At 53.1% G+C, this 51,407-nt stretch carries 40 protein-coding genes and 6 pseudogenes; 27 read left to right on the top strand and 19 right to left on the bottom strand.

Going from position 1 to position 51,407, the window contains the following annotated elements:
* The first annotated feature begins 564 nt into the window (after positions 1–564).
* Positions 565–753: a hypothetical protein gene (locus IAE30_RS30165; RefSeq protein WP_234472876.1), complete on the top strand. Its 189-nt coding sequence runs from the start codon at positions 565–567 to the stop codon at positions 751–753.
* A 362-nt stretch (positions 754–1,115) separates the two neighbouring features.
* On the opposite strand, the gene IAE30_RS27230 is transcribed toward IAE30_RS30165, so the two are convergent.
* On the bottom strand, positions 1,116–3,137 hold the full coding sequence (locus IAE30_RS27230) for a hypothetical protein (protein ID WP_200681347.1): 2,022 nt from the start codon (positions 3,135–3,137) through the stop codon (positions 1,116–1,118).
* A 1,162-nt stretch (positions 3,138–4,299) separates the two neighbouring features.
* On the opposite strand from IAE30_RS27230, the gene umuD reads away from it, so the two are divergent.
* From umuD to IAE30_RS27200, 6 genes and pseudogenes are all read left to right on the top strand, one after another.
* A complete protein-coding gene (gene umuD, locus IAE30_RS27225) occupies positions 4,300–4,749 on the top strand; it encodes a translesion error-prone DNA polymerase V autoproteolytic subunit (protein WP_200681346.1) in 450 nt (149 codons plus the stop codon).
* An 8-nt stretch (positions 4,750–4,757) separates the two neighbouring features.
* Positions 4,758–5,081, top strand: a pseudogene (locus IAE30_RS27220) (DNA polymerase V subunit UmuC); the annotation flags it as partial.
* A gap of 607 nt (positions 5,082–5,688) precedes the next feature.
* A complete protein-coding gene (ltrA, locus tag IAE30_RS27215) occupies positions 5,689–7,404 on the top strand; it encodes a group II intron reverse transcriptase/maturase (protein ID WP_200681345.1) in 1,716 nt (571 codons plus the stop codon).
* 79 nt (positions 7,405–7,483) lie between these two features.
* Positions 7,484–8,444, top strand: a pseudogene (gene umuC, locus IAE30_RS27210) (translesion error-prone DNA polymerase V subunit UmuC); the annotation flags it as partial.
* A gap of 268 nt (positions 8,445–8,712) precedes the next feature.
* Positions 8,713–9,339: a ParA family plasmid-partitioning AAA ATPase gene (locus tag IAE30_RS27205; RefSeq protein ID WP_200681344.1), complete on the top strand. Its 627-nt coding sequence runs from the start codon at positions 8,713–8,715 to the stop codon at positions 9,337–9,339.
* Positions 9,336–9,632, top strand: coding sequence for a hypothetical protein (locus tag IAE30_RS27200; protein ID WP_200681343.1), 297 nt, complete (start codon positions 9,336–9,338; stop codon positions 9,630–9,632). The genes IAE30_RS27205 and IAE30_RS27200 overlap by 4 nt, the downstream gene beginning before the upstream one ends.
* A 148-nt stretch (positions 9,633–9,780) precedes the next feature.
* On the opposite strand, the pseudogene IAE30_RS27195 reads toward IAE30_RS27200, so the two are convergent.
* Positions 9,781–10,449: pseudogene (locus tag IAE30_RS27195) on the bottom strand (tyrosine-type recombinase/integrase).
* Between IAE30_RS27195 and IAE30_RS27190 the strand changes: the two are divergent.
* Positions 10,450–10,599 (top strand): annotated as a pseudogene (locus IAE30_RS27190) (VapC toxin family PIN domain ribonuclease); the annotation flags it as partial. It abuts the pseudogene before it with no gap.
* A 40-nt stretch (positions 10,600–10,639) separates the two neighbouring features.
* Here IAE30_RS27190 and IAE30_RS27185 read toward each other — a convergent pair.
* Entirely contained in the window at positions 10,640–11,518 is an 879-nt protein-coding gene (locus IAE30_RS27185) for a restriction endonuclease (RefSeq protein WP_200681342.1), read from the bottom strand.
* A 338-nt stretch (positions 11,519–11,856) separates the two neighbouring features.
* Between IAE30_RS27185 and IAE30_RS27180 the strand changes: the two genes are divergently transcribed.
* Positions 11,857–15,969 carry a triacylglycerol lipase gene (locus IAE30_RS27180; RefSeq protein ID WP_200681341.1) on the top strand — a complete coding sequence of 1,371 codons (4,113 nt, stop codon included), beginning with the start codon at positions 11,857–11,859 and terminating at the stop codon, positions 15,967–15,969.
* 11 nt (positions 15,970–15,980) lie between these two features.
* Positions 15,981–16,097: pseudogene (locus IAE30_RS27175) on the top strand (ISNCY family transposase); the annotation flags it as partial.
* Between the two features lie 345 nt (positions 16,098–16,442).
* Here the strand turns inward: IAE30_RS27175 and IAE30_RS27170 are convergent.
* A complete protein-coding gene (locus tag IAE30_RS27170; protein ID WP_200681339.1) occupies positions 16,443–16,688 on the bottom strand; it encodes a DNA polymerase III subunit theta in 246 nt (81 codons plus the stop codon).
* A 58-nt stretch (positions 16,689–16,746) separates the two neighbouring features.
* Here IAE30_RS27170 and IAE30_RS27165 point away from each other — a divergent pair.
* The 6 genes and pseudogenes from IAE30_RS27165 (at position 16,747) to IAE30_RS27140 (ending at position 23,329) form a co-directional block, all read left to right on the top strand.
* Positions 16,747–17,427 (top strand): annotated as a pseudogene (locus tag IAE30_RS27165) (SOS response-associated peptidase family protein).
* A 484-nt stretch (positions 17,428–17,911) separates the two neighbouring features.
* On the top strand, positions 17,912–18,787 hold the full coding sequence (locus tag IAE30_RS27160; RefSeq protein WP_234472875.1) for a RepB family plasmid replication initiator protein: 876 nt from the start codon (positions 17,912–17,914) through the stop codon (positions 18,785–18,787).
* An 883-nt stretch (positions 18,788–19,670) separates the two neighbouring features.
* Positions 19,671–20,372: a hypothetical protein gene (locus IAE30_RS27155; RefSeq protein WP_200681338.1), complete on the top strand. Its 702-nt coding sequence runs from the start codon at positions 19,671–19,673 to the stop codon at positions 20,370–20,372.
* Positions 20,369–20,953, top strand: a complete 585-nt coding sequence (locus IAE30_RS27150; protein ID WP_200681337.1) for a hypothetical protein — start codon at positions 20,369–20,371, stop codon at positions 20,951–20,953. Before IAE30_RS27155 ends, IAE30_RS27150 begins: the two co-directional genes overlap by 4 nt.
* Positions 20,954–21,230: 277 nt before the next feature.
* On the top strand, positions 21,231–22,472 hold the full coding sequence (locus IAE30_RS27145) for an AAA family ATPase (protein ID WP_200681336.1): 1,242 nt from the start codon (positions 21,231–21,233) through the stop codon (positions 22,470–22,472).
* Positions 22,469–23,329: a DUF4435 domain-containing protein gene (locus IAE30_RS27140; RefSeq protein WP_200681335.1), complete on the top strand. Its 861-nt coding sequence runs from the start codon at positions 22,469–22,471 to the stop codon at positions 23,327–23,329. The genes IAE30_RS27145 and IAE30_RS27140 overlap by 4 nt, the downstream gene beginning before the upstream one ends.
* A gap of 43 nt (positions 23,330–23,372) precedes the next feature.
* Here IAE30_RS27140 and IAE30_RS27135 read toward each other — a convergent pair whose 3' ends face one another.
* The 3 genes from IAE30_RS27135 to IAE30_RS27125 form a co-directional block, all read right to left on the bottom strand.
* Complete coding sequence (locus IAE30_RS27135) at positions 23,373–24,125, bottom strand: tyrosine-type recombinase/integrase (protein WP_370585641.1); 753 nt, start codon at positions 24,123–24,125, stop codon at positions 23,373–23,375.
* A 403-nt stretch (positions 24,126–24,528) separates the two neighbouring features.
* A complete protein-coding gene (locus IAE30_RS27130) occupies positions 24,529–24,684 on the bottom strand; it encodes a hypothetical protein (RefSeq protein WP_200681334.1) in 156 nt (51 codons plus the stop codon).
* Positions 24,685–24,954: 270 nt separating this feature from the next.
* A complete protein-coding gene (locus IAE30_RS27125) occupies positions 24,955–25,116 on the bottom strand; it encodes a hypothetical protein (protein ID WP_200681333.1) in 162 nt (53 codons plus the stop codon).
* A gap of 3,072 nt (positions 25,117–28,188) precedes the next feature.
* Between IAE30_RS27125 and IAE30_RS27120 the strand changes: the two genes are divergently transcribed.
* Together IAE30_RS27120 and IAE30_RS27115 are read left to right on the top strand one after the other, a co-directional pair.
* Positions 28,189–28,503 carry a hypothetical protein gene (locus IAE30_RS27120; protein ID WP_200681332.1) on the top strand — a complete coding sequence of 105 codons (315 nt, stop codon included), beginning with the start codon at positions 28,189–28,191 and terminating at the stop codon, positions 28,501–28,503.
* 504 nt (positions 28,504–29,007) lie between these two features.
* Positions 29,008–30,561, top strand: a complete 1,554-nt coding sequence (locus IAE30_RS27115) for a diguanylate cyclase (RefSeq protein WP_200681331.1) — start codon at positions 29,008–29,010, stop codon at positions 30,559–30,561.
* Between the two features lie 1,501 nt (positions 30,562–32,062).
* Here IAE30_RS27115 and IAE30_RS27110 read toward each other — a convergent pair.
* Positions 32,063–33,844: a GGDEF and EAL domain-containing protein gene (locus tag IAE30_RS27110; RefSeq protein ID WP_200681330.1), complete on the bottom strand. Its 1,782-nt coding sequence runs from the start codon at positions 33,842–33,844 to the stop codon at positions 32,063–32,065.
* Positions 33,845–34,189: 345 nt separating this feature from the next.
* Here IAE30_RS27110 and IAE30_RS27105 point away from each other — a divergent pair, with 345 nt between their 5' ends.
* Complete coding sequence (locus IAE30_RS27105; protein ID WP_200681329.1) at positions 34,190–35,647, top strand: methyl-accepting chemotaxis protein; 1,458 nt, start codon at positions 34,190–34,192, stop codon at positions 35,645–35,647.
* Here the strand turns inward: IAE30_RS27105 and IAE30_RS27100 are convergent.
* Positions 35,644–35,850 carry a DUF3606 domain-containing protein gene (locus IAE30_RS27100; protein WP_200681328.1) on the bottom strand — a complete coding sequence of 69 codons (207 nt, stop codon included), beginning with the start codon at positions 35,848–35,850 and terminating at the stop codon, positions 35,644–35,646. The genes IAE30_RS27105 and IAE30_RS27100 overlap by 4 nt on opposite strands.
* Positions 35,851–36,207: 357 nt before the next feature.
* Here IAE30_RS27100 and IAE30_RS27095 point away from each other — a divergent pair, with 357 nt between their 5' ends.
* From IAE30_RS27095 to IAE30_RS27085, 3 genes are all read left to right on the top strand, one after another.
* A complete protein-coding gene (locus IAE30_RS27095) occupies positions 36,208–36,447 on the top strand; it encodes a hypothetical protein (protein WP_039328794.1) in 240 nt (79 codons plus the stop codon).
* Positions 36,448–36,511: 64 nt separating this feature from the next.
* A complete protein-coding gene (locus IAE30_RS27090; RefSeq protein ID WP_072215044.1) occupies positions 36,512–36,715 on the top strand; it encodes a hypothetical protein in 204 nt (67 codons plus the stop codon).
* A gap of 264 nt (positions 36,716–36,979) precedes the next feature.
* Positions 36,980–39,106, top strand: coding sequence for a bifunctional diguanylate cyclase/phosphodiesterase (locus tag IAE30_RS27085; protein WP_234472878.1), 2,127 nt, complete (start codon positions 36,980–36,982; stop codon positions 39,104–39,106).
* A 265-nt stretch (positions 39,107–39,371) separates the two neighbouring features.
* Here IAE30_RS27085 and IAE30_RS27080 read toward each other — a convergent pair whose 3' ends face one another.
* On the bottom strand, positions 39,372–39,572 hold the full coding sequence (locus IAE30_RS27080) for a hypothetical protein (protein WP_200681327.1): 201 nt from the start codon (positions 39,570–39,572) through the stop codon (positions 39,372–39,374).
* 894 nt (positions 39,573–40,466) lie between these two features.
* Complete coding sequence (locus IAE30_RS27075) at positions 40,467–42,128, bottom strand: methyl-accepting chemotaxis protein (protein ID WP_200681326.1); 1,662 nt, start codon at positions 42,126–42,128, stop codon at positions 40,467–40,469.
* A gap of 457 nt (positions 42,129–42,585) precedes the next feature.
* Here IAE30_RS27075 and IAE30_RS27070 point away from each other — a divergent pair, with 457 nt between their 5' ends.
* Positions 42,586–42,828: a DUF2767 family protein gene (locus IAE30_RS27070; protein ID WP_200577922.1), complete on the top strand. Its 243-nt coding sequence runs from the start codon at positions 42,586–42,588 to the stop codon at positions 42,826–42,828.
* 240 nt (positions 42,829–43,068) lie between these two features.
* Here the strand turns inward: IAE30_RS27070 and IAE30_RS27065 are convergent, their stop codons facing one another.
* The 7 genes from IAE30_RS27065 to IAE30_RS27035 all read right to left on the bottom strand — a co-directional run bounded on the left by IAE30_RS27065 (position 43,069) and on the right by IAE30_RS27035 (position 47,587).
* The gene (locus tag IAE30_RS27065; protein ID WP_200681325.1) at positions 43,069–43,242 is read right to left on the bottom strand and encodes a hypothetical protein; all 174 of its coding nucleotides are present in this window, start codon (positions 43,240–43,242) and stop codon (positions 43,069–43,071) included.
* Positions 43,243–44,016: 774 nt separating this feature from the next.
* Positions 44,017–44,958: a plasmid replication initiator RepA gene (gene repA, locus IAE30_RS27060; protein WP_370585640.1), complete on the bottom strand. Its 942-nt coding sequence runs from the start codon at positions 44,956–44,958 to the stop codon at positions 44,017–44,019.
* A complete protein-coding gene (gene tap / locus IAE30_RS27055) occupies positions 44,951–45,022 on the bottom strand; it encodes a RepA leader peptide Tap (RefSeq protein WP_200681349.1) in 72 nt (23 codons plus the stop codon). The genes repA (IAE30_RS27060) and tap overlap by 8 nt, the downstream gene beginning before the upstream one ends.
* A gap of 216 nt (positions 45,023–45,238) precedes the next feature.
* The gene (repA, locus tag IAE30_RS27050; RefSeq protein WP_200681324.1) at positions 45,239–45,508 is read right to left on the bottom strand and encodes a replication regulatory protein RepA; all 270 of its coding nucleotides are present in this window, start codon (positions 45,506–45,508) and stop codon (positions 45,239–45,241) included.
* 128 nt (positions 45,509–45,636) lie between these two features.
* Positions 45,637–46,164, bottom strand: coding sequence for a phospholipase D family protein (locus IAE30_RS27045; RefSeq protein WP_200681323.1), 528 nt, complete (start codon positions 46,162–46,164; stop codon positions 45,637–45,639).
* Between the two features lie 90 nt (positions 46,165–46,254).
* The gene (locus IAE30_RS27040) at positions 46,255–46,767 is read right to left on the bottom strand and encodes a hypothetical protein (RefSeq protein ID WP_200681322.1); all 513 of its coding nucleotides are present in this window, start codon (positions 46,765–46,767) and stop codon (positions 46,255–46,257) included.
* Between the two features lie 85 nt (positions 46,768–46,852).
* Positions 46,853–47,587, bottom strand: coding sequence for a ParB/RepB/Spo0J family partition protein (locus IAE30_RS27035; protein WP_200681321.1), 735 nt, complete (start codon positions 47,585–47,587; stop codon positions 46,853–46,855).
* Between the two features lie 1,093 nt (positions 47,588–48,680).
* On the opposite strand from IAE30_RS27035, the gene IAE30_RS27030 reads away from it, so the two are divergent.
* The 4 genes from IAE30_RS27030 (at position 48,681) to IAE30_RS27015 (ending at position 50,096) form a co-directional block, all read left to right on the top strand.
* A complete protein-coding gene (locus IAE30_RS27030) occupies positions 48,681–48,896 on the top strand; it encodes a hypothetical protein (protein WP_200681320.1) in 216 nt (71 codons plus the stop codon).
* Between the two features lie 53 nt (positions 48,897–48,949).
* Complete coding sequence (locus IAE30_RS27025; protein WP_234472874.1) at positions 48,950–49,366, top strand: hypothetical protein; 417 nt, start codon at positions 48,950–48,952, stop codon at positions 49,364–49,366.
* A 119-nt stretch (positions 49,367–49,485) separates the two neighbouring features.
* The gene (locus IAE30_RS27020) at positions 49,486–49,698 is read left to right on the top strand and encodes a hypothetical protein (RefSeq protein ID WP_200681319.1); all 213 of its coding nucleotides are present in this window, start codon (positions 49,486–49,488) and stop codon (positions 49,696–49,698) included.
* Positions 49,699–49,856: 158 nt separating this feature from the next.
* The gene (locus IAE30_RS27015) at positions 49,857–50,096 is read left to right on the top strand and encodes a hypothetical protein (RefSeq protein ID WP_200681318.1); all 240 of its coding nucleotides are present in this window, start codon (positions 49,857–49,859) and stop codon (positions 50,094–50,096) included.
* A 516-nt stretch (positions 50,097–50,612) separates the two neighbouring features.
* Here the strand turns inward: IAE30_RS27015 and IAE30_RS27010 are convergent.
* Positions 50,613–51,176, bottom strand: a complete 564-nt coding sequence (locus IAE30_RS27010; RefSeq protein WP_200681317.1) for a class I SAM-dependent methyltransferase — start codon at positions 51,174–51,176, stop codon at positions 50,613–50,615.
* Positions 51,177–51,407 lie beyond the last annotated feature (231 nt).

Here is a 51,407-nt window from a genome sequence, read left to right as displayed (position 1 = left end):
AGCAACAGGAGTAAGCACTTCCGGTCTGAGGCCGGCGATGTTGGATCCTGATAGCACGTCAGCTATTGCAATACTTCACACTGGTGTTGGCACGAGGAGTAACACACGCGATAAGCTTAGCGCCCAACGCACTTTTATTTACCAGGAAGCGCCTGATTTAACGGGGCGAAGTGCCGGTACGGTTACAATTTATTAAACGCCCTCTGGCTGGATGAACGTCCGGCAGACCATGCTTTGCTCGCCGATGAGCGGACCGGTGAGAAAGTCCGATTGCTGTTTCAGCATCGCGGTAAGACTGCCGGCGCCGCTATCCTCAACCGCACTGTAATACCGATGTTTTGCAAGCGTGCGGGTGTCCCTTTGCAAGACAGCGGCGGGACGATAACCAGTCACCGGGGACGGGCCTCAGCGGTGACCGCGCTGGATAGCTTCCCGCAGGGCATATCACTGTACGAACTAATGTAATGGACGGAGCATTCAACGCCTCAGTCCACAATGCGTTATCTGCGTATTTGCCCGACACAGCATGCCGTTTCATTTATAAAGGCAGACAGGATCGCGCACATGATAAGCGTGCTGATTGATCACGATCCCGAAGCCGCCAGCCTGACGGGACCTGCAACGTATTATGACCTAGGCTATTCGTACTGCTCGAATCCCTTCTGGAGCACCTATCAGCACCAGATTGCCTGCATTGGCTGTAATTTTAATCTGCTCAAAGACAGCGCGCGTGGGCTGATATTGGAAAGCTAAGCTTATGTCAGATGTTACTTTGAGGAAGTTCCGCTCACACCAGATGAGAGAGCCATTGTGGAACAGGACGCGGAAAAAAATTGAACTGGCTCTTAAAAGGTTGCCCCTAAAACCAGAAGGGTAAAACGGACCGCTTTGTGCCCAGGCTGTGTGAAAACCCTGACCTAAAACTGAAGTGCGCGCATCTACGCAAAATCTGGGAATGCTCGACTGATTAGCAGAGAAAATTTTACGTAGGAGCGCTGTTTTCAGCCTTCTTTTTGGCAATTTAAGCGACCAAAACAGTTTGCACACAGCCTGTGCCAGAGGCGGACGTTGATCATACAGTTTAAGGGCTGTCGATAAGCTACAAAATCCTCAGATTATCGTCGGCCATAAATCCAGCTTAATAATCTATTCTCAACTACTGTTAAAATCTTCTTATGGAAAAAGGCCAGATCTATTCCAACAGCGCTTCCTAAAAGTCCAAGTATTAGTGTAATTACTCCTGCAACATAAAGCACTGAGCCTTGTAATAATTCACTTTTTAAAAAATCTGGCTGGATATTATCGGGAATACCTTTAAGACCAGTAAAAGTGAGTGCTAATACAAGAAGAGTGGTAATAATCCACGCAACCATCTTTGAAATGATAGTAGAAAATTTCCTAACGCGTGTTTCAAGAATATTTAGCTGTGTTCGAGCCTTATCTGTCTCCTGAGTAGCTAATTTTATTTGATCACCCGTTTCGTTTATGATGCTATTAATCATTGCTTGGTGTTCTGTTTGTAATGTTTTTATCTCATTATCATATTTTTCAGTATGTTTTTTATTAATCGTGGCTACGACATCAAAAATATCTTCTTCCGAAAAGTCTTCCCCTACATCTACAGATACACGATGCACAACGCGTAAAAGATCGCTATCCCAACGGATGCGCAAGAAATCATCTTCGTTAATCCCCCCACGTTTTTGAAGACGTTCAAGTCTCTCAAGAAAAGCATTCCAAAACTTGTCATCTGTGTAAAGAAGGCTGTAAGCAGTAGATAACAACTGCTCCTGTGGAAGATTGCCATAAATATCAGGCCTTTTGAGCCAGAACATAGCAGTGATCCATTGCTCGGAAACAACTAAAGGGATAGCATCACGACCAAACTCATCTTTGAAAAAATCATACGCTAGCTTTTGAAGAGGAATATTACGTGTTACGAAAACACTGAAATTTTGATTTAGGTTATTAATTTGACGGCCTTCGCGAAGGTTATGTATACGCGAAATACATATTGTATCGTGATCATAATTTTTATTCGGGCTAAACCTGTTAGAAATTGAGCTTTGCAGCAATTCTTCATCGCACTGGAATTGTTTTTTAGTTTTGAAGCCCTGAATAATCTGAATGCCGAATCGGGCTATACTTGTGTCAAGTAGCTTTATTTCAGTATCAAGTCTTTCTGAATCATATCCTTCAGCCCTGAGCCACTCAAGAGTTTTAGTGTTGAATCTACCATAATATTTTCGACTCAAATCGCTTTTCCAAGCCTGCAGAAGGCCCTCTATTTCATCGTAAGTTCTGTCGAAAATGAAAATGCTGATTTGAAGCGATTGTAAAAGCTTGAGGAAATCACTGTAAGCTTCCTTTGCTTGCCTGCCACTATAACCTAGCAGGCCTAATACAATTGGCGAGTCTAGATATATAGTTATTCCGGCGTAGTATTTCTTATCTGTAGCTTTATCTGCATAGAATAAGTAATTAGCGAGCAGCATCCCTTTAACGCAACGACTGAAGTGTTCCAGCATGACTGGTTGATTTCGATGGATGTAACTTATGAATGAAGCGATGAGATGATCTGTATTCTTGATGCTTTCATTTAATTCACTTCGGCGATAAGCACGCTCACTAATTACACTACTTACATTGACCTCAATGAAACTGAAAATCAACTTTTCTGCTTCACTTTCAGTAAGAGTTTTTTCGAATTTTTCTTTAGTGAAGGTGATGAACTCCTTTTTAAGACTTATGAGAGAAACACTGACATCTTCTTGTTTATTTTCAAAGCCATTCTTCCATTCACTAATTTTTTCATGGCAGGGAATAAAGGCATGATTCTCCTTTATCAATAGTCCGCGTTTCCTGGCTCGAGTCATTAACACTTTGACTGCCGAAATAGGTGGTTTAAAACCGAAACTCTGAAGAAGACGCTCTTGAATATCGGTCTCGTTAATAACTTGCTTGCCTACTTCTGATGCTGTAACAGCGATAAATGGAAGAAACAGATCGATTTCATCCTGAATATCATCAGATTTGAGGGTCTCAAGCAGTGCAAGGTGCAGAAGAGGGCTTCTGATTTCTAATGCTGACATAGTGTATTGCGACATCCCAGAGATTTTGTTATTTAGATCAATCATCTCCCAACTCGCGGTTAACTTCCAGTACAATAAGAAGAATCTCATTAAGAAATAGTTGTGTTTGACCGGGAGATGCACCTCAGTTAGTTAACGCGCACAAATGTAAGTAATGCTCACTATAAAAGATATAAAAACATCACTTTTCCGCTTCTCGCTCAAAGCAGCCGGTCAACTTAAGCATGATTTTTAGTTGGCAATGACCACGTAATTTGCAAACGGGCAGTCAAGTAAAATGCAAATGGGTAGTCAAGTGAATGCAAATACCCAGTTAGAAGCATGACGGGGAAGGATGCCGGTATGGGGACAGTTTATTTAACCCCTGGTGAAATACGGAGCCTATAACCCGTACTGGCGAGCCTTAATTTAGCACAGCTGCGCACCTTCACCATCTGGCCGGGGCCCTGCATCCGTCCTGCCCCATAGTGTCTGCCGGGTGAGCCTGAATCCGGGGGGAGTGAAAAACGACGCCCAGCTGGTCGGCCAGCGTCTGCTTCACCGCCAAGTGCCCCGCCAGAAAATCCCAGACGATATCGCTGTCCAGCCCGCTGCGGTCACACAGCTGCGAAACGGAGACGTCGTGCTCAGCCAGAAGATAAGCGAGAAAGCGTACGGGAGAGGTGTGACCATCCAGAGGTTGCCCCGGACAATTAAAGGGAGGGTTTTCCAGATTCAGGCGATTCGCCTGCCCTACACAACGGGTCCGGAAAGAAATACCTGCCGTTAACTGTCAGCCCGCAACGCTCGCCGCAGTCACGGCTGAGGCGTACCGCAGCAGCGCGAGGAACGAACAGCCGTGCGAGGAAGCGTCATTTCACCGGAGCCGGCAGAGACTGCTTACGCACCCGGCCCGAGATCAGATAAAGCAGTTTAAGAAGCCCGGCCGCGGAAGGTCAGGCTGCTGGAGTACAGCCAGAGAACGCATCCATACGCATCTCTCCCCCGGCCTCATCATAGGTGATGTCCGGTCGGGTTCAAAAAAATTTTCGCCTGCCTCTCAGCCACATAAAACCGTTTACGGCACGTAACTGCATGTCTCCTCTTGCCATCTAAATCCCGCCCCTTAATACTGTATGTATAAACAGTATTATTATGAGGAGGATTTTATGCGCGACTTACATACAACACTCACCCGTCATCCTGTGTACATCCCGGGGGCAGCAACATGAAACCCGCGGCGTACGCTTCCGGCCTAGTGCTGCTTTGGCCACCCATATTCACGCCGCGCGTGCGCGTGCCAATGTTTGCTGACCCCTGCGCCGCCGGCTTTCCTTCTCCGGCGCAGGACTACGTCGAAAAAGAGCTCGATCTCAACGAGCTCTGCATTCGCCGGCGCGCGTCGACGTTCTTCGTGCGCGCCAGCGGCAACAGCATGCAGGATCTCGGCCTGTTTGATGGCGACGTCATGGTGGTTGACCGGGCAGAAGAGGCCGCGCACCACGACATCGTCATCGCGGAGGTAGACGGCGAATTCACGGTCAAGCGCCTTCAGCTGCAGCCTTGTCTTGCGCTGCTGCCCATGAATCCGGCCTACCCCGTCATCTATCCGGAGGAGCTGCAGCTGCTTGGCGTGGTCACATGGTTTTTCAACAGTACGCGTGCACGCCGGAGGTAACCATGCCTATGTTTGGAATAGCCGACGCGAACAAGTTTTACGCCAGCTGCGAGGCGCTGTTTAGGCCGGACCTGCGCGGCAAACCCGTGGTTGTGTTGAGTAATAACGATGGCTGCGTAATCGCAAGATCGGTCGGAGCAATCGCCATGGGTATCAAAATGGGTATGCCGTGGTTTCAGCTTAAAGCTCAGGAATACCCTGAGAAAGTTCACGTATTTTCAAGCAACTACGCCTTATATCACTCACTTTCGCAGCGCATTATGACAGCGCTGGAAGAAATGACGCCCCGGGTTGAACAGTATTCCATTGATGAAATGTTCCTCGATGTGCGACGAGAAAAGTCGCTTAAGTAATTGTTTCACTGAGAAATCAGAAAGGAACCTGATGTTCCGTCATCAGTAGCCTACTGGCACATGCAGGATCGGTAACGAGCCTGTGTGAAGCTGCCAGAACAACGTAGTCCGGCCTTTGGCCGCGTGGACACCGTGAGGTGAAGCGTTACCTGTGAGCATCAATACGGGTGGGACGCCAGGCTGAATGGCACGACCAACATAAGTGAACTGCTGTGAATCGCCGTTAACATTGACAAGCCAAAGATGCTGACAGGCTTGAACCAAAAAGGTATGCAATCGGCTGCTCTTTTGTCGAGTGGGAGCACACGGACATCACGATTGCCGGTGAAGAGGCAGGGTCTAACCCATTCTGTTACTTAAGCGAAACACGGTAAGCCCGTACTTCTGCCCACGCTGGCAGGCCGACCGCAAGGGAAGCTGATGGAAGTGCGGGTAAAGGAAGGTGGAGAAAGCGAAAGCCGCACTGTAATGGTGTGGACAGGGGTTGAGCCCCCGGGCGACATCATCTCACGCGAAAGCGGGCAGACTTCCACCGGGTCTTTCTTTACGGGATAACCCGTCAAACTTTCTTAAGAGGGAAAAGCAGATGACTACGCAGAATGTTACCTGCGCGGGTGCGCCCTCTCGCGAAACGGTTGCATGGCACAGTATTGACTGGGTCAGATGCTACCGGGAAGTGAGAAAGCTGCAGGCGCGTATCGTAAAGGCAACTCGCGAAGGGAAACACAGCAAAGTGAAAGCGCTGCAGTGGCTCCTGACGCACTCGTTCAGTGGCAAAGCATTAGCCATCAGACGGGTTACCGGAAATCAGGGTAAGAAAACAGCAGGTGTGGATGGCATTCTCTGGTCTACCCCCGCAGCTAAATCTCAGGCGTTGTTGACGCTTAAGCGGCGGGGATACTCTCCTCAGCCGCTCAGGCGCATTTATATTCCCAAAGCAAACGGTAAAAAGCGCCCGCTGGGCATTCCGACAATGCGCGACAGAGCGATGCAGGCGCTTTACCTTCTCGCTCTCGAACCCGTGTCCGAATCCCGTGCTGACCGGCGCTCTTTCGGTTTTCGTCCAGCGAGATCTACGGCCGACGCCATTGAACAGTGTTTCGTACAGCTGTCCAGAGGTACATCAGCTAAGTGGATTCTGGAGGGGGATATCAAAGGCTGTTTCGACAACATCAGTCAAGACTGGCTTCTGAAAAATATACCTGTGGATCGCGAGATCCTGGGAAAATGGCTCAGGGCCGGATTCGTGCAGGATGGACGTCTTTTCCCGACAGACGCAGGCACGCCTCAGGGCGGTATTATTTCTCCCACGCTGGCAAACCTCGTGCTGGATGGACTGGAGGGACGGCTGGAACAGACCTTCGGGAAAGTACGTTCCGTGGGTGGCGTCCGGATTAACCGCAGAGTTAATTTTGTGCGTTATGCGGATGACTTCATCATAACGGGACGCACTAAAGAACAGCTGAAACATGAAGTTCTGCCACTGGTCCGGAAATTCATGCAGGAACGGGGTCTGGAGTTGTCTGAGGAGAAAACCAGAATAACGCACATTGACGAGGGTTTTGACTTTCTAGGTCAGAACATACGCAAATACGGCGGTAAGTTGTTAATCAAGCCGTCAAAAGCAAGTGTCAGGGCGATTCTGGCAAAAGTCCGGGAAATGATAAAGGGCAACGGAACGATGAACCACAGCACGATGATAGGGAGGCTCAATCCGGTCATCCGCGGCTGGGCCAGCTACCATCAGCACGTCGTGGCGAAAGCGACGTATGTCTACGTCGATCATGAGATTTGGCGAACGTTGTGGCAGTGGTGTAAGCGACGACATCCGCAGAAAAGCAGTCGATGGATAAAAAGACGTTACTTCCACTCTGTGGGTAATCGTCACTGGGTGTTCGCAGCGGTAGAGGGAAAAAGTCAGGACGGGAAACCGCGGCTTAAAACTCTGCGTTCAATGGCGTCCACACCGGTGACGCGACACCGCTTAGTCAAGCTGGATGCCAATCCGCTCGATCCCGCCTGGGAAACCTATTTTGAGGAACGTGAAAGCATCAAAATGCAGAACTCACTCAAAGGCAGGAAGAAGCTGATTAATATCTGGCTTGAGCAGCAGCGTCGCTGCCCGATCTGTCAGGAGCTGCTGTCACAGGGGTCAGGCTGGCATCTGCACAGCATAGTTCCACGCAGCAGAGGCGGAAGTAACGCCAGCGCCAACCTGATCATGGTGCATCCTGCCTGCCACAATCTGATTCATACCTCTGAGCTCAGGGTAGAGAAACCGGCTCGCTCAGGCGGGCTTTGAAAGGCTTGAGCCGTATGAAGGGAAACTTTCACGTACGGTTCTTAGGGGGGAATGGGCCAGCAATGGCCTGTTTCTACCCGACCTGAACGGCATCGATGGCTGCGAAGACTTTGAGCACTTCGGCCGGCGCCTTCGCGCGCACGTGCTGGCCACAACGGGCCTGACCGTGGGCGTGGGCATGGGCCCGACAAAAACCCTAGTAAAATCAGCGCAATGGGCAAGCAAGGAGTGGAAGCAGTTCCGCGGGGTGCTTGCACTGACGACGGACAATCCGAAACGCACCGAAACGCTGCTCGCCAATCAGCCCGTGGAGGAAGTCTGGGGCGTTGGCCGGCGCATCGGCAAACGACTGAACGTCATGGGCATCACCAATGCCCTGCAGCTGGCGCGCGCGCACCCGGCCCTCATCCGCAGATGACTTCAGCGTGGTGCTGGAGAGAACCGTGCGCGAACTGAACGGCGAATCCTGCATTCCGATCGAGGAGTTGCCCCCGGCAAAGCAGCAGATTTGCTGCTCGCGGTCCTTTGGCGAGCGCATCACCTCTAAGGTAGCCATGCAGCAGGCGCTGTGCCAGTACGCGACGCGCGCGGCAGAGAAGCTCCGGGGCGAGCGGCAGTTCTGCCGGCGCATCAGCGTGTTTATCCGGACCTCGCCGCACGCCGTGAATGAAATATTTTACGGTAACACTGCCGGTGAGAAACTCCCCCTCCCTACTCAGGACACGCGTGACATCATAGAGGTGGCCATGCGCAGCCTGGACCGCATTTGGGTGGATGACCGGCGGTACATGAAGGCCGGCATCATGCTCGATGACTTCACCCCCAGTGGGGTCAGCCAGCTCGGCCTCTTTGAAGACGCGCAGCCGCGGATCAACAGCGCGCAGCTCATGAAGGTGCTCGACGGCATCAACCAGTCCGGGCTGGGCAACGTGTGGTTTGCGGGTCAGGGAATCAGTACGGAGTGGAAGATGAAACGGGAGCTGCTTTCCCCTGCTTGGACGACAAACTGGAAAGATATTCCTGTGGCATTTGTAAGATAAGGTCTGACGAACCAGTTCGATGAAGAAGCCGGTCGTTATAAGCGCTGCCCGTGATAAGCATTGCATCAGCAGTCTGGATTAGTTTGGCAGGAGTTGTAACCGCCTAATCGAGCCATTAACTATCCACAGCCGAAATCAATAACAACTTATTAAATTATTAACTTAACAACATTATATTAATCATCAAGTTATAAATTTAGAAATATCTTGTTAAGATAACAAGATGTGATTATGATAAGATCATAACTTATTATTTATAGAGGCCGTCATGATTATCGTATTAGGAAGTCAGAAAGGTGGAGTCGGTAAAAGTACACTTGCTGTATCGATTGCGTCATGCCTGAAGTCGCAGGGTAAGTCGGTCATAATCGTAGATGCAGATGACCAAAAATCTGTATTGACTTGGTATAACAACCGTTCCGAATCTCTTCCACACATTCCAGTTACCGGTGCCACAGGTAATATAAAAGCGATGCTTAAAGAACATGCAAAGTCTTATGACTATGTCATTGCTGATTGTGCAGGTCGTGATAGTGCTGAAATGCGAAGTGGGTTGATGTCAGCGGATGTTTTTATATCGCCGCTTAGACCCTCACAAATGGATTTAGATGTCGTCCCACACACATGCGAAGTATTTACCGCAGCTAAAGACTTCAATGAGAATGTAAGAGGGTTTTTAGTCCTCAATATGGCCCCTACGAATATGTTTGTTAATGAGGCACATCAAGCAGCTGAAGTGTTAGCTGATTATCCTCAGATGCAGCTAGCCACATCCCGCATATGCGATCGTAAAGCCCATAGAGATGCCTGGGCAGAGTCCTTAACTATCTATGAAACGCAAAATGACAAAGCTCAGGAAGAGATCTCAGCATTGGTTAAGGAGTTAGTATTGTGAGGAACAGAGCAAACACACCACCTAAAGACGAGAGCGCATTCATTAACGGCGGTACTGCAGGACTCAGTGTGGTTACTGAGAAGAAAATGTTAGCGAAAAGTAAAGCTAAGCCCGTGAGCATCTCGTTTGCAGATTCCAATCTTCAATCAATTGATAACTGCATTCGTGATGAGATGAACAACTCCGGACTGCGTGTAAACCGTTCGGATGTGGTGAGAGCGGCAGTTATGGCTTTCGAAAAACTGAGTGAGCAAGAGCGATCAAAGCTGATTAACTCAGCAAAGTTACAGTAAGGTTATCTTACTACCTTAATATCTTGTTATCTTGTTATCTTGTTATCTTGCTATCTTGCTATCTTGCTATCTTGCTATCTTGCTATCTTGCTATCTAAATAGACTAGCAAGATAACAATCCGACAAACAATTAACCTTATAATAATATTCACTTTTTAAGCATTGCCACAGTCTCATTACCCGGCATCTGAAACTGCACCTTGTTTCTAGCTGTCACGTCCAGCGCAAACACTCTTGTGTAGATCTCCGTCGACTTCGCGCTTTTTTGTCCGAGCAGACTCTGCAGCGCCTTAAGCGGCATGCCGGCGTAAAGCATGTGCATGGCGTAGCTATGCCGGAAGGTGTGCAGGGTAACCAGTACCTAGAAACGGCCCCCCTCTGACGCCGCCGCTTCGGTGGCCTCGTTCAGCCAGGTGCGCGCCGTGCGGTCGGTGATGTCCCACAGCCGCACCCGCTCCGTGCGCCCCGTCTTTTCGCCCCGGCGCTCAATGGGTATGAGCAGGGTGGCGATCATCATCACCAGTTGCGTCACGCACTGCGCGTTGGACAGAGGCACAAGCCGGTGGGGCACGACGCCGGCGGCCCGGTGCTCCGCCTTATCCTCGCGCTGCTTGAGCGTGGCCAGCTTCACGAAAGGGTACTGCTGGCGCAGCAGAAAGTCCCCTCTTGTAAGCGCGAGCGCCTCGCTAATGCGCGCGCCGGTGTTCCACAGCGTGGTAAACAGCATCTTGCGGCGCAGGCCGGGCATGAAGTGGAGCAGGGCGCTGACCTCCGGTGCCAGGAGGTACTTCGGCAGGTCATCGACCATCGCGGCCATCTGGCGCTGCGGCTGGCCGGAACGCCGATCGGCCCGAACGACACCGCGATCGCCGGGCACGCCATCGCCGCCGGCGCCGTGCTGGTGACGAACAATGTGAGAGAGTTTGAGCGGGTGCCGGGGCTGGTTATTGAAGACTGGCCGAAGTAAGCCACGCTATTCTGGGGAGTTTCCTGTCTCACCCGACAGGTTATTCCGGCGTGCCGAGTATTTTCTCCTTAAGAGTGTAGAGCCTATCGAACTCAGCATAAGGCTCCCCGGTTTCAGCCGCATGGCGGAGCTTGGCTTCCAGCAGGTCGGGCAGAGCGATACCGTGACTGAGCGAATGATAAAGATCATAACCACTGACACAGATCACCCGTTTTCCTTTCCCGAAGGCCGCCAGACCTTCATCAGTAAACCCCATCCAGCTGATGAACACGCCCCGGGCCCATTTTGCCTTGGTGCTGAGTTTCCCTTCGAATACGTGTAAATCTGCCGCCGGCGTTCTCTTTTGATTCCACTTTGCTTCCATCAGGTAAAAGTCATCATTCAGTCGGAAGCTGCCGTCAATCTGTTCACCCGTGTTACGGAATGATGAACGTGGGGCAAGCTTAAAAGTAGCGAACAGTTCAGCAAGCCAAGCTTCAAACCGGAAACCCCGGGGATGGGGGGCCAGTGATTTCATCGCGTTCATTTCGGCTATCAGTGAAGGCCAGTCAACACCGTTCCAAACCTGAACAGGTCTGGCACCTTTGGCGATATCTTTATCAACGTTTTCCAGCCGGGAAATCAGTGCGAGATAGTCATTGCGGCTTCGTTCGGCTTGCTCAGGTATAGACTCCATTTTGTGCTGCCAGAGGGCTCCAAGAACCCGCAGGGCGGTCTCGCGATCCACCTGTTTGAGCAGACATCTGACCCGTTTGGCTTTTGAGGTTCCCTCCAGTTGATAACGTTCATCATCAATATCAATGTTCAGCTCTTCATCAAAAAAAGCCGACAGCGTACGGTTGGAGAAATCGAGTATCCAGCCGGCATCGCTCTCAAACACGAGATTGAACAGTCTCAGTTCCTGCATTTTCAGTTTCACGCCAGCCTCCTGTTTTTTCACAGTATAACGGGATGAAAGGGCCGGCGGTAAGGGGCAAGTACCTTTGCGGCAGATTTTGCGTGTTCCTACTTTGCCTCTACGGATCTGCGGAAAAACAGTGAGAAACTCACTGCTACGCGCTAGCATGGATTTATTCTGGGCAAGAGAATGTGTCCGAAAGAGTATCTTTGGCGCTTTCCCGGCGCCGTGCGCATGCGCAGCGCGAAGCTACCACCGAATTTGCACTGGGTTGCGGATCTGATGCTCCTATTCATGACCGGCACTCACAGAGCCAGCCAGCCAGATAAAACTAAACCCGTCAGACCAGAGGGAACTGCATGTCAAAGATTCATCACATGGCCGGAGACAGAGAGGCAGGAAAGCACGTCATCTTTATTCACGGGTTAGGCGGGAACTACAAAGAAACATGGTCCTGCAGCAGAGAAAAAAACGTTTTCTGGCCAGTTTGGCTTGCAGACAATAAATCCGATGTATGCGTCTGGTCAGTAGAATACGAGTCAAAGGTGACTTATTTCATTGACGATGCGATGTCATTTAAAGACCGGGCGGCGAATATCGCCGAAAATCTGTTCATTAAAAAAGAGTTAAAAACCGGAGAAATAATTTTTATCGGTCACAGTATGGGTGGACTGATAATAAAGCAGCTGATCAGGATAGCTGAAGACCGCAAATCTTTCAGAGATGAAGCGAACCAACTTTTGTCCAGGGTAACTGGGACTGGATTTATGGGTACCCCGCATACCGGCTCAGACCTGTCCACAATCGGCAATAGTCTGCCTGTCAGATTGGTAATGAACTTAATTAAGTTAAGCCCGTCAGCCGCTACACTTTATTTATACAGGAACAACCCTGACCTGAGAGAGCTTAATGTATGGTTTCGTGACTGGGAGCGTCAGTATAAAGTTCCAACTCTGAACCTAGGCGAAACCAAGAACACGGGTTTTATAGGCTGGATAGTAAAACCTGACAGTTCAGATGCAGGGCTCACCGCACATATGATACCGGTTGACAAAGATCATAAAAGCATCTGCAAACCTGACGATCGTGAAGACCTGGTCTATCAGCTGATTGAGAATTTTATTTTTAAGGAAAAAACTGACCGCCAGACTTTATGGTTGAGGGAAAATACGGGAAAGCATTATAGCGGCTGGTCAGGGTACGGTAACTGGACCGGTCCGAACAACGAAGCCGGTTACATAGTTGATGAAAAAGTTAAATTTTCTGTATCCAGTAAAGCACCAGGAGAAATAATAGGCGCCCTCAAAATCATTGACTCTGTGCGCAACCGCCTGAGAGTTGCTGGAGCATCGATAAGACTGGTGGGGCTTTCCGGCGTCGGTAAAACTAGGTTTGCGCAGGCCCTTTTTGAGCCCGATACCGGGCTTGCTCCGCTTCCACAGGAGTCGGTGTTTTACACTGATACAGCGCGAAATCCGGACCCGGTGCCTGCGGCATTGCTTGAAAAGCTTGTATCGAGCGGATTTAGGGCAGTCCTGATAGTGGATAACTGTGGATCGGACCTACATAAAACGCTCACTGAACAACTGGAAAAAGATACTGGCTTTGTCAGCCTTCTGACTATTGAGTATGACATAAGGGAAGATATCCCAGAGAACACTGACGTAATAATTATGGACGCAGGTTCAGATGAGCTCATAAAAGAATTAATAAAAACTAATTACAAGCATATTGGCTTGAACAATATTCATAAAATTGCCGATTTTTCAGGCGGAAATGCGCGGGTAGCTATAGCCCTTGCATCGGCGATCGGCCGGGATGACGACATATCCAGATTAAAGAATCGGGAGCTATTCCACAGGCTCTTTAATCAGCGGCATGCAGCAGAGGAGGGAATACAAAGAAGTGCAGAAGCTCTGTCCCTCATTTACTCCTTCCAGCTAGAAGCTGAGAAAGGCAACAGCGAGGAGCTTGACTGTCTGAGCCGGCTGTCCGGCATCAAATATGATGATTTGCTACGCAGTGCAAGAGAACTTAAACGCAGAGGGCTTGCGCAGACTCGGGGCATATGGATGGCTGTACTTCCGCACCCTATTGCGAACGGTCTGGCTCAGCTGGCTCTGGAGAACATGTCGCACGCAAAAATTTCGGAGCATATTAATCCAGGTTTGACGCCCCGCATGTTCAGTTCGCTAACGCGTCGCCTGGGTTATTTAAGCAACTCAGCGGAAGCATATTCATACGCCCAATCGCTTCTGGCACCTGATGGCTTATTTCAAACATATCTTGTAAATTTACCGATTGCCAAAAATTCAGCGTATACCCAGTGCTTCACGCTGATTTCCAATATTGCACCCATTGCCCAGTCAGAAACCCTGGATTTTCTGAGGCGCATGGCTGAAAAAGACGCGACATTCTGCACCCGTGAAAATCCTGCTGTCATCACCATCACCCGCCTGCTTCGTTCACTGGCCTATGAGAGCAGATATTTTTACGACAGCGCTTCCATGCTTTATCATTTCTTGCTCAGCGAGAAGAAGGATGAAAAGACTAATTCCGTAAAGGATATTCTCAGCAGCCTTTTTTACGCTCATCTCTCCGGGACGCATGCTTCTCCCGAGCAACGGTTAAGTTTCATAAAGGAACGCATTCAAAATCCGCGGCGGGACATCAGCATAAACCTGATTGGATGCATGCTTAAGACCGGCAACTTTGTTTCTCACCTCGGCTTCGATTTCGGCTCCAGCGTCAGAGATTATGGCTATAATCCACAAAGTTATCAGGAATACGAGAGATGGTTCCTCGGCGTATTAAAGTTTACTGATGAGACAGTCAAAATGTTTCCAGACTGGCAATCTGATATAATAAAGCTGTTAACGAATCACCTTCGCGGGCTATGGATCATCGGCATTGACTCCGTAAGGCAAGCTCTATACGACATAATAATCAGAAATCTGGATAACAAAACTTCTCCTGTTATCTGGAGTGCGGTTTCCATGGCTTTAAAGTTCGATGATGAGAAAAACTCTTTTGATGGAAAAGATAAACTCATAGAACTTGAAGCCGCAGCAAGCCCGGACACATTTGAAAAGAAAATCGAGTTATTTTTATTCTCTGATGAGCATTCTTTTTTCGGTCTGGAAGACAATAACCAACAGGATAACACAAAAAAACTTGGCTACGAGATCGCACTGGAAAAAACAGCCGCCCTTGCGGATGAGTTGTTAGGTAAATCCAGAAAGATAATCAGAGAAATTATATCAAGATGCCTAACTGAAAAAGGGAATGATTTCCGCATGTGTGAATTTGCTGTAAGGATCAGCAGTAATACTGTGTGCCGGGAATTTATTTTCCAAAAGTTAAAGGAAAACCTTTCTGATCCAGATTTCGGCAGGCTGAATATGGCATTCATCTGCAGTGCATTTGCTGGCCTTTATCGCGAAGACAGAATTCTGGTAGATGAATTACTTGATGAATATGTTGATAACCCACTCACCATGACTCTTTACCCTGCACTTCAGATATCCGTCCCTTTAGACGAGAGTGCTGTAAGAAGAATCAAATTACATCTATCCAAAGAAGGGGCTGATGCAACGTCATACTCAGCCATCGCTAATGGGCAGCGACATGCTTTGCTCACTGACGATACTCTTATTGATTTATTAAACGCATTACGGTCCTGTAATAATGGCTATAAATGCGTGCTTGATATCCTCGACATGAGGATTAATTATCACTCATTAAAAAGTTATAATCCATCGGATGATATAATCAGATATTCTCAGGATTTCATTTATTTGCTATTGAGTCAGGATAAGTATGAAAACTCTCATCACTTTGAAACTCTGGCCAAACGAGTTTTTAAAAACGCTTCAGAAGAGAAACTTCACAAATTAGTTGAGGCAATATTTTTCTGCTCCAGTCTGAATATATACTCATTTGATCTGCATAAAATCCTCAGAATAGTCATCAGTGAAAAGTTTACGATCATACTGAACCTGCTTTCTTCCCAGGAGGGTAAGCTAGACGAGGAGGTAGCGCAGAGTTTGTCGTTTATGCTGTATAACTATCCGCTGGAAGAAGGCGAATTAAACCCCGAGGATGTTCTGGCGTGGGGCGAGAAGGATCCCGACACGCGGTTCAAATATATTGCAGAGCTTTTAGTGCCATATTCCCAGGTCGAGGGCGTCTATACCTGGACAGGACTGGCAAAATCAATGCTGTTTAGATGCAATAACGTTGAAGTTGTTCTGGAAAAAATGGTGCAAAATTTTAGCCCCGCGGTAAGACCAGATGGTTGGTCAGCAAAGATGGAAATACAACGCGCCCTGCTGACAGAACTGCAGACTTCTGAACGGGTTGAAATTTCCACCGCAGCCAGTCGATTGCTGGTGCAGTTTGACCGGAGCATTGATCAGGAAAAAGAAAGCGAACGTCGTGAGTTCAGTGACAGGGAAGAGCGTTTTGAATGAGCTTTACGCTGGCAGGCAAATCCGACGACGCCGAAGCCTTCGTCAGCAACCTGGCGCAGAGAGTGCTGAAGCATGAGGACGAACTGATGACGATAGCACAGCAGTTGGAGCAGAAAGGGCTTGAACAATCAGACTGTTATCAGCTTGACAGGGCTGATCGAAAACGACCTGAAACAAATCCACCACTGACAGAAAAAGGGTTATTGAAACCATTCCCGGTGAACTGACGGCGCCGCTCAGACGCTGACGTCCTGTCTGTCGGCAGGAAGACGCGCGCTGCTCGGCTGAAGACCGCGTGGTGCGACCGTAATTACCTGACTGAGCTGACCGGCGCGATCGTGATGGCGGGACTGTATATTGCTGGGCTCGCGATGAGAGGCATTATACCGGGATCTTTTGCCTCATCACATCAGAAGTCAAACGAGCCCCTGACCGGGGGCTTCTGTCTGTATCTGCCCCGGCCGTTATCCCTTTCATTCCCCCTTTGGTTCTTTCTGATAAACCGGATCGGCCCCGCGCGGAAACTTCAGGGCCAGATTCCGGTAATGCTGCAGGCGTTCCCTAAAGTAATCCCGCAGCGCCTCCGGCTGCTCCCTTTCAACTTCAGGCGGGAAAACGGGCAGATTAAGGCGCTCTTTATACGCCACGCCTGAGGCGGCCAGATCCACGTTCATCCTAGCGCGCTCCTCCGGGCTCCGGGCAGCTAAATTGTGTGACATGGTAAATCCTCCTGACGTCAGTCAGTATATCCCGCTATCCTTAAAGCAGGAGGTGTCTATGTGCGGACGATTTGCGCAGTGCAGGAGCCGTGATGAATATTTTGACGCGCTCGGCCTGAAGCCGGACGAAATTATTTTCGATCCTGAGCCCATCGGCCGGTACAACGTGGCGCCGGGTACGCGCGTCCTGTTCCTTAACGAGCAGGAGGACGCGCTGCGGCTTGACCCCGTATTCTGGGGCTACCGTTCGGAGTGGTGGGATAAGCAGCCGCTCATAAATGCCCGCGGTGAAACGGCGGCGAGCGGCCGGATGTTTAAGCCTTTGTGGCACCATGGACGCGCCATTGTGCCGGCTGACGGCTGGTTCGAATGGCAGAAAGAGAGCGCAAAAAAGCAGCCGTTCTTCATTTATCACAAAGAAAAGCAGCCCCTGTTTTTTGCCACCATCGGTAAACAGCCGTACGGTCAGGAGCACGGCAAAGAGGGATTTGTCATTGTGACGGCTGCCAGCAGTTAGGGTATGGTCGACATTCACGACAGACGTCCCCTGGTGATTTCTCCTGACGCCGTTCGTGAGTGGTTGAGCCCCGATACGTCACCCGAACGGGCGGAAGAAATAGCCCGTGACGCGGCGCTGCCGGAAAAGGCGTTCACGTGGCACCCGGTCAGCACAAAGGTGGGCAACATACACAATCAGGGCAGGGAGCTGGTTGAGCCCGTCCGGGACGGTAAAAGCTGAGCTACAGGGCTATTTATGGCTTCATTTGTGTCCTGCATTATTCAGTCGGGTTTCTCATCCACTAACTCATCCGGCTCCCCTCGCAACTGCTCAATAGCAAAGAGCAGAGGGACATCCTTTTATTTTGTCGATCAATGCTCGCTATGATGGATGACCGCTGCTGTTTACGTAGAACTGAGCAAGAAAGTTTGAACGGGCATGCATACCCTGTACATATTTATCGTGTGAGTTATTCACTGGATAGATTAAATAATAGGATCATATAAGGATCAAAGTTAGATCAATAAAGATTAGGATCCTTGCTAACCCACTGTTTTCGCGGGTCTCAGAGGGGAGCGATACACTGTGCCGGGGGGTACATACACTGTGCCGGGTGAATTATCCACTGTGCCGGGTAAATAGTACACTGTGCCGGGTGGTATTGATCCACTATGGCGGGTACTATTAAGATCTTACCCCCACTGGTCATCAATGAATAATATCTATGGATAACAGTAACTTAGGGTTGATAATCAATGAGGAAGCGAAAAGTTCGGGTGAAGTTATACATCTGATCCCCAATCTTCGTCAGACAATCCAGCCAAAAGTTTTGCTCCGTCTGGGAGTCTTTGTACCCACTCTTAAATCCACTGGAAAGGGTGGGAGAAAGAACCATAGCGTTGATGCAACCGACTCCCTGTCCAGATTATCCATTGTAGAGGGTGAGGGATATAATCAGATTCAGATTTACGGGCCAAGACTCGACATGGACACTGATTTCAAGGTCTGGGTCGGTATTGTCTATGCCTTATCCACTAAGAAGATGGATAGGGACCATCAACTGGAGCTCAATTTTGCTGACTTTGCCAAATACTGTGGTTTTGATACCAAGCGCATTGATAAGCAGCTTAAAGAGCGCTTTGACGCCTCTCTCACGCGCATCGCACGTACTAACATCAGCTTTGTAAAGTCAGTACCCGGCACAGACGATCGTATTACCATCAACATGCACCTTGTTGAGTCGACCTACTACGACAGCAGCACGGGTAAAATATTCATCAAGCCCAACCAGAAACTCAATACACTGTACCGGGTAGATGGCAAAACACGCCTCTACCTTAAAGCATTACAGGTATTGTCCCGGAAGGAATCTGCCCAGGCATTGTATCTCTACCTGGCAGAACTGCCCCCTAACTTCTATCGCATTGGTTTTGACCGGTTACGTGAGCGTCTCCAGTTGACATCACACCTGGGTAATCAAAACGCCACGATTAAAAAAGCTTTACAGCAGCTTAATGATATTGGCTTCCTTGAATATTCCGTTGAAAAAGAGGGCGGCGATTACGTCCTCAACATCCTCAAACGGAATCCAAAACTATGATTTACCCGGTATAGTGGACATCCACTATACCGGGTAAATTACCCTGTACAGAGCACGGCGACCTTCCTGGAAAATGATGATCATAGTCTGCTTGTTCTTACCCGTTTAATCTCTCTCCTGATCCTTCCCAGCTTCAATGGATTGCGGGTTTTAACTCCCCGTTACAGTGGATGCGGGTGACCACATGCAGATTTTAAAACCTGGCCATTGGCTACTGATTCTGGAAGCCCCCTGTCCTGAATGCTACATAATTTCGCCAGATTCATTTATATGTTTGTTTGTACTTACTTTCTTATTCTGGTTAATGTTTTCGAATGTTTTATTATTCCGTTACTCGTAATACTTTCGCGTCATCCACTGTAACGGGTAATCATAAGAGACATCCCTATACACTATAACGGGGGAAAATAAAGGGAGGCTTATCCACTGCACCGGGTAAATAACTTTGCATTAAGTTCTACATGCGGCGTGCGCCCGTTACAGTGGATAGCGTGCCTGCCCCTTGGCCTGACTAGAGATAAGATGACTACGTCATGCAATTCAGAGAGCGATAAACCGGATGAAACTCCACTATACCGGGTAACCCGCATCCGGATGATCCACTGTACCGAGTAGATAAGTGAACATTCATTATCGTGAAGAGTGATACTAAATATGGAAGGATTAAATCGATCGTCTTCAGCATCGTTAAGGATCCTCAGCCGGGCAGCCCTCCGTCTGGGCGACGCTTGCGCCACGCAGGCTGTAATGTGAAAATTTCAGCTTAATACAATCATCTTTAAGGATCTGAGGCCGGTAACCTGCAGGCGACAACGGATAGCGACGGTTCGGGTATGAAAATAATGTTACCGGACCGCCGGCAGCAGAGGAAGGGAAGCAGACAGTGAAGCTCTATGAAAACGTGGTCATCGGTAATTTCCTTTATGGACTGGGCATTTCTGTGGGCGCGCAGCTGGGCGGCAACGTTCTACCGGGCTCGGTCAACCTTCTCCAGCAGACGCCAGAAGACAAGGCGCTGGGTGACGTTCTGCTCTCCTTCCCCGGCACGCTGCGGCTGATTGAGTTCAAGTCCGCGTCTAGCCGGTCGGGTAAAGAGGAGGCCCGCTTCAGAAAGCTCTCGCATACGCTGACGTGTAATAAGGCACTGACGCCGCTGTCGCACCGGATCCACTGGTACGTCGAGACTAAACCAGACGCACAAGCGGGCGTAAAAACCTACTTTTCGAGCTACCTCAGCGCACTTTCCCTGCCGGCCCGTCAGGCTGAGCCCCTGAACCTTGAGCGCTTTATTGCACAGACTACGCGCAGCATCTTTTCGGCTCAGGATGACGATCCGGAGGCCGTCGGTAACTACCTGAAACTGGTCCGGTGGTGCCAGGGGGTCGATGAAGAGAGCGGCGCGGGCGCGCTGATCGTCGTGTGCGACGGTAAGGGCAACCTGCGGTATGCAGAGCTGAAAAACATCATGGAGCTGTCGATGACGCATGAAAAATGGCTTGAGTACAGGCAGGATACGGAGCGTCAGACAGAGCTGAACATAGCGCAGACATTTGAACATGACAGAGGGAGGGAGCTGAGCCTGTGAAAAACACCAACGCCGTCAGCGAACACGACATACGCCTGTTTTTTGATGCCGCAGACCGGCTCCTTCAGGCGGCAAAGCAGCAGGGATCAACGGCAGAGAGAGCTACGTCAGCGCTGCTTAAGGTCACCGCCACGCATGAAAGACAGATGCGGGACGTGAGTGAGGAGGTCATCAGTGCCGTCACGTCCATTGCCGGGTCAACCGCGCAGGAGTCTGCCAGGCTTCTGGCGGGCCACTTCCGCGAAGCCGACCGGGCAGCAGAGAAGGCAGCCGAACGCTATGAGCGCGCCTGCCGGTCGCTTGGCTGGCGCAACTGGCTCTGGTTTCTGGCCGCGCAGGGGATGATATGCGTGACGGCCATCACGCTTATTGTGAGGCTTGTTCCCTCGATGGATGAGATACAGGCGCGTCGCTCAACGCTCGCACAGCTGCAGGAGCAGACGGAAGGCTTGCCACTGTCCTGGACAAACTGCATCACCGCTGACGGTAAAGACATGCGGTGTTTCCGCACGGACGATAAGGCAGGAAATTTCACGTCGAAAGATGGCAGTACCTGGCACGTTCCATGGCGCAAACAGTAGCCGCTGCAGGTTTTCAGGGATAAACGCACCGGCTATCTGTCAGAAGATGGAGACAGATGGTCAGAATTGGTCAGCTCTCACCGTGCAGGACACCTCCGATAAGGCGGTTATTCAAGCTTTGCATCTATGATGCCATGAGAAAATTGCCTTATGCCTTCCCGGTGGCTTTTTTGTATGAGCAGCATAAGTATAATTACGCCACACATAGTCAAAAAACATCACAATATAATACTTTCCCGAAGCACGTTTCTGGCTCGGATAAAATAAGGATATTGATTTGAAATTGATCCGACTCGAAATCAGGAAGCTGTTCGGCTTGCTCGATTACAGCATTCCGCTTAATGAGAACGAGATAACCATGCTCACCGGTCCGAATGGATACGGTAAGACCATGATCCTGAATATTCTCCACAGTATCATGGCCAATAATCTGAACGTACTCTGTACCCTGAAATTTGAACAAATCACGCTTTACCATCTGAAAGGGACTGTCTCCATCACAGGCGATGAGTCTGGCAGACTGGACCTTCTGTCGGAGGGTGTTTCGGGTGCAGACCCCATGTCTGAAGTGTTGACGCTGAAAGAAGATAAGCTGCCGGTTGGCTTCTGGACCATGGGCGCTTTAAGAGGTGATGATAAAAATGCACCCAACAGCATACCTGTATATGCCCGTCTGAAATCAGATGTGCTCAGCACGCTTTTCCCTTCAGGATTCATATCGTTTATACGCGCTGACCGTCTGGATAAAGCCAGTGACGGTACAACGGTAATCGATCGATGCGCCGGTCAGCTGCGTAAACTCATGGAAACAGCTGAAGACGAATCCGCTGCGCTCAGCCAGAAACTGGATGCCACCTTTCCTATCAGGCTTTTTGAGCGGCTTCAGCTGCAAAAGAACTTATATTACAGCAATATAAAAGAACGTCTTATTGGTATCCAGGGCAAACGACGTGACTATATGAAATTTGGATTGATCCAGAAGCAGGAAGAATTGCTTCCGGATGAAGGGGACGCCATGGAAGGTAGCCGTGAATACCTGAACGTGCTTGACCTGTATATCAACGATGCGATGGAGAAGCTGTCGCCGTTTGAAACGCTGCACCAGAAAATTGATCTGTTTGAATCGATCCTGCGGGAAAAAGTCCTGGCCTTTAAGCATGTTCATATCAGCCGGGAACAGGGATTCAGCTTCATCAGTGAGAACGGAGACCCCGTCGGGCGCAACATGCTGTCATCGGGCGAGCAGAATCAGATAGTGCTGCTGTTCTGCCTTATCTTTAATCTGCGCACGCATAAAGTCATCCTGATTGATGAACCTGAGATTTCCCTGCACGTGGCGTGGCAGCAGACGTTCCTGGACTCACTGAAGAAAATTCAGAAAATTAACATTTACGAGAAAGTTATCATCGCCACTCACTCACCGGCCGTGATCAGTAAAAACTGGCCGCTGACGTTCGATCTATATGATATTGCGCATCGCGACAAAGCCGCGCCTGAAGCCGGAGGAAAACCGGAATGAGTTCGCTTCGCGACGCAATCGGTGAAGAGGACTGGATGAGCGCGATGCTGATGGCCATGCGTAACGGGATGAACAGTGACCGGATCCTGGTCGTGGTCGAAGGCATTACCGATATCAGCTTTTTTAATACGCATCGTCTCGATGACCGGATCCTCTATGACTCTCCGGAGAGTGGAAAAAGTGAGGTAATACGTGCGGTCAGCAAGCTGAGAAGCGCAGGAAATGATGCTGTTTATGGCGTATGTGACGCCGATTTCGACAGGCTGAGCGACGTCAGCCATGAAGGTATCTATTTCACGGACGCTCACGATCTGGAGATGATGCTCGTTGAGGGCGGCGTGGTGGACAAATTTATTATGCACTTCGCGCAGCGCCGTCTGACAAACGGTGCTCTCGCTGTCCCATTCTGTCATAGGATCAAGCAGAGCGTCCTGCTGGCAAGCTACAGGCTGGGCCTGCTGAAGTGGTTCAACTATCTTAATCGCGCAGGTCTGAACTTCAAAGGGATGCGGTATCCAGACTTTATATCCGTTAACGAAACCGATGTCATTGTCGATGAGATGGCCTATATCAGTCACGTAATAGCCAGAAGCCCCGGAAGACAAACGCCCCTGGGCAGTGCGGATTTACTGAATGAAATGCGCAGGCTGGACCTGACGACGCCTGACTGTTACACCATCTGCAACGGGCACGATTTTGTTTATCTGCTCAAGATGCTTTTTGACACGCCGGTCTCTGTGAGAAACAGTATGCGGCTTGATGAAATCGACAGCTACATGCGGATGAGCTATGACCGTCATAGTTTCAGCGCCACCCGGTTGCACTCCTCACTTTCCAGCCTGCTAACTCGGCACTGAGATTCTGAACGCCGCAACGTCGCGGCGTTCAGCTGTCCACAACTTATCTGGAGGGCAGCAGCAGCCGGCCGGCTTCTTCCGGATCCATCGAGAACCGCACGCCGAGCTGGCGCGTGACGTCCAGCGCGAACACCCGCGTGTACCACTCGGTGGACTTCGCGTCCTTATGCCCCATCAGCGTCTGGATCACCTTCTGCGGCACCTGGTGCTGCACCAGGTGCATCGCAAACGAGTCCCGGAACGTCTTGGGCGTCACCGGGCGGATGGAAAACGTGACGCCGTCACGCGCCGCCACCGCCACCGCCTGGCTTATCCAGCTGCGCGCCGTGTCCTCGCTCCGGATGTCCCACAGCTTTGCGCCCGCCGGCGGGCTCACCGTCGCAAACCACTCCCTTAACCGCTGCACGAACCCCGGATCGGTGAGCGGCACCGCGCGCGGCGGGTTGTCGCGGATGGCGGCCTCCGCCTCGCGCTCCGCCTGCTGCTCCTCCTTCGTGGGGCGGCCGCGCCGCCGGCTGCGGTTTCTTGCGGCCTCTTCCAGCCCGCGCTGCTTGAGGGTGCGCAGCACCACGAACGGCGAGGCGAGCGGCGTCCCGGTGAGCGGGTCGTCCAGCACAAAATCCTCCCGGACCAGCGGCAGAATTTCGTTCAGCCGGCCGCCGGTGTTCCACAGCGCGTCGATGAACAGGCGTTTGCGGAGATCGGTCACCTTAGCCAGCAGCACCGCCACCTCGGGCGCCAGCAGGTAGCGCGGCATGTCGGTGCCGTAGGCGGCGGCCAGGTTGCGCAGCGCCACGGCGCTTCCGTAGTCAAAGTAGCGCGCGGCGTCCGGATTGTGCAGATTATGTTCAGCGACGCCGCTGCGTGAATTCTGCGTCAGTTCGCGGGGTAAAGTGCCCAGAATTTTAATCTCCGTTGTCTGGCGGGTGAGAACGTATTTTCGCGCGTCTGTCCAGCGAAAACCACGGGAATAAATCGATCCGCGGCGGATCCTGTTCGGATCGGTTTTCCGGCTTTTCTCCCGTATACGGAGAATAACCTGGACGGCGCGAAATAAAAAGCGGGGCCTCCGGCGGCGCTCGCGGCCGGAAAGGATACGTAACCCGCTGGCGCTAAAGGAAAAGTGTGGAAAAATACGGGGCAGGGGGCGTACCAGGCACTCTACCCTCCATGCCTGGTGAGAACGGGATAATGCAAAATCACTCCGGAAGAGAGAGAAGGCTGACGTCAAAATGATCAGGCATCTTCCCGGCAGCAGAGGAGATGTTGCTGATCAGCTTCTCATCCACGACGGAAGCCTGCTCCATGTTCCGGATCCATTGTTTTGCGGTAAAATTTTCATTAATGGTAATCATAATATGTATCTCAATAAGCCGGACCTGAAGGGATTTTTAACCTGCTCAATATCATTCTGAATAAAAGTAACGTCTTTCCATCAATTTTCCGGCTGCACCGTAGCCGGAAAAAATTCAGGTAGATATTATTTTTTGTTCCGCAAGGTAGGGGGCTCCGAAATGCGCGTAAAGAAAACCTGATACGCTGAGCAATGTTAAATAACGCACGTATGATATTAACGACGGTAAAAAAACGGCCGGCTTTTTAGGGTAATTGTAAAATTTGTTCACCTAATCTGTCAGGGGCATTGTTTCCTTCGCACCTTCATTAAAGACAATGTCTTTATCGGGAGGCGTTTTTCCCGCTGCAAGCATAAAAATAAGGTTATGTGATCCTCTGACTTTAATGGCAGTTTGTCTTAAAACGGTATTCTTTAAATCATACGGCTGCATTCTTATTCCTTATGGAACTGAAAGAGTCAACCTGACACAGACTTCGGGGCCGGGGCATATCAGCCAGCCTGCGTCTGACAAAAGATTCAGTCACAGATAGCGGTATTTTTTCAGAAGCAAAAGTGCCTCATCCATCGGTATTTTGTAAGGTCGCTTTCGGCATACACTGAATGAAAGGATCCGCTTCAAACCGGTTAAAGCGATTGTTCATACTGCCGATAGACGGGACCAGCACGTGAAGTGCATTGATCGGATACTCTCGTGACTCCTGATCTGGCTCATAAGGGCGAAATGGCAGTGATGCGCTTCCATGCGGCAAATGTCATGCCGTTAGATGATGGAGTCCCGCCGGGCGCGGGAGCACAATAAATTTTCCCGGGTGCGCGCAAAAAAAAAGCACAGGCTGCCCTTGAGTTCAGTCCTGTGCGGAGAATTCATAAAAATATTTTATGGTTTTTATTGGCCTGCAATGATGCGTCGGGTCACCAGAGCATGGGAGTTCATTATGCCTGCATTAAAGGCACAATCATACTGACAAGCACCGTGGTCAAAGCCGGTATAAACCGGTATCTCACTCAGCCCTCTGCAGACACAGCATCAGTCTTTCACGCCAGTTATTAATGTAGACAATAGCAGCATAAAAGCCCGCGCAGCGAGTGAGCTAAAGCGCGGTAAATCTTTGGGAAACTATCGAACCTTATGGTTTGTTACCATCATGTACTTTCCAGCAACAAAAGTTGTTATCTGAGCCGCCTGGACGAAAAAAAACCCGCTGGCAAAAATGGAGCGGGCGTTAAACTGGAGTTTGTAACGTACAACATCACATCACTAATGTTGAAGGGTAAATGTAACATTATTAATACAATATATGGTTCGTAAACAACCCATTTTTAGTGTAATTGTCTGATATTTATTAGCGAAAATTAACGTTCGCAAGTAAAGTGTTAATTCTGGAATCTTACAAGAAATATCAGAAATACTTAAGTAGTTAAATCCCGGTTAAACCTGAATACAGATGTGACAGTTTTTGGGTAGAAAAAAGCCCGGAGCAAGTGAGTCCGGGCGGCATATTTAATTGCCTGATATATCAATAGATTGTTGGTAATTCCGAGGAGAACCGGAACGCTGTTATGATAATGGTTGTTCCTGAATATTCCAGCCATTTGTCACAAAAAAACCCGCGCAGAGGCGGGTAAAAATTCGTTCAGTGGAAAATTCTCTTTTCGTACGCATAACGCTTGCTGTGTGTATATGAATACGTCGCTATTATAGCAACATAAGCTTGAACGTTTTGAAAAGTTCCATGATAAGAATTTACTGAACGGATTAGCCGATTTGGTTCGGTTTCAGAAGTGATAGTTTCGGAATAAAAAAGCCCGGAACTGATGGAGACCGGGCTGCACACAGGGTGCCAATCATGATCAATCGGTATATGCCGTTAATACGGGAAAGTAGAAGCGACAATTTGATATTAGGATGAGATCGTAAAAATGCCAGCAAAGAGGTGAAATCAGTGACGCAAATCTGTTGGTCAGATATGGGGGGAAAAACGATCAAAAAAAGGTTACTACGCGATAGGTAGTGAATCATCTTGCGTAATGCTTGGAATAAAAATGATAAGTTGTGACCGCGGCCGACTTCCGCATTTTAATACTCTCTTTAAGTAAATCAGTAGCATGCAGGGCTGGCCACGTGTTAATCGTAGCCGTTTATCTTTATCAGCTCACCAACGCATGCGGTGGAAGCACTGTTGCTGAATATTAAGAACGCGATGCATCGAGGAGTGACAGCGTCAGCAGTTTGTGCAGGTTTTATCCAGACAATATAACGCCGCTCAGCCATGTCGGGCGAACCGTCTGTACGATAGATCTGGAGCAGTCGACGACTCTGTATGTTGAAAATACCAGAATTCTCAGCAACAAGGTGGGTTGTCATTTGCCCGTCGACAAATTCCTGAATGATTCAAGCCGGTTAACTGTGCCATCATAGAAAAATCCGAACAAAAAGTTGTCACATCAGGATCATCATCAGGTTGCCCGACTCGGACAGGTCAGTAGCTCTTTGTGGCCAGTGCGCATAATTATACTTATCATGAAAGCTACAGGTTCAGCTACCTATCAAATCTGACAGACATGAATTAAGTAAAACATTCTTTCTCAAATATATTCATCGGGTCACAGATTCTGAATGTCTTACCCCATTTCAGGGGGGGTTATGATATCAGATTGAATAACTCAATTTATTCTTGATCCCGCCGAGAGGCCTCCCTCTGCCTGGATGATTTAGTCTGACCCTGTTAGTCGAAAAGAAGTTTTATGCACTCAATATGTGATTAAATTAGAAAATTGCGAGCGGCACGTGAAAAATGTCCGCATTACGCTAAATTTTATTTCCTGTTACTGGAAATTCAGGTCATATCAGACAGCTATGAACTATAACGATGTTCTTCCCTGCGAAATGGTAGGGAAATATTTCTCTGGTAGTTTTTCATCTTATAAGAAACTCATGACGCAGGTTATCTCTGTTGAACGTAACGGTGGAGGTTTCCTTGTTACACACACTTTCAACGGCCGCATCAGGAAAACCGCCTTGTCTGTGTTCAGGCTTCGCTTTCCTTTTATTTCTTAACCGTTTTTACCCACGGGCTGTCATGGATATTCGATTTACATGACTGCTGGCTCTGATAAGCGTTGCGCTGAGGTCATCCTGTCAGCGTACGAAATCTCACTTTACTGAAAAGAGAAACTGCTGGGTATCCTGACATCAGAGAATATTGCGGACCCTCACCGGACAGTTCAGCATTACCGTATCGCTGACATAAAATGGAGTCGGTTTTATGTCAGATAAATCCCTTATCCCTTATCCCTTATCCTTAATCCGATTGCTGGATCATTAAAGGGTCCCGTGGACAGGCGATGTCATCATCATCGCATGAGGTAGCATGCCTTTGCCATCCGCGGTTTACTGGCCTGATCACTTCAGGCCTTGAGAGGATCTCTCGGGAAATTTTAATTTAGACAGTTTCATTAAACTATACTTACCGTCAATTCCGGGATTCAGATGAGGGTGCAGATGAACAGTGTGCTTGCGGTTGAATATGAGGTTCAGATAAAAAGACTGGCTTGTCTGCATCAATCAGGAAAGGAATATCAAAGCATCAAATCTGATATAAATTCAGCACTGATGCATCTGAGCGGAGAGATTGGTCTTGATCCCGGAGACCGGGTTACGACATGGAGTGAGCTGCACACCTCTCTTAAGCGGTCTCTTTTGATCTCTGCTGACCCGCACTGGATTAATGTCATCCGGTTTGCCCTTTCCAGGATAAAATCCTACAAGCAAAATGCTCTTGTGTCCCGTTCGGGTAAAAGAACGGCTCATACCTGATGGCTATACAGGCGCTAAGAAGCTTAGCGGGTAACGCGTTTTTTAGCATTACATTGACCCCGAAGATCCGTACTTTAGTCTTAAGTCGCCGGGTGTGCAGGTTGTTTTTCTGAGTGGTCAGTGAAAACTTTCTCTCAGAAAGACGGACACCAAAGCCGGTGAGCGGGGTTTAACTCTTGTGTCAGGGTGGAGGTGTGACAGCATTGTGGCATAACGTTCGGCCTGAAGACCGGTCAGTAATATCTCATCGATTTGAGCCCCTGACAAATTCCTGGCAATTAAGATAACCGGGCTTTTGATCAGGTCGGTTACCGTGCAGACATGAAATCAACCCGTTTTATAGATGGCTTCCGGAAGCCAGCTTCTGCCATATGAGGCAGTATATATCGTACAGGTCATGCTATTTAAGACACTAAACGGCAGCCTTTTACTGGTGTACTTGCGGCTTCAATCAGGTGGTTTATCGTTATATTGAAAAAATACTTCCTCCGGACTCTGGTCGCTATGCTTCCTGGTAAATTACGTCTCCGTACGTTGCTCATATTACTCTCCGTCGGCGGAGTGATCCTGACCGCCTGCCTGCTGCTCGGATCGCTGCTGATTTTTCAGAAGGGCAACATTGAGGACAGCCTGCTTGAGAGCAACATCGCCTATGCGCGGAAGCTCGCCGACACCACCGATCGTTATCTGAACACGGCGCAGCGTGAGCTCGCCTGGAGCGCCGGGCAGATTAAGGGGCTGAACGACCCCGGGCACCTTCGGGACGAGACCGATCGCCTGCGGCTGCAGTCGGGCTTTTTTAATACCGTAGTGGTGGTTAACCGCGACGCCGTTATCGCCGCGACCTCGCCGGAAAGCCTTAACCTCATCGGCATAAAGCTGCATTCCGACGCCAGCAGACAGGCCATTAACACTCAGAAGCCGTTTATCTCATCGCCCTTTATCTCTGCTACAGGTAACTACGTGATCTTCCTGTCGCAGCCCCTGTTTACACCGGACGGAAGTTATCTGGGCTACATAGGCGGCACCATCTATCTCAAAAAGCAGAGCATGCTGAGCGACATTCTCAGCCTGCATTTTTACGCCCGCGGATCCAGCGTCACCGTCGTCAGCAATGACGGCCTCATTATATTCAGTCACGACCCGGCACGAGTGGGAACCAGAATGGCGCTGAACTCAGCGCTGCAGAAGCGGCTGGCCACCACGGAAAGCGGGCGGTTCAGCACGGAAGCTGACGGGCAGAAGTTCCTCACGGGCTACGCCAGCCTGCATAATACCGACTGGAACATTTTCATTGCAGGAACCTCTGAAACAGTCCGGGATATCCTGGTGCGAACCGCAAAAAATGCGCTATGGTTCCTTCTGGGGATTATTGTCCTGACGGTCGCTCTGGTGACCCTGGTGGCCGGGCGTATTGCCTCTCCGCTGGAGAAGCTGGCCGGTATGGTGCGTATTGAAGGCAGTGAAGCGTCGTTCGATTCGGTACCGGCCTGGTATTATGAAGCCGACAGCCTGAAGGAAGCCGTACAGTATCACCGTCACGCGGTGGCGGCTCGCATGGCTGCGCTCAGCGACGAGGCCATGAGCGATCCGCTTACCGGGCTCTGCAACCGCCGTGGCTTTACGCTGCTGGCAGACAGGAACCGTGATGACGCAACTCAGTGCGTCATAGCCATTGACATCGACCACTTTAAAAAAATCAACGACTGGTACGGCCATGAAGCGGGTGATGCGGTACTGGTAAGCCTTGCCGGCCTGCTGCGGCAGACCTGCCGCGCGGGTGACGTGGTCAGCCGTTTTGGCGGAGAAGAGTTTATTGTCCTTCTGCCCCGGACGTCAGTGGAAGATGCGGCCCGGACGGCGGAGCGCATCCGCGAATTAGTCAGCTCCACAACGTTCCCGTACGTGGGAGCCATGACGGTCTCTGCCGGAGTAGCCGCGCTGGCAGACAGTGCCGGAGACAGGGATACGATGCTTCGGCGGGCAGATGAAGCACTCTATCAGGCGAAGAGCGCAGGGCGTAACGCGGTGATTGTAGCAGGTCCCGGGAGTGTCTGACGTCGTGAAGAGCAGGGATCATGAGCACTCTTCTTTTTTAGCAGCATTTCTGTCGATGGGGGGCCGCGATTAAGGTCCAGAGCAATGTAAAACTCTTTGTGAGGGCCACCCCTCTGCGCTGTTTTTGTTGTTTGATGCTCAGCAACCGGAAATAGTGTGAGGAGTGACTCTGTTCTTTAACTGCATTGCTGCAATCAGCGCCATACATTAACAGAGAGAGCCTTTGCGGTTATAATCTGCATCTCTATGACCTGATTCGCCGGGTAAGCAACAGCACTGTAACAAGGTTATGATAAGACTGGCTCCGAAGCATTTTCGTCTTCTTTCCCTGATGCAGGAAAGAGAATCGGTACCGGCAGACATAATGCCTGCCGTAATGGCGACGCTGTTAAGACTGCGACTGGCCGAATTTTTTTACGGCGAGGAATGGCGAAGGGTCAGTGAGCGCTACCGCCTGACGGCGAGGGGAAAAAGGGTTCTCATGGCGTACGATGCCAGGATTAAGCGGGACCAGCAACGCAGCAAATGTCAGGGAAGCAGCAGGCGGTGCGAGAAAAAACCTGAGTCTGACATAACGTAAAATTTGGCAGCAATTAAGCCAGTATACGTCAGCAGGCCGTACTTTGTTCCGGACTGCACACATGCTCCCACGTAAATAACTTTTTTTTATAAAAATCGTTTTTCTTTTCATTTTTCCCGAGCAGAAGAAGTCATTATCTCTGAACCCTGAGAGAGCCGTGTGCTACAACGCTTATTCTAGCAGTGGTTCTTCTGCAATGATTTAACGTCTGTACGCTCCAGCTGATGTGTAGCAGGATATTCATCTGAGGCTCCCCCCACAGATGACAGTCAGTAAAGTTATCTGTCTGCACGGTTTACAGATAGGCTAGTCATCACCCTTGACGAAGGGTTCACACGAACTAAGCTTCTCCTGATTCTAATAACAACTGCAGTATGAAATCCGCATTGCTATGCCGCGCCCATCAGCGCGGTTTTTTTTATGCTAATAATCACCTCCCTGACTGTTAAGACTCTAATCGTCAGGAGTGAAACAAATCATTAACTGTGTTTTTAATCCGTGTTACCGTCATCACGCGATTATCCTTGTCGCGAATTTCTTTGCTTTTTTCCGCCCGACATACCTGGTCAGGTTGCGGGACTTTTTTATCATCTCCCTGAGTCAGTGCCCCTTTTTTGCTTTTGCTGCCTATTAACGGCGTCGCAAGTTGAGCCTGGACTTCAGTAGCCCGCAGAATCTGATCCAGCTCCCCTTGAAGCTGTTACTGACTGTTCTGATGACGCGTTGCGCCATCAATGGCCATCAGCACGGTTGCCTACATCCGCGCTTACCGGCTTAATACCGGCAACCGTATCATTGCCGAGCTTTAGGCGCCTGAAGAGGCATTGCGCAGCATGCGCAGCCAGGGCATGTTGATGAGGTCATTGTGCATTCCCAGGCCGCCTTCCGTCAGCAGGGTAGCTCATTCCTGCGCGGCCGTTGTCAGCACTGACCACGCAGCTTCCAGCCCAGCCACTCGTCGAGTTCCCCTTCCGGCAGCGGCCGGGAATAGAAGAAGCCCTGCGCCTGGTCGCAGCCGTACTGCGTAAGTGCGGTAACCGTTTCTGCATCCTCGACCCCCTCTGCCAGCACCGTGTAATCCAGCTCCTTCAGCATCGCGATGATACTGCGCGCGATGATGCGCGATGCGGTGTCTGACGAGATTTCGCTGATGAGCGTGCGGTCCAGTTTGATGACGTCCAGCGGCATGCGCCGCAGGTAGCTGATATTGCTGTAGCCGGTGCCGAAATCGTCCAGCGAAATGCCAAAGCCCCTGAGCTTCAGCATCTCCAGACCCTGCATCGCCGCCGGGCTTTCAATAATGCGCTCGGTCTCCAGGCACTCAATGCCCAGCAGTGAAGTTGGCAGCTTTGCCCTGATCATTTTCGCCTCCAGCGCGTCGGCAAAGCCCTCACGCGAAAAGTCCCTGCAACTGACATTGATGGTCACCGGGAGCTGGATGCAGCTGTTGCGCAGGCGGGCAAGGCGCGCGATGGCGCGATCGGTTACCCAGGCCGTCAGCGTGCTGAGCAGCTCAGTCTGCTCAGCCAGCGGCACAAACAGCGCCGGAGAGAGTTCGCCGCGCTGAGGGTGACGCCAGCGCGCCAGCACCTCCAGGCCCATAGGGCGGCCGCTCTGCAGGCAGATTTTGGGCTGGTAGGCGAGCCACAGACCTTTGTCTTCCTGCAGAGCGGCGGCCAGATCGTTCATCAGGGTAAAGTCCTGGGTGTGGCGGGCATCGGATGCCGGGCTGAAGCGCATCGCGGGCACGCCGCGCCCGATGGCCTCGTGCAGGGCACTGACCGCGCGGCGCAGCACCTCCTGCGCCGGAATGCTGCCCGTGGTAAAGGCCACCTCGCCGGTGTGGGTGCTGAGCGCCACGGCGATGCCGTCGCCCAGGTCGGCGCTGATCCCCTCCAGTCGTCCTGCCACCCAGTCCGCGGTGAGCCGGCTGTCGTCACGCGTCAGCACGGCAAAGCGGCCGGTGGCAACGGTGTAGAGCAGCTCGCCAGTGGCAGGACGCAGCCGCAGCGGCAGCAGCGTGGCGACGTCCTTCAGCAGGCTCTCCACCGGACCCATGCCCATTGAACGCGCGAGCTCATAGGCGCGCGGCATGTCGATGCAGTCAATCAGCACCAGCCGGCGCGGCGTATTGTCCCCCGCCACCGCCAGATACTGAAGGTCACGGATAAGGCGCTGGCGGTTAGGCAGGGCAGTGACCGGGTCAGCAAACCCGGCGGAGTGCCAGGCCTCCAGAAACGACATCACCAGCGCGGCCAGCAGCTTCAGGGTGGTGACTTGCTCAGCGCCAAACGGGTGCGGTGCGGTGTCCGTGACGCACAGCGTGCCGAGCACGATCCCCTCCCGGTTTTTGAGTGGCACGCCGGCATAGAAGCGGATGTAGGGCGCGCCGGTGATGAGCGGGTGCGTCACAAAGCGGGCGTCCAGCCAGGTGTCGGGCACCACCACTGCGCAATCATTATCCACCGCGTGGCGGCAGAGGGAGTCTTCACGCGAGGACTGCGCGAGGGCGAAGTTGTGTGCGGCCTGCACGTGCTGGTGCTCGTCGTCCAGCACGGAAATAAAGCTTCCGGGGATGCCGAGCGCCTGGCTGGCCAGCCGCACAAACTTGCGCAGCACGTCATCGCGACTCTCGTCGGGACTGCGCAGCGCTTTCAGCGCACGCGCGCGGCGATCGTCGTCGCCGTTAAGATTCATCAGCATGGGTTCCTCCGCCCCGGCCTGGTTCCGGTGCGAAATTATAAAGATAAAGTGGACGGTAACGAACCGTTATAAAAGGCAGTAACTGCGAAAGGAAAACACGATTAAAAACTTTCTTATGGCGCTTACTATAGGCGCTGCCTGGTCTGATGTCATGCTTATTTTTTTTAGAAAATTATTTAGCGCAGCGCGATTATTTTATTTTATCGTCGGGGTGTGTCCTTTTTTAATTATTCCTGCCAGAATTCTGCTAAATAAATGTAGCGCGCAACTTAATCACGCGCGCAATTAAAAATAAATGATAATGCTTTTTATTATTCAAAATAATAACAACACCGGGGAAACCTCATGCAGCTACTCAGACACTTTACCATCCGCCGCGTCGTGCTGTGGATGATGATCCTCTCCCTGGCCGTTGTGGCACTGGCCGGCAGCTACGGCGCGTTGACGCTGCGCGAAATGTACCGCCACGCCGACCGCGCCGACGCACTGACGCAGCAGCTGACCTTTCTGACCCACGCCGGCCTCGTCATGCAGGACGGGACGGCGGCCGAGAAGGCGGCCCTGCTGAACGACGCGCCGTCTGACGCAGCGTGGGACAGTTATCGGGCGGCGCTGAGCGCGCCGGACCGTTATCAGGCCGCTGCCCGCGAGCGTCTCGGCAGCCTGACGCAGCAGCTGGTCGCCGACGACGCGCCGGTGATGGCCGAGCGCCACCGGCTGGAGGTGATTCTCATCAGTGCGCTGCTGGCCGCCGCCGCCCTGCTGGCGTTCTGCGACCGCTATCTGCTGGTGCACCTCGTGCGCCCGGTGGCGAAAATCCGCGCGCACCTGAAGACAATCGCAGGGGGCGACCTTACGCGCGAGCCGGAAGACCTGGGCCGCAACTGCGTCGGTCAGCTGGTGCCGCTGGTCAGGGAGATGCAGCACAGCCTGCTGGACGCGGTGGCGGCCATCCGCGACAACGCGATGATCCTGCACCGCGAGGCCGGTGAGATTGCGGCCGGCAATGCCGACCTGTCCGACCGGACCGCCACCCAGGCCGCCGCGCTGGAGCAGACCGCGGCCAGCATGGAGGAAATCACCGCCACCGTTGCCCACAACGCCGAAAACGCCCGCGAGGCGCGCGAGCTGGCGGCCCGCACCGCCGGCACCACCCAGCGGGGCGCGGAGCTGGTGCAGACCGTTGTGGACGCCATGGGCGGCATCGCGGAGAGCTCAGAAAAAATCCGCCAGTTCACTGCCACCATCAACGGCATTGCCTTCCAGACGAACATTCTGGCGCTCAACGCCGCCGTTGAGGCCGCCCGCGCCGGCGAGCAGGGACGCGGCTTTGCCGTCGTGGCCACTGAGGTGCGCGCGCTGGCGCAGCGAAGCGCGGCCGCCTCAAAGGAAATAGAAGGACTGATTGCCGACACCGTGGCACGCGTCAGCGACGGCCGCCGGGCCGCCGGCAGCGCCGGCACCACGATGGATGAGGTGCTGCGCGGCGTCGGCGGAGTAAACGAGCTGATTGGCCAGATAGCGCTGGCCTCGGAAGAGCAGAGCAAAGGCATAGCGCAGGTCACGCTGGCGGTCGCGGAGCTTGACCGTGTCACGCAGCAGAACGCCACCCTGGTGCAGGAAGTTTCCGCCACCGCGGGTAATCTGAGGGGGCAGACGACCGCGCTGGGCGGCGCCATTACCCGGTTTACGCTGCCGGCAGAAGAAGGCTACACGGCTGCTGCAGCGTCCGCCCCGCCGGTCAGCTCACGACGGGCTACCCCGCCACCCAAAGGCGACTGGGTGGCCTTCGGGCATCATTAACACGTCGTACGCGGCGGGGGATTTTTCTCCAGCCACGCCCGCACGCGGTCGGCTTCCGGGCCCGCCTCCCGCACGGCCCGGGTCAGACGCTCCTGGGTCGTACGCAGCTCCAGCGTCCAGAAGGTGATCTGCCATTGCTCCCGGATGTCTATGCGGCTCAGGTCGGCGGGTATCCGCCGCTGGATATAATCACGGTTTTTCATCGGGTTATCCTTTTATTGGTACAGGGTATGGCGGCGCGATAAATACAGCCACCGGTAAGCCCTGCCTATCCTGGCGAATAATCATCCAGAAAGAACCGGAATAATCCCTGTGTCAGGATTTCGTAAAAAAAGGAGAGGATTCCTGGTCGTATGGATAATATGCCCGTTGCGCTGTTCGGCTGATTTGACTTAGCAGAATAAAAATAAATGATGTGCCTGCTGTTAATTACCCCGAAGACAATTCATGACGCATTGCACTACGGGATTAATATTAAGATAATGTAATGAATCAGGGCGAGCCCCGTATTTTTTATCCTGACGGGCCGTTGTGGTCCGCCTGTCTGAAAGGAGTGTCTTCTGGGAAATCAGCTTTTGTACCGGCCCGTTGCGGTCGGTTCCGACGTCCGCGAGCTCAGGCTTGCTGCTGGCCTGTCGCAGGAGGCCGCCGCTGAGCGGTTTGAGCTCAGCCTGCGCGTCTGGCAGATGAAGGAGGCGGCAAAAAACCCCGCCCCCCTCAGCCAGGGGGAGTATGAACTCCTGCTGTTGCTCGCCGGGCGTCATCCGCATTATGCCCTTGTGCCGCAAAAGAAAAAGTAGCAGGCTCTGTCCGCTGACGGCCCGCTGAAGTTCAGCCGGGCCCGGCCGATAAGAGGATAAGGACATGAGCGGTAAATACTACTACGCGGTGCGGCGCGGACGCACCGCGCTCCAAGAAGTGCATTGCGCGGGGTGTGTCGAACTGGCTGAGGCCGGCGGAGTCCGCTTTATTGGCACGTTTTACTCGCTCAGGCATGCGCTTCAGTCCGCGCGCCTGCGGCACCCCGACTGCGTTATCTGCCTGCGGTGCGCCGCCCTGCAGCGCTGAACGCGGCCAGGAATGGTCCTGAAATGACGTTTTTGTGACGCCCGGACAGCCGGGCGTCACTGTTACCCCTGACCCTGCCCGCGGCGGCGGGGCAGCCTGACGGACCTTTCTTCCGGCGGCGGGGCCGCAGGCATTTCTGCGGCCCCGTCTGATTGAACGTGTCCCCTTTTTGCTGTGTCATGCCGGCCACAGCTCATTCGACCTCTGGGGGGACAGACCCTGAAACGCCCGACATCAGACAACGAGGTTGCCCGCCTCGCGGCGCTGGCATCCTATCAGCAGGCGGATGCGCTGCCGGAAAACGCGCTGGACCGCCTCACCACGCTCGCCGCGCGCCTTTTTCGCGTACCCACCGCCTTCGTTTCGCTGATTGATGACCAGCGGCAGCTTTTTGCATCCCGCTACGGGCTGAACATCACCGGCACCGCCCGCAGCGTCGCCTTCTGCGACCACACGCTGGCGCAGGGGGAGATCCTCTGCGTGCCCGACGCCCTGGCCGATCCGCGCTTTCGCGACAGCCCGCTGGTGCACGGCTACCCGCACATCCGCTTCTACGCGGGGATCCCGCTGACTACCCCGGACGGGCACCATATCGGTACCGTGTGCCTGACCGACACGCAGCCGCGCCCGCCGCTCACGGACGATGACCGGCAGCACCTGGCCGACATTGCTGCGCTGGTGATGGACCGGATGGAGGTACACCGGCTCGAACTGCTGCGCCACGCCAGCCAGCAGCGGCTGGAGTCCATCTCGGCCACTTCCCCGGACGCCATCATCTGCACCGACCTGCGCCGGGGAATCACCTTCTGGAACCCGGCCGCCACCGCGATGTTCGGTTACGGGCCGGAGGAGATGGCGGGCCAGTACGTGGCCGGGCTTATTCCCGAGCGCTGCCAGACCGACTACCGCAACGAGCTGGATCGCCTGACGGCCGACGAGGCGGCGATTTCGCAGCCGCGCACGCTGCAGATATGGGGGCTCAGGCGCGACGGCCGGGAATTTCCGGCCGACGTATCGTTCTCCGGCTGGCGGGAGGGCGGAGAACGCCTGGTGGGGATGATCATCCGCGACGTCACCGCCCGGCACGAGAGCGAGGCCCGTCTCTGCGAACTCGCCTCACTGGACATGCTGACACGGCTGGCCAGCCGCGGTGCGTTTATGCAGCAGCTGGGGCAGCTGACGGAGGCCGGTGTGCCTTATACCCTGCTGATGATCGATCTGGACGGCTTCAAGGAAGTCAATGACACGCTCGGGCACGCCGCCGGCGATGCGCTGCTCTGTCACGTGGCGGAGCAGATCCGGCAGGCATGCCCCGGGGCGGTTACCGCCGCCCGGCTCGGCGGCGACGAGTTTATCATCCTGATGCCGGGCGGAAGTACCGGTGCCGGCCTGATGGCGGATCGCCTGATTGCCGCGGTGCAGAGGCCCTTCAGCTACCACGGCTCACCCGTGGTGGTCGGCGCCAGCACCGGCATTGCCGCCTTTCCTGAACACGGAGAGGACGCGTCGGCCGTGATGTCGGCGGCGGATCTGGCGCTCTACCGGGCAAAGGCCTCGGGCAAGGGCTGCAGCGTCCTGTTCCGGCCCGAATTCCTGGCGGCGGAGCAGCGCCGCCGGCGCTTTGAGCGCGAGCTGGAAACCGCGGTGCGCCAGCAGCAGTTCATTCTGCACTACCAGCCTCGCTATGACGCCGGTAGCGGCCGCCTGCTCGGCTGCGAGGCGCTGGTGCGCTGGCAGCATCCTGCCCGCGGCCTGCTGCTGCCCGCTGATTTTATTGAGATGCTGGTGAAAAGCCCGCTGTCCGTGACGCTCGGTGAATGGATTGTCCGCACCGCACTGGCGCAGGTCCGCGAGTGGCAGGTGCGCTGCCCGGAGCTTCGGGTCAGCGTTAACCTGTTCCCGCGTCAGCTTTCCGGGTCCGGGCTGGAAAACGTGCTGCGCGAGTCGGCAGGCGGCGACGCCGTCTTTGTGGACCTGGAGGTTGATGAGCCGCTGCTGACGGAGCTCGTTCAGGATGCTCCGGCGCAGTTCGCAGCCATCCGGCTCACGGGGGCTGCATTTGTTATAGATCATTACGGCCGTACGCTGGGCGCCATCAGCCTGCTGCGGCACGGCTTCGTCAGCGGTTTCAAGATCGATAAGTCGCTGACACTTGAGCTCGATACCAACATGCGCGTGCGTATGATGTTCCGGGCCATCGCGGCGCTGGGGAAAAGCCTCGGACTCAGCGTGGCGGCGGAGGGGGTGGAGGACGCGGGGCAACGGACGTTCGTGACTGGCGCCCAGTGCGACATCATACAGGGCAACGGGCTGTGCAGGCCTCTGACGCCAGCAGCGTTTGAGGCGCTGCTTAACACGGAAGATGACAGCATGATGCTGACTGACAGCTGATGAAACGGCGCCCTCAGCGGCCCATCAGCCAGCCTATCGAGCAGCAGGAAGGGCAGCGAGCCCAGAAACAGCAGGCCCCGCCCGACCCTGCGCAGGGCGCTGCTTTCATAACAACAGGCCTCGCCGCTCCTGCTGAGCGTCAGCCGTTCGTAGTTTGCCAGCTCATAGTTGGTGGCGGGCGCCAGGCTGAGAAGCCCTTTCAGGGCCGCTTCCGGGCTTTCGGCCGTCAGGCTGCTGTCCCACCGACGGTGCAGGCGGAGACCGGCTACCGTAAGCGGCGGGTCATCCCTTCGTGCTGCCGCGCCTCCTCCAGCGGTGATAAAGGTTCAGACGGATTGAGGCCCTGAAGCTCAACCCGGGCAGACACCAGCAGGTGAACCGGCGCGTCAGGCTGAATGCCGGCGGGTAACCGGCGGATCGTCAGGAGCTGCTCCGTGACGGGTGCAGATTGTGGGGCAGCGGACATGGAGCAGCTCCTGATGATATTGAAGGTATCCTGATGCGGCCCGGTGGTGCTGTACAGCAGAGAGTGGACTTAAGGGCTTAATTCAGCGAAATCTGGACCCGTGATCCGCTTTACACAGCCGGCGTCAGACCGGTTATGTGAAATCCAGCTTTGATCCCGGGACTGAACACCCCGGGAGATTTTTTATGTCCTTCCTGCCCGCCATCCCTCCGTCTCTGTCTGAAACGCGGGAGACACATTTGTGACGCAGCGCATGGGGGATATCCGTGCATGCTAAAGTCTGTCAGGAGCGGGAAAACCATACCTTCATGCACAGAGGACCGGGCTAAAGGTTTTCAGCGGATAGCCGATAACATGAAGGTGGTTAATCCGATGGCCACACTCCACGACACGAGTAAGTCCGTTTATCTCATTGATGTTTTCAGGGGCTGACCCGCCCCTGTTTTTTTAACGTCTGTTCAGCCTGCCTGCGCTCTGTCTTCAGTGATGAACATCTCTCCCGCGCCCTGAATTTCCGATTTCTCTGACCAAAAATTTCTCTGAACGCTAAGTTCTGCTCTTCTGTTTTGCCTGCAGGGCTCACATAACGATCAGCTTCATGGGAAATGGTTAAGAATCCGGGCGCTTGCGGCCCCGTACAGGAATTACCTGTGCAGGCAGCGTAATAAAAAAATGGCTTCCGGGAGGAAGCCATCAGCACAATCAGTCGCAGTATCAGATGTGTACCCTGATGAGGCACATTAAAGTTATCGGCACCTTGCTCCGAAACCTGAGCGCAACCGGCATTTCTTATAAACCTGCCAGGCAACACGCTTTTGATAAGCAGGTCCCGGCGAGGGTTTAGGAACATCAGTAACCTCCGCCCCCTCAATCAAAGAAAACGTAAATTCTGCCTCAGAAGCTCTTCCAGTTATCATCCCCCACAGCCGCAACGGCAGGGGTGGGGCGTAATAAAGCAGCCCTCCGTACCGGCCGGACAGCCTGAGCGTCCAGAGTGCCTGCCTGGCCTGAATCCGGAACCAGCGTAAAGTTACTCACCAGCCTGTTCAGCGCCGCCGCCTGTTCCATCAGCGAACGTGACGCGGCCGAAGCTTCTTCAACCAGCGCAGCATTCTGTTGTGTTACGTCATCCATTTGATTCACGGCAATATGGACCTGCCCGATACCCTGAGACTGTTCACTGCCGGCAACGGATATCTCATCGACAAGGTCGGCGACCTGCCGCACGGCGTCGTTCATGCGGGACATATTTTCTCCTACACCCTCAGCCTGCGTCGATCCGGCTTCGACAAAACCCATGGATGACTCAATCAGCCCCTTGATTTCACGGGCGGAGGAGGATGAACGTTGCGCGAGGTTACGAACTTCTCCCGCTACCACCGCGAAGCCGCGGCCCTGCTCTCCGGCACGCGCGGCCTCGACGGCTGCGTTCAGGGCCAGAATGTTGGTCTGAAATGCAATGCCTTCAATCAGCCCGATAATATCCGTGATTTTTGCAGAGCTCCCTCTGATGTCACCCATTGTATCCAGAAGCGTGCGTACCCGCCCGGCGCTGTCCTCTGAAATGTCCCGGGCATTCTTCGCCAGCTGGCTGGCAAGCTGAGTGTTTTCAGCGGTCTGACGCACGGTCTCACTCAATTCTGACATGCTTGCCGCCGTCTGCTCCAGCGAGGCAGCCTGCTCCTCGGTTCGTGAAGAGAGGTCCTCATTACCGGCTGCTATCTGCGCAGAAGCCGTGCTGACCGACTGCGAAGAGGCCTCCACCTTCGACAGCGAGGCTGAGACGTTTTCTATAAGATGATTAAACGCTTTTGCGGTCAGGCCGATTTCATCCCGGCGCGACTCGTCCACCCTGAGCGTCAGGTCAAGCCGCTGGCTGGCGTTTTCCATAGTCTGCCGCATGCCGTTGAGTTGCCCGCGGATACCGAAAACCGTTTTGAGCGCAAAGAAGGCCAGAATAGCAATGGCCAGTGCGGAACCCCCTATTAAGCTCCAGACTGTCACCTGATAAGTCCGGTCATTTTCCTGACGCAGGGTGCTGCCGATGTCCACGTTAAGTTTGAGCTGTTTCTGGTAGCCTGCAATCAACTGGCGGGCGGCTTCGCCAATGCCGTTATTGCTCTGGAGCGCCCCCAGTGCAATGGCGTCATTCTGTGCGCGTGAGCCAGCAAGAAATTCCGGAAGCGAGGATTCAACCTGTTTGATGGTGGAAAACGCTCTCTCTGTCAACTGCCGATCCTCCTCGTTCGATATGTCATTATTCAGGTAATAGTTGTTCAGTGATTTAATATTACTTATAGCTTCATCGATTTTCTTTTCGACTTCAGCCTGTCGCCGCGGATCTGTTGCGCTCTGGTGGCGGTAGAGCCAGATAATGAGGGAATTACTGCCGTCTACCAGTTTTCCCAGATCCAGCAATGACGCAACGGTATTTTCCTGTACATACTGAAAGCGGGACTGAAATCCGCCGGCAACCATGACGGCCACGATGACCATCGCGACCAGCGAGGCAGAGAGAAGTGAAAAGGTAAGCAACAATCGCTGTGTAATCGTCATCTGTAATTCCTGCCATTGTAAGTGACTGATAATTTATGAAATCTGAAAATAATAAAAACTTTCAGCATATTTATCGGCAGAAAAGCAGGAAACGTTATTTCAGATTAAGCGGACCCGCGTCGCACGGGTATCGCGTTTTCCCCCATTGACCAGCCACCACCGCCTGGACTGGATGGACGGAGCTGCAGGGGCAGATAAATGGATGCTGTGACTATGGGGAAGTGTCGCTGCAGAGCAAGAGGCCTGCTGCTTTTTTTACCTCCGACCTTCTGACTGATAAGCTGCTGACAGGCCGCCAAAGCGGCATTCGCAGCACAGGCTTAGCAGTGCTAGCCCGTCTGAATATCGGCTTCAGTAGCCTGCTGACCGCCGCTACAATTTTCAGTAAGCTGACAATAGCGGGCTCTGCCTACGCCAGTATGCTCATATGCATCAGATTCAAACGGAAGAAACGCGGATGAAAGACTCAGAAGATGAACTGACAAAATCCCTCTACTGGGAGGCTTGCCGGATTACCGGCATGATTTGCCTGAATCTGGCCGACCGGGGCCAGCAGACCGATCGTAATCGATTGATCCGGGAGCTGGTCACGCTCGTAAAAGCCAGCGAAAAGGAAAATGAAGTCTGTAATCCCTCGCTGATTTTCGCGATTGAACAGCTCCGGGGCGACGACCCGGATGAAGTCAGACTTCACAGCTGAATCGGGTCAAGGCTCAACAGACTTCTCCGGGCAGGAATGATGTCATAAGATACCGCATTTCAGGGCCACTTTTTTTGTGGTCCTTCATGCAGAACCACATTAAAAACTGGCCCTGAAATAAGCCATTTTACGACATCCGCCGCCTTCACAGAACCCCTCAGTCGCCGTCGCGGCGACGCTCCACGATGGCCTGGTCAGGACAGGTTTCCAGCGTGTGGATAGCGCTCTTCATAAGCGTTTTCATTTCAGGCGACCATACGTCCGTTCTGACCAGCTCTTCGCGGATAAATCCGGCAATCCGGCAATCCGCAGCCGCGTGGTTTCCAGACCGTCGCCGGCCATCGCCATGACCACGGCGCCGATCATGGCGTAAACCTTAACCAGCTCTTCGTGTAACTGTTGAGTTTTCTGCATATCACCGACCTCCCAGATATAGCCTGACGGGCGAGCAGTGCGCAGCCTGTCCTGTGAATGCCGCATGAGCGGCATGGAGGCGCCAGAAACCGTTCAGGACGGCCTGATGCCATCGGGCGCCGTGAGCCCGGCACAGCCGGTTACAGGGCCGATGGTGGCAAAAGTCCAACCCCGCCCTGACCGACGCCGTTTAAGCAGCGGCCTGTCAGCAGCTTATCAGTCTGATGGTCGTAGACGAAAGAAAGAAACCGCGGGCCTCTGGACATAAAGCAACTCCAGCTTCGTAGTTACAGCATCCATTTATCAGCCACTGCAGTTCCGGCCCTTCGGGCCGCGGCGGCGGCGCTTTTCAGGTGGATTTCGCACTAGGTTACACCGGCGAAGCCGGCTTTCATTAGGTTGTTGTAACTATTGCCCGCCGCAGGCGGGAGCTACTTAAAACATCTGAGCGGCGCGGACGCTTGCGGCCGCTGCAAGCGAAGGCCTTATTTATTCATGCACGATGCTGGCTTGAACACCTTATTTATTTACTTTGAATAATTCTTTCTGACGTAAGTCAGGAATGTATTGCGGGTAATTTGATTCTTATTTGCAGGTAACTCAATCTTTTCAATTGCGGGTAACTGTGGATAAAAAAATTCCCTGCCGGCATACGGTACGGATGAGATGAATTTTTCAGGGGGATTGAACATAACGGCAGGGTGAAAAGGATTGTATCTGACGTGGCACAAACGACTTTACCGCCAGTTAAGGCGGTGAGAAAAGGTAAAGGCGTTAGTGAACTATGTCCGGAGGAACCGGCTCGTATCCCAGACCGAGTTCGAGCTGGTTTAGGCTTTGCCACACTAGGCGGTCAAAGGTGTCCGCGTCCGTGTTCATTAGTTCATGGTTAGGCAGCGTACGGATGAGCCAGCTGGCCATCGCCGTGCGACGCTCATCAAGCGGAAGTTTACCCAGCTTTTTGCGGCGCTTCTCTTTCACAGCTTTTTCACGGCGCTTCAGCAGTGTGGCCATCCGCATGTTCTCATACCAGCGCTTACGCGCAGCGCGAACCGAATCGTGGGTGCCCGCCTCAATAATGCCTTGCGCTTCGGCCTCGATACGCTCATTACGCTGCACATAAAACTTGTCCATATCAACGCCGCAAAGTTGCCAGAACATGTCCGTCAACACGATATGACGTGGCATCCAGTATTTTTCGACCGGGTCCCACTCAAGATTTGGTCGCTCAATCAGACCAAAGCGCTCCCACTCTTCAAAAAGACGGGACAACCGGCAGGGCTCTACTCGGGTCTCCGGGATCACTTTTCCATCTGCGTCCTTTGGACTGAGATCATTGGCAAGTTTGCTTCCATTGAAGGTGACAACAGATGTAGCAAGATCCGCGCGCTGGATTACCAGCACCCATGTTGCGTCATACAGCGCCTGTTTTTCCGGGCGGAAATCACGCTTGCGTCCTGCCGCCTCGCGCAACCGCACAAAATATGGGTGACGCGACATGCGCTGACGTAGCACCATTTTTCCGGTGCGTTTGTCTTTCATGACGAGTCGGCTCATGGCATGGCCCATCTCTCCGGGCAGACGGCGATAAGTTTTAGGTGCGAACCATTGAGGATTTGAGCACTTACACGCGACAGAATGACTGCCACGACGGCGCTGATCGCTTTTGAAGTGTGGAAAATTATCTGACGTGTTTTCAGATATTTGTTCAGCCACACCATCCTGCGCTTACGTTGCACAGAAGGAGTGAGCACAGAAGGTATTGCAGTTTTCTGGGCATGTAACTATACTCCCCGCATAGAGCAACAGCTTCTATGCAGAATATGTGAGCCCCGTTAATCTTCTTGGTCGCCAAACTCAGAGAGATTATCGGGGTTTTCTTTTTTCTGGCCTTCAGTGTTCCGTCAGTACCAGTCTCCCGCCACCTTACGGCGTGGCCCGCCAGAATTCGTTACGGTCTGCAATTTAACACTCATAACCCTAACAGGCAATAACGTCATTTACTCACTTTTCTTGTAGGATCTGCATATTTGCCCAGTTCCTGCTCAATAAATGACTCAATCATTTCCGCCTGTGTCATGCCTCGCTCGGCACAAAGCTGATCTAAACCATCTTTATGCGCATTATGTATAAACACATTAACTGACTTGTGTGTGTCGCGCTTTCTGGCTGCGAAGTGCCGTTGTTTTTCGGCGGCAGATAGCGGATTGCCTTTTCGGTATAAGCGTTTCGAGGTTGAAGATTCCGCGTTGTTTTCTCGTGACATCTTTGCTCCTCCACAAAAATTCAGACAGAATTTTGTGGAGCATACTACAGTTCCCTGGAATCAGCGACTTAACTTTATTTCAGGCCCTCCGCGTTGGCGCGCGTGCAGGCCTGATTTTCAGAAAAGGATCAGTATGGAAGCGTGTAATCCGTGCCTTCTGACCACCTGGCATTCCAGTGCTGCAGATACTGACTGGCGACTTCCGGGGCGCTGCTGATGACCATCGCGTTTTCACTGTTCATGTGCGCAGCGGCCCGGGTGTAATTGAAGCTGCCGGTTTCGACCGTCTGACGGTCCACCACAATGAACTTGTCATGCAGCGCCGCGAACCGGCCGTTCAGCCGGACAGGAATGTCGCCACCCGCGAGAAGACCGATGGCCGCCTGGCTTTTGCGGTTCTGATTTGCCCTTTCATCCAGCACGACGAGAACGTCCACGCCGCGCGCTTTAGCCCTGATAAGCGACCGGGCCACCTCAGGTGACGTGAAGCTGTAACCGGCCAGCCGGATTTCTGCCCGGGCGCTGTCAATGACGCTGAGCACCAGCGTTTCAGCGCCGCCGTCCGGTGAGAAGGCGACCCTGACTGCAGGCGCTTCTGCACGGACTGCCGGACAAAGCAGGATGAGGCCGCTCATAAGCAGCAGGATTTTTTTCATGGGCTTTACCTCAGAGGGTCGTGAGCGTGCCGGATTTTTAATCCTGGACGCGAGGGACCGGCCAACCGCAGGGCGGCAGCCGGCAGGGTGTCAGTCAGGTTTACCGGTGATCAGCACGTTCAGCAGGCTCATGTCCGAGTACGCCTGTTTCACCAGCTGCACGCCGGCCACGAAAGCGGCCACGTTCAGCAGCGGAAAAATCCACAGGCTGATGTTGTGCAGCGCGATGCCCGTGACCGGCGGGAATATCAGCGCGATGACAATCAGACCGGCAATCACGGTGGTCAGGTTACGCCCCCGCACGAAGCGTCCGTGTTCTCGCCTCACCAGCTGCGGATGCAGCAGGAGCGTCACCGGCATCATGGCGGGGCGCACCTTCATGTCGCGCACGCGCGCCGCGTCTTCTTCCGGCAGACTGTGCACCCGGGCAAACGCGCCGACGGCGTTGTCCACCGCTTGTCCGATGCCCGGAATACCCGGGCCGTCCCCGCCCCGACTCCAGCGCCGCAGCAGCGGTCCGGCTTCGCGCATCTCCGGCAGCCAGACCAGCAGCATCAGCAGAGAAACCGCCACGGTGGCGGTAATAAGCAGTGTCGTCATCATTACTCCAGTGTCTTCTCAGGTTTATGGCCAAACTCCGGCTCGGGTTCGCTGCGCTCATGGCGCACCACGTTCACTTCGTCATTCATCATTGCCGCGCGGTCCTCGCGCTCAGGCGACAGGTCGTAGTCGCGGTGGCCTGTTCCCACACTTCCACCTGACGTTCATGGGAGTCAGCGAGCGTCAGCGCCTGGCACTGCTCAATCGTGATGTTGTCAGCAGCCAGCTCGTCAAGGATGGCGGGCGCCAGGCCGGAAAGCTTCAGGCAGCGCTGCACGTGGCGCGCGCTGTACCCCATGAGGTCAGCTATCTGCGCGGACGTTTTGCCTTCTGCGGCCAGCGCCTGAAATCCGGCAATCTGCTCGGCGGGGTGCATATCCTCGCGCTCGCCGTTTTCCACCATTGAGGCTGCGCGGGCCAGTTCATCAGACACCCGCTTAACGGGGATTGGCTGAGCGGGCTGATAAATGCCCTGCGCCAGCAGCTGCTGCAGCGCGGTCAGGCGGCGACCGCCGCAGGCGACACCCAGCATCCCGTCCGGCATATCGTGCGCGATCAGGTTGTGCAGCAGCCCCACGTTCTGGATGGTGGCGGCCAGCGAGTCGATGCGCGACTGGACGTAAACCCGGCTGCGCACGTTCAGGGGCGATACGGTCAGACGTGAAAGCGGGATCATTTCAATTTCCACTTTCTCCAGCGCCTGCTCTACCGCCGCAGCGTCGTTGTCAGCCTTCACTTTAGCGCTGCGACGTGGGGCCTTTGCTTTTAAAGGAGATGATTCTTTAGATTTCTGAGCCGGGGTGTTGACGTTCTGCTGTGACATGTTGCTCTCCTCTTCAGGGTTAAGTGATGTTTCTCTGAGTTCCTTCGCCGTGAGGGCAGAACGGGCACGCGGGATAAAGGCATCGCGCAGGGGGAAACGGCAAAGCCGCAGCCCGGAGGGACCGGGTGCCGCCGTTTAGCCTGCGACCCTTGCGAGAGGCCGCCCGTGTGGCAGGTTTCTGCACGGCGGAGGGGCGCGGAGAATCAAAACAGCACAACAGGAAGTGAACATGACGCAGCCCCGGACGGCGCGCCTTTCGCCGGTCCGGTCCTTAGCGGCCACGGCTTTTTGTGGCCAGTGAGCGCGCGGGCGCACGCCCGCTGCAGGGGTTGAACTCAGCCATCAGACCCTAGCCGTCAGGCACGGAGCGCGGCCTTTCGCGTTCCGGCGGAGCTTACCGGCTATGCCGGTTAGCACAGTGGGGCTCGACGACCCGGCCTGCCGGGAAGCCGAAGGGGGCATTATGATTATTTTCTATTTATATCTTCATCCATGATCATATTGCAGAAAAATTACTTTAAAGTGCATAAGTTTCAAAGTTGTTTAAATGAAATAAAAAAATTGAGCACCCTGCCAGAAATTGAAATTTTTTTGTAATATTTACCGCTCTCATCTTACCTAAATCTCTCTGGTGGGAAAGTACAGATTAATTTCATATATCACACGTTACAGGGCTTTTCATGCGCCCTCACTTGGTAAATGGATCGAGATAAAATATGTAAAACATTACCAAGCTAAGCAACTAAATATAATTCATTTAAATCAATTACCTAACCAGAAAATCATTAGGAAATTTCTTTTTAAATCTTACTTAAGTATTATTTTTTAACATCGCTATCATTTTCCTTACGCTTTTCTGATTTTAATTTAAATTCAGATTCAATTAACTGAAGCGGCTGTTGAAATCTAGATCCTATTTAATCGCTATTTTCTTATCTAAACGAAAAAGGGAATATTATGAAATATGGTAAAACAGCTTTAAGTCTCGGTATTTTTCTTACACTCCTCTCCAGGCTATCTCTGGCTGCTCCTGTTCACATCCCCAGTACAGAATTCCACGATCACGGCTATGTAGTTCTTACTGGGGATGCCAATGGGGGTGATGGTGGCGACGGCGGTAGCGGTGCTAATTCTCCCGGTGGTGATGGGGGCGACGGAGGAAACAATAACGGTAGCGGAAATGGTAATGGAAGCGGTGATAGCAACGGTACCGGAAATGGATCTGGTGACGGAAACGGGTCGGGAGACGGTGATGGAGGTGGCGATGGTGGCGATGGTGGCGATGGTGGCGCCTGATTGTATTTGTTGAATACAAATTCAACCGCCCTGAATTCAGGGCGGTTCCTTTAAGGGACTGAAAAAATGAAATATCTGAATATCAGGTTTCTAGTGATGCTTACCTCTGTAAGCCTGCCGCTTATCTCCGGCGCAGCTCCCCATCTGCCCTCCTTTAGTTTTATTACAGCCTCATGTGAAAGCCTGAACGGACAGGATGGGCAGGCAGTCGGGCAAAATGGGCAAAACGGTAAAAACGGCGTTCCGGGTACTGACTGTACCAACGGTGGAAATGGGGGAGAAGGGGGGCCCGGAGGTAGCGGAGGAAATGGCGGCGACGGCGCAGGTGCAGCCCCCCACCATAAACACCATAAGCATAAACATAAATCGCACGCAGATTCTGCCGACGGCGGTAATGGCGGAAACGGGGGGAATACCGATAACAGCGCCGGGGGCGATGGTGGCTCGGGGGGTGAAAAGCATGCTAATACCGGTTCAATCTAGCAGACTCACGCTCAAACATTTCACAATACCAGCATTGAGCTTATTACTCCTGTGTGCAGTCCCCCTGAAAGCTGAGACCCCGCCGCAAAAGGTCTTCACTCTGATGCCAGTGGCCGACGGTGGCAACGGTGGGAACGGTGGTGTCGGACCCGGAGCCGGTAACGGCGGTAACGGCGGTGACGCCGGGAGCGGTGCAAATTCTGATGGAGGAGACGGTGGCACTGGCGGAAGCGGAGGCGCACAGGGTGGTGACGGCGGTGATGGGGGCAGCGGAGATAACTCGCCTGGCGGTAACGGTGGTGATGGTGGAGACGGCAGCGCTTAGAAACTGAGGGGAGTGATCGAATGAACAGTACAGCCAGGAAAGTCTTCAGCGGGATTTTTATAATGATGGCGTTTTTACGCCCGCTGAGTATCGGAGTGTCTATGGTCGCTGTAGCCGCAACTTCTCTTTTCAGCGTTGCAGCATACGCTGATGGAGATGGCGGGGATGGCGGGGACGGAAGCGGGTCGGGTGACGGTGGCGATGGTGGTAACGCCGGAGAAGGCAGTAACGGTAATGGTGGAAACGGCGGCGCTGGCGGTTCTGATGGAGGTAATGGTGGCGCAGGAGGGAGCGGGGATGGCACCGGAAATGGTGGGAATGGAGGTGATGCAGGACCCGGCGGCCTGGGAGGCCAGGGGGGCAGCGGTGGTGCTGATGGTGGTCAAGATGGTTCGCCAGGAATGAGCGGCGCAGCAGCATCAAAATAGTTAGTCCGGTTAAGCCGCCAGTACATAAGGTCTGGCGGCTACTCATTCCGGGCCGCTATGATTTCTGGTCAGGCTTTGCGTTACCGAATAATCTCTGTAAGGTTCTACACTGACCATCAGACCGTAGCCGGCAGGCCCGGAACGCTTCCCCTTGCGGTCCGGCGGAGCTTACCGGCTTTGCCGGTTAGCGCAGTGGGGCTCGACGACCCGGCCTGCCGGGGAGCCGAAGGGGGCCAGCTTCAGTATCAGTTCGTCTCCGTCCATTGCATAAAAACGACTGAAACCGGAAAAAACGAGGTAAAAACTGCACTGAACACTGATTTTTTGCATAAACCCTGCGGATTTCTGGAATATCCCGCCGCTTTATCAAAGTGTTCAGCACACCACACGCAGCGCATTGAACCGGCAGACGGGCCACCGCAGCGGCGAAGCCGCTGCAGTAGTCAGCTGCCCCCTGCCCTTCAGCTTTCAGGGCCTCCCGGCCCTGGTGAAGTTATGCATCGATGCAAACCAGCAGGCTTGCAACGTCCGTATAGCTGAACGTGCCGCGCGGTAATTCCTCATAATGCGTGGCCCGGGGGACCAGCGCCCGGTGCTGCCGGGGCCCGCCGGTACAGATCGCCACCAGGCGCCCCCCGGGTGACAGCAGAGAAAGGGCGCGGCTGATGTGCTTCAGGTCCGTCCCCTGGCGGAAAGGGGGATTCATGATGATCCGCTGATAAAGCCTGCCGGGTTCATAAGACAGAAAGTCGCCGCAGGTCACGGTCACGGCGGGAAAATTCGCCTGCAGCTGCGCGGCAAGTGCGGCGTTCAGCTCGACGCAGTCACAGCAGATGCCAGGCGCGGCGGACTGTATGGCTCTCAGTATGGAGCCCGTCCCCGCGCTGGGCTCCAGCACCCGGTCACCGGCCTGAATTCCGGCCAGCGCCACCATTTTCTGACAGACGTCGTCACGCGTGACGAAAAGCTGCGTATCGGCGTGCACGGCCTGAACGGCGTGCCCCTGGCTGAGTTTCTGCTGCATCTGCGCAATGCGCGCTTTCAGATCTGATTTCATGGATTAGCCTCTTTATCAGGCCCCCGGGCCTCCCCGGGGGCACAGGGTTAGCGCGGGATTTCGACCGTTTTCATATCGGTGATGTAAACCGGCGACAGGGTGTAGCCCGTCGACATCACGCGGCGTAAGCCGGTGGTGGTGCTCAGCAACAACGACGGCTGCGTGATTGCCCGCTCAGCGGGTTATGTGGAATTTCAATACTGGTTTATTTATCTGGTGTCGCAACATCTT

Origin of the sequence: Pantoea sp. S61, from assembly GCF_016625145.1 — a bacterium.
Lineage (GTDB): Bacteria > Pseudomonadota > Gammaproteobacteria > Enterobacterales > Enterobacteriaceae > Pantoea > Pantoea rwandensis_B.
Note: the sequence above shows the minus strand (reverse complement) of the source record. Positions and strands in the feature narration are given on the sequence as shown.

Coding starts and splice junctions, on each gene's coding strand:
- IAE30_RS30165 (WP_234472876.1), top strand. CDS start 565: ATGATAAGCGTGCTGATTGATCACGATCCCGAAGCCGCCAGCCTGACG.
- IAE30_RS27230 (WP_200681347.1), bottom strand. CDS start 3,137: ATGATTGATCTAAATAACAAAATCTCTGGGATGTCGCAATACACTATG.
- umuD (WP_200681346.1), top strand. CDS start 4,300: ATGAAACCCGCGGCGTACGCTTCCGGCCTAGTGCTGCTTTGGCCACCC.
- ltrA (WP_200681345.1), top strand. CDS start 5,689: ATGACTACGCAGAATGTTACCTGCGCGGGTGCGCCCTCTCGCGAAACG.
- IAE30_RS27205 (WP_200681344.1), top strand. CDS start 8,713: ATGATTATCGTATTAGGAAGTCAGAAAGGTGGAGTCGGTAAAAGTACA.
- IAE30_RS27180 (WP_200681341.1), top strand. CDS start 11,857: ATGTCAAAGATTCATCACATGGCCGGAGACAGAGAGGCAGGAAAGCAC.
- IAE30_RS27170 (WP_200681339.1), bottom strand. CDS start 16,688: ATGTCACACAATTTAGCTGCCCGGAGCCCGGAGGAGCGCGCTAGGATG.
- IAE30_RS27160 (WP_234472875.1), top strand. CDS start 17,912: ATGGATAACAGTAACTTAGGGTTGATAATCAATGAGGAAGCGAAAAGT.
- IAE30_RS27140 (WP_200681335.1), top strand. CDS start 22,469: ATGAGTTCGCTTCGCGACGCAATCGGTGAAGAGGACTGGATGAGCGCG.
- IAE30_RS27130 (WP_200681334.1), bottom strand. CDS start 24,684: ATGATTACCATTAATGAAAATTTTACCGCAAAACAATGGATCCGGAAC.
- IAE30_RS27125 (WP_200681333.1), bottom strand. CDS start 25,116: ATGCAGCCGTATGATTTAAAGAATACCGTTTTAAGACAAACTGCCATT.
- IAE30_RS27120 (WP_200681332.1), top strand. CDS start 28,189: ATGAACAGTGTGCTTGCGGTTGAATATGAGGTTCAGATAAAAAGACTG.
- IAE30_RS27115 (WP_200681331.1), top strand. CDS start 29,008: ATGCTTCCTGGTAAATTACGTCTCCGTACGTTGCTCATATTACTCTCC.
- IAE30_RS27110 (WP_200681330.1), bottom strand. CDS start 33,844: ATGCTGATGAATCTTAACGGCGACGACGATCGCCGCGCGCGTGCGCTG.
- IAE30_RS27105 (WP_200681329.1), top strand. CDS start 34,190: ATGCAGCTACTCAGACACTTTACCATCCGCCGCGTCGTGCTGTGGATG.
- IAE30_RS27100 (WP_200681328.1), bottom strand. CDS start 35,850: ATGAAAAACCGTGATTATATCCAGCGGCGGATACCCGCCGACCTGAGC.
- IAE30_RS27090 (WP_072215044.1), top strand. CDS start 36,512: ATGAGCGGTAAATACTACTACGCGGTGCGGCGCGGACGCACCGCGCTC.
- IAE30_RS27080 (WP_200681327.1), bottom strand. CDS start 39,572: ATGTCCGCTGCCCCACAATCTGCACCCGTCACGGAGCAGCTCCTGACG.
- IAE30_RS27075 (WP_200681326.1), bottom strand. CDS start 42,128: ATGACGATTACACAGCGATTGTTGCTTACCTTTTCACTTCTCTCTGCC.
- IAE30_RS27070 (WP_200577922.1), top strand. CDS start 42,586: ATGAAAGACTCAGAAGATGAACTGACAAAATCCCTCTACTGGGAGGCT.
- IAE30_RS27065 (WP_200681325.1), bottom strand. CDS start 43,242: ATGCAGAAAACTCAACAGTTACACGAAGAGCTGGTTAAGGTTTACGCC.
- repA (WP_200681324.1), bottom strand. CDS start 45,508: ATGTCACGAGAAAACAACGCGGAATCTTCAACCTCGAAACGCTTATAC.
- IAE30_RS27045 (WP_200681323.1), bottom strand. CDS start 46,164: ATGAAAAAAATCCTGCTGCTTATGAGCGGCCTCATCCTGCTTTGTCCG.
- IAE30_RS27040 (WP_200681322.1), bottom strand. CDS start 46,767: ATGATGACGACACTGCTTATTACCGCCACCGTGGCGGTTTCTCTGCTG.
- IAE30_RS27035 (WP_200681321.1), bottom strand. CDS start 47,587: ATGTCACAGCAGAACGTCAACACCCCGGCTCAGAAATCTAAAGAATCA.
- IAE30_RS27030 (WP_200681320.1), top strand. CDS start 48,681: ATGGGGGTGATGGTGGCGACGGCGGTAGCGGTGCTAATTCTCCCGGTG.
- IAE30_RS27025 (WP_234472874.1), top strand. CDS start 48,950: ATGAAATATCTGAATATCAGGTTTCTAGTGATGCTTACCTCTGTAAGC.
- IAE30_RS27015 (WP_200681318.1), top strand. CDS start 49,857: ATGGCGGGGACGGAAGCGGGTCGGGTGACGGTGGCGATGGTGGTAACG.
- IAE30_RS27010 (WP_200681317.1), bottom strand. CDS start 51,176: ATGAAATCAGATCTGAAAGCGCGCATTGCGCAGATGCAGCAGAAACTC.